The sequence below is a fragment of the Pseudomonas fluorescens genome (genome assembly GCF_902497775.2).
GTDB classification, from domain to species: Bacteria; Pseudomonadota; Gammaproteobacteria; order Pseudomonadales; family Pseudomonadaceae; genus Aquipseudomonas; species Aquipseudomonas putida_F.
The window spans coordinates 2891970-2945729 of record NZ_OZ024668.1 but is presented as its reverse complement, the minus strand read 5'-3'; the positions used below and the strand labels follow the sequence as shown (position 1 = coordinate 2945729).

Sequence of the window (53760 nt, the reverse complement as noted above, 5' to 3'; positions counted from 1 at the left end):
TTCTCCCGAATCGAGGCAGGCAAGATGCACCTTGAGCAGATTCCCTTCCACCTTGAGGATGTACTCGACGGTTTCGCCAACATGATTGGCCTCAAAGCCGAAGACAAGGGCCTGGAATTGCTGTTCAGCACCGCGGCGCAACTGCCGACCGCGTTGACCGGCGATCCGTTGCGCCTGGGCCAGGTGCTGGTCAATCTGGGCAACAACGCCACCAAGTTTACCGAACAGGGCGAGATCGTCCTTGGCGTCGAGCAGCGCGGCGACGCTGGCGACCAGACGTTGCTGCATTTCTGGGTGCGCGACAGCGGCATCGGCATGAGCGCCAAGCAATGTTCGCGACTGTTCCAGCCGTTCAGCCAGGCCGACAGCTCCACCACCCGCAAATACGGCGGCACCGGCTTGGGCCTGGCGATTTCCCGGCACTTGGTGGAACTGATGGGCGGGCACATCTGGGTCGAAAGTGAGCCGGGCCAGGGTTCCACCTTTCATTTCGAGGTCAGCCTGGGCGTGCAGCGTGACGCCGCAGTTCGGCGCATGGTGACCGCCGACGAACTGCTCGGCACGCGGGTGCTGGTGGTCGACGACAACGCCAGCGCGCGCGAGATCCTCTCGGGCATGGCGCGCAGCTTTGGCGTCGAGGTGGATGTCGCCCACAGTGGCCGCGCCGCGCTGGCCATGCTGGTGCAGGCCGAGGCCAAGCGGCTGGCCTATGACCTGGTCCTGATGGACTGGCGAATGCCCGGCATGGACGGGGTGGAGACGGTACGTCAGATGCAGGCGGCGAAACTGGCCCAAACGCCCTCGGTGATCATGGTCACCGCATTCGGTCGTGAGGAAGCGCGCGAAGAGGCCAGTCGTTTCGGCATTCAGTTGCCGGTGGTGCTGACCAAACCGGTAACCCCTTCGACTTTGCTGGAAGCCCTGGGCCGTGTGCTGGGCAAGCATCCTCAGGCCGATACCCGGGCCAGCGAGCGCAGCGGCCAGAGCGCCACGGCCATGGCCAGCCTGCAGGGCGCACGGGTGCTGCTGGTGGAGGACAACGATCTGAACCGCGAGCTTGCCTGTGAGTTGCTGGAAAGCGCCGGGATTGAACTGTGCCTGGCCAGCCACGGCGCCGAGGCACTGGCGCAATTGGAGCGGGATGCGGACTTCGATGGTGTACTGATGGATTGCCAGATGCCGGTGATGGACGGCTATACCGCGACCCGCAAGCTGCGCGAGCAGCCGCGCTGGGCCAACCTGCCGGTGATCGCCATGACTGCCGACGCCATGGCCGGGGACCGCGAGCGGGCGCTGGCCTGTGGCATGAACGATCACATTTCCAAGCCCCTGAATGTTGCCGACATGTTCACCACCTTGGCCAAGTGGATACACCCGCGTAATGGGCGGCATGGGTCGGCGCCAGGGGTAGCGGCGCAACCTGCGCAGGCGGTGGCGAGCCTGCCGGCCAGCCTGCCTGGCATCGATCTGCACGCCGGCCTGGGCACCTGCATGGGCAAAGTCGAGCTGTACCTGCGGCTGTTGCGCAAGTTTGCTAGCAGCCAGCAGGCCTTTGCGGCCGAGTTCCTGGCAGCCCAGGGGCAAGATGACCCGTCGCTAACGGTGAGGCTGGCCCACACCTTGCGCGGGGCTGCGGCCAGTATCGGCGCGATGGCCGTGGCCGAGGCTGCGGGCGCCCTTGAACAGGCGTGCCTGAATGGCGCGCAGCAGCACGCGCTGGTGGAACAGCTGGCGCAGCTCGAGCACTGCCTGGCTCCGGTGCTCAAAGGCTTGTCGGGGCTCGGCGAGGCGCCGCTGGCAGGCGACTGGGTTGTCGCCTCCGAGCTCAGCAGCCCATGGCACACGCAACTGGCTCAGGTCCGCTACCTGCTGGCTGAAAGTGACGCTCAGGCATTGGCGGCCTTGCACCAGTTGCAAGCGCTGGCCTCGGACCGACGCCTGGCCGAGCAACTGCAGCGAGTCGTGCAGCGCGCCGAGCGCTTCGATTTCGACCAGGCCCTGGCATTACTGCAAGATCTGCCTTGAGTCATTGCAGCGCGATTGAGCCGTGCGCGGGGAGGACCCTGGTCGCATACAGTTGAAATACAGTACTCAGCCCGCCAGAATCGCCCCCCGATCCGGCCGAGGGTGCCGGACGCTCGTGGTGAAAAGGGCTGCACGTTGAACGAACAGACATTGTCCATGCGCCTGGAACGCGTGGCGGCGCAAGTGCCGGCCGACGGCATCACCGCGATCAGCATCTGCGGCATGGGCGGGGAGACCATCCGTGACATTCTCGAGGCTGGCAAGGCGCGCCTGAGCGGCCAGGAGCGGCTGATCCTGCAACCCCAGGCGCGGCAGAGCGTGCCCGAGGGCAAGGTTCAGCAAGTCGCCCGGCAAGCCCGGTGGATTACCGAGCTGCTGGCGTAGGCCCTTTTATATCCGCCGGATCGGACGGCAACTGCCACTGGCTGCGTAGCGACTGCAACTGTGCTTCCAGGATCGATACGCCACGGTCGCGCTGGGAGATGCGCTCGCGCTCGAACAGGTCAGTGAGCAGGCCAAGCAGGTTGCGCGATTCAGAGGCGGACGACGGTGTGCTCAGGTCGCTTTGCAGCACGCCATCGGCGTAAGAGCGCACACGCTCGTTGCGGCTCGCCTGCTGGGTGACGCTGGCTTCCACCAGGCGGTTCTTGTCGTAGGTCAGGCGCGTGCTGCTGCTCGAGTGGTCGCTGATCTCGTGGTAGCGGTAGTTCTGCGCCAACAGGGCGTTGGCGAGCTCGACCTGTGGGTAGAGGCTGGTGTGGTAGGCGGCCGAGAGACTGGCCTGTTGGTCCTGTTGCACCGAGCGACTCGCCGGGGATGAACCCCCGATCTTGGTTGACTGGGACACTTGGTAATCGAAGCGATCCAACTCGGTCGGGCGCAGCGGGTTGGGCTGCTGGCTGGTCTGGCTGATCGAGGCGCTGAAGTCGGCCAGGCCACTGAGCAGGGCTGTGTCTTTGGCTGCCAGCAGCGGGATACCACGGGTCGATGGCCTGGCGATGTCGTCGGCGCTGTTGAGTTGAACGAAGGCGTCCTTGAGCAGGCTCACCAGGTTCTCATCGCCTTTGCCGCGACTCTGCGCTGCATCGAACTGGCTCAGGTAGTTGCTGATCGCCGCCTGGCGCTGGGCGCTTTTACCCAGCAGCGAGGTGTCGCGGGTATCGAGGTTCAACTGCACGTTGCCAGCCGGGCCTTGCAGGCTGAGTTTGCGTGCGCTGTCGTCCAGGGTCAGGTCGAACGTCAGCTGTTGGCCATTTTCCGTGTCGAGCTTGGCATTCATTTGCAGTGAGCTGAACAGGGTCGGGTCGAGCGTGGCCAGCTTGCCCAGTTGCAGGCGTGGCGGCTGCTCGCTCAGGCCGTTGATGGCCCCCTGGAAGCTTTCGGCCAGCGAGGCCAGGCCCTTGAGCTCATCGCTGCTGAGTTGGCCACCCTGCACATCGGCGCTCACCGCCAGGCCTTGCTCATTGCTGGCCAGGGACAGTGTCACCGTGGCACCGGAGGCGGTGGTCAGGCTCAGGTTGACGGCGTTGGCCGGGTGTTGGCGCAGGTTATTGCCCTGGATCCTGAGTGCTTCGGCGCTTGGCTGGGCGCCGTCGGCGAAAGCCAGCACCGATTGCGTAAACGACTGGCCGCCATTGGCTACCAATTGATTGAGCAAGGCCGCGCCGAGCCCGTTCAAGCGCGAACCGATAGCGGAGGAATGCACACCGACCACCAGGTTCATGCTCAGCTTGTTCTGGCTGTCGTGCTCCAGCACGTAGCGCGTTGGCACGGCGATGGCCCCACGGGACGAATAGGTCGCTGCCTCGTCGCCACGAGGGCTCTGGCCCAGGCTGACGGTGGTACTCGGGACCGCCGCAGCCGGTTCGGCGCGGCTACTGACGGCGTTGGCCAGTGTTGGCTGGGGGGTAGTGTATGCCGGTGCAATACGCAATCCTGCGTTGATCGGGGTCATGCTCGGTACCCGTAGTGTCCATACTTGTTCAAGGGGTATCGGCGGCGAACTCCCAAGCTTGAGCGACCGATGCCGTCCGGTCGTAATACGGCAAGACCATCATTTTCCTGCGCAGCGGGTTAGGATCAGCACACGCTGCAATGCACCCTCCGAACGCAAGGACGACACATCAATGCAAAGCCACTTTGCTCAAGTCAGCGAGCGTTTGCACAATCGCCGCTTCGCCGTCGCCAACAACGCCCAAGGGCTCGCCGGCACAGGTACGCTGTTTCACTACAGAGTCGAAGGCAATAGCATTTCGAGCAACTACCAGGGAGGTCGGATTCGCGTTGGGCATCAGGTCGGACGTGCAACAGGCGCCGATACCATCGAGTTGCTGTTTCACTGCCTGACCACCGAGGGCGAGCTGCTGTCCGGCTGGTCGCGCGGCACGCTGGGTGTTGACCCGGCAGGGCGTACCACGCTGAGCTTCATTTGGGGCTGGTTGTCGGGTGCGAGCGGGGGTGGGGAGTCGAGCTACGTCGAGGTCGCTGACCAGGCCTAGCGACGATAGTAGCGGCGATCTTCCTCGTAACGGTAGCGCATGGCCCGATCATGGTGGCGTTCCCAATAACGATGGCGTTCGGCTTCGCGGCGGGCTTGCTCGCGGCGCCATTGTTCCCTGCGCCAGTTTTCGCGGTGCCAGTCGTCCCGGCGATCATGCCAACGGTGGTCATGCCGGTAGCGGTCGTCATGAGCTAGCAACGGCCCTGGTTGCGTGTCGGCCATGCTGGCCAGGCTTGGCCAAGGGTTGTCGGCAACCCGGGTGGCCGGGGCTTCGGGGGCCAGAACCGGTGTTGAGGTCTTCATCGGTGTTGCCGATGCCGTGCCCACTGCCGCAAATGCGAACAGGGCAACGAGCAGCATCCGTGGGGCATGGAAGTTCATGAGCGAAGACAACCTCTGAATGACGATTGAACGTATCCCAATAGACCGATAAACAGAGAAAAGTTCTATGGCGGCGCTGCTAAAAAACAGCCCGTGGGAGCGGGCTTGCCCCGCGATGAGGCCGGTATAGTCCGTCCATCAGGCGTTGTCCGGATTGCCACCGCTACGTGCTCGATCGCTGGCAAGTCCAGCGCCCACAGGGTTGGCGTAAGATGCTCAGCCAAATTTGCCGACAAGGAAATCTCCATGCTCCCCAACAAGGCCTGCGCTGTCGTCCTTTCATCCACTCCGCACCCCAGGATCCTCTTGTTTCGTCATCCGCTGGCGGGGGTGCAACTGGTCAAGGGCAGCATTGAAAAAGGCGAAACAGCGGGGCAGGCAGCGCTGCGGGAACTGGCAGAAGAGTCCGGTATCAACACCGCTACCATCATGGACGACCTGGGCTGTTGGGAGGCCGGGCACCTGGGCCAGGTCTGGTCGTTTCACCTATGCCGTGTGAGTGAGCCGTTGCCTGAACAGTGGTCTCATCGCACGCTCGATGACCATGGCCACACTTTTGAATTCTTCTGGGCTGCGCTCGAGCATTTGCCCTTCGCCGATTGTCATCCGGTCTTCCAGCGTGCGTTGCGGTTTTTATCCGCGGCCCTGGGTGCCCGTGGCCATTGGGCAGGCAAACAGCGCTAAATAATCTACCTCGGGGCGATATACTCCGCGTCATTGGTTAATGCTTGAGAGAAGTGTATGCGGCAGGTTTTGCTTATCGTTGATGTCCAGTCCACATTCAGTCCGCCGGAGTGGCTGGTCGATGGTGTACGGGCGTTGTCAGAACGAATTCTGACGATTGCCTCGGTCGAGCTGCACGATGAGCAGGTGACCCCGTTTGCAAAGCAGCTTGGCTGGCATCCCGCAGCCGAAGACGAGAGCCTGGTCGAAGCCGACAAGGTATTTATCAAGCACGGATACGGGCAGACCGCTGAAACCATCGAGTACATCAAGCAACTCGGCGTCGAGCGCGTGCTGGTTTGCGGTATCCAGACCGAAACCTGCGTACTCGCCGCCGGGTTCGCACTGTTCGATGCCGGGCTCTCGCCCACGCTGGTTACCGACCTGACTGTCGGCTCATCCCTCGACCGGTCAGGTCAGTTGGGCATCGATCTGTGGAAGCATCACTTCCGTCAGGTCATTACCAGGGCAGAAGTGATTGCTGAGCTTGATGCATGAGTCAGGAGCTTGCCTGTGCTTGAGCTATGGGGCTTTCACTCTGCGGGGGTGACAGCAGCGTCGCTGGCTTCAGCTTCCAGTTTCAACCGGTCAGCCTTGCTAATGTATTTGGGCTTGCTCTTCGGTGCCAGTTTGGCGCTGGCCTTTTTGGCGTGGGCCTTTAATAGCTGTTTGATTTTCTTCTGACGATTCACGTTGTTACTCGGCTTGTAGATGCTTGAATGCTATTCGCTGTGCGGCGCGTTGTTTCTTGATCCGGTACATATCGCCATCCGCATGGCTTAGCAGGGTATCGGCATTCTCTGCGTCCTGGGGGTAAAAGGCCACGCCGACACTGCACGACGGCATACTGAGCCCGCCAAATTCAGTGTCCAGGGGCTCGGCCATGGCCGCAAGAATCTCCCCCACCTTGGCGAAAACGGCATCCTGCGACTGAATACCCGGCAACAGCACGGTGAACTCATCACCACCGATCCGCGCCACCGTGTCGGTCGCGCGTACGCAGCCTTCCAGTCGCCGGGCAATCATGCAGAGGATCCGGTCCCCCATGGCGTGCCCATGGACGTCATTAATACCCTTGAAGTCGTTGATGTCCAGAAACAGCAACGCCAGTGTGCTCTGGTGGCGCTGTGCCGCTTGCACGGCCGACTCCAGCCGATCGTTGAACAGCGCGCGGTTGCTCAGGGCCGTCAAAGGATCGTGATGGGCCAGGAAGCGCAGTTCATCTTCGGCCTGCCTGAGGGCCGTCACGTCCCGCGCCACACCGATGCGCGCACCCACCTCCTCGGACCAGAACGCAGCCCACAGGATATGCACGACACCGCCATCCTTGCGGATGTAGCGGTTGCGAAAATCGACGTGGGATTGACCGTTCATGACCCGCACAATCGAGGCCTGGGTCACCGCCAGGTCGTCAGGGTGGATGTAGTCGGTGATCGGTGTGCCGGTCAGCTCGGCGGCGCGGTAACCGAGCAGCGCTTCGCAGGCATCACTGACAAAGACAATCTGGTGATCCCGGTCGACCACGAAAACCGTGTCCAGCATCAGATGGATCAGTTTGGGGTACAGCGCTTGGAGGTCAACGGGCATAGGCTGGCACGTCCGATGGGTGTCGCCGGATCATATCGCGATCGCGCTTGGCCAACACAGTGCGGCCCGGCCAATGGCTGGGTGTTTTGCCGGGGACTGGCCAACGCCCTCACGGACGGCGGCAGGAGCCTGGCCTGCCGCCGTGGTTGTTGCTTCGCTGCCAATCAGAGCTTGGCCTCCGACGTAACGGCAACACTTGCGACACTTAAGCTTCCCGGCTTTTTCGTAGCTCAACCCAGAGCAACACTCCCGCCCCGACCATGATGGCAACATCGGCAATATTGAAAACGCCGGTGTGCACGGTCCCGACGTTGAGCACCATGTAGTCGACCACGTGCCCTTCACGAAACACTCGGTCAATCAGGTTGGAAGCGCCGCCCAAGGCAATGAAGTAAACCGCCGCCGCTCTCGCGGGAGCGCTTGTCCAACGCGCCAGGGACCACCAGGTGGCCCAGCCCACTACAACCGCCACGCCGACGATGAAAATCAGTTGCTTTACGCCCGGTGCCAACCCTGCACCCAGGCTCAGGAACGCCCCGGGGTTCAGGCTCAACGCGATATCCAGCCAAGCGAAGCGGCCACCCAGTTTGAAACTTTCCGATTGCAGCGTTATTAGCGCCTGCAGCTTGACCCACTGGTCCACAGCGATAAAGCCCAAGCCAATCAGAACCACAAAAAGCCGGCTCCTCATTATGAGTTCCATGATCAATCCTTTAATTCATTAATGCCGGGGATATGGCGATGGCTTACCGGGCCGCGGCGAAGATAGCGCGGCCTCGGCGGCAGGTCTACTCACAAAAGGGGGCTTCGCTATCGATCAGAGCTTGCCTTGCGCCCCGGTATAGGACGCATCCCAGGACTGATCCGGATTACGCGTGAGGGTAATGGCTACGCCAGCGCCTCTGGCTTCGTAGGCGTTGTCGTTGAATTTCTTCAACTTGGCCTCTTTGCCATTGATATAAACCGGCCCACCTTCGTCGGCGTGCACGGCAATGTGGGTTGGGCATTCGTAGTTCAGCTGTGGAATACCCGCGCTGGCAGCTGAGGCAAACAGCAACGCGGCAGTTCCAACCAAGTGCCTGTAGTTCATCATTGCGGCCTTCTCGTAAAGGACTACGACAGGATCGTCGAGGGGGGGGCGACTGGCTGTGGTTGCTACCGTCTGCGCATCAACCCTGGGTAGCAAGACAGAACGCGACCGTGTCTTCGAGTATGGCCACCAATTCTGGGTCCATGTACTGAAAATCATCGGGAATATCCAGGGTATAAAGCCGCTTGTGCTCAAGCAGCCGGGCGTACTGTGCCTGCAGGCGATTGTGGTGTTTGCGTTCCATGACAAAAATCACATCGGCCCAGCGAATGTCCGCTGGGTCGATGGGTTTGCGCGCATTCGGGCTGGTGCCCGCCGACCGGGCATCGAAGCCGGGGCGGCGGCGCCAGAGCGCTTCTGCAGTAGGGCTGCGCCACTGGTTGCGGCTGCAGACGAACAGGAGGTTAGTCACTCTTGATCCAACAGTTGGCGGGTGGAGCGGATGGGGTAGCTCATGCCGAGTTGGCGTGCCCGCAGCAACTTGTCGGCACGGGTGTACAGCAGCTTCCAGTTCTTTTCGGGCTTGAACACCAGCGGGTGCACCGCTTTGGTTTTGCCACTTTTACGGGCCTGTGAGCGTCTCCAGGCGCGGGTTCTTTGCATGATCTTGTCCTCGTGAGTACCGGGTTCAGCAGCCGCGGTAATACGAGTTGGGCTTATAGTAAGCGCGAATCAGAATTGTGGCTAGGTAGGCGCTGTTTTTCAGGTAGGAGCGGGCTTGCCCCGCGATCCAGATAACGCATACAGGGAGTACTCAATGAACACCCCCCAATGGCTCGCCTTATTCGAGCGAGCTTTTCGCAACATGGAAAAGAAACTTGAGCAAGTCGTGCAACTGAACAGTTGCCGCGAACACTGGATACAGGCCGAAATCAGCCTTCACGCCTGGTTCGAAGATGGCATTGAAATCTGGACGGAGCTGCCGATAGGCGACAGGCGCAAAGCTGACCTGTACGCATTGGATGACAATGGCGCCCCGGCCATGGTTGCCGAAATCAAATGCCTGGGCGATGTATCGCAAGCCAAGTGTCTGGAAGGCGACTGGTCGGTTCGGGCTGATGTCGATCGGTTGCGCTCGTTCGAGTGCCCGACCCGGTTGTTCGTGCTGGTGATCGCCAAAGGTGAACGGGAAACCACTACCGGGCGGCGCCTTCGTGAGGACGAATGGGTGGATGGGCGTGAATGCGTCAGCGTGGATCTGGCGTTTGCGCTGGTGCGGTTGTGGGCCCTGTGATCGACCTCAGCGGTTGGTAAACCGGGGGTTTGCAAATCCATTGTAGGAGCGGGCTTGCCCCGCGATCAGGCCAGCCCAGCCAGCACATTAGGCGGCGCCTGGTTTACGACCGCTTCGCGCTCGATCGCGGGGCAAGGCCCGCTCCCACAGGCCCCATTACGCCTCGCTACCGCAATGGCACATAAATATCCGTCTGCCACTGCTCCTGCGGCGTTTGCGGATACACACTCAGGTAATGAAAAAACAACGGCTCATCGCGTAACTCCTCGCCACTGTCCGGCAACCAGTCGCGATACAGCGGATAGATGGATTCACCAATATGGTCCGGCGAGCCCATATGCCGCACTACCGCATAACGCCCGCCAGCAATCACCCGTTCGTGCACGCCGAATTCATTCGCCGCCACCCCCTCATCAATCTCACCACAAAGGGCGAAACGAAAATCCTCCGCTGGCGTGGTATCGGGGTTGCCGTAGGGGATGCCAAAGCTGCGGCTCGACGCCACTGGCGACTGCCCGCTGGCCATGCGCCAGGCAATGAACTGGCCCACGCTCTCGTTGACCTGCGCGGCCGGGCCGCAGTGCTCCAGCGCCGCGACCCGGGTTTGAACAAACTCCACAATACGCACCTGCATGATGACGCTCCTGGAAAAGTGAGGGATAGCGAACACCGTATTCCAGGCCTGCCAGTTCGGCTGGCGGCGAAAGGCACTCGGCGACATGCCCAGCGCTCGCCGAAACGCCCGGCTGAATGCCTCCGGGCTTTCGAAACCAGCAGCCAGGGCAGCCTCCAGCACCGCGTAATCGGCATTGGCCGCCAAACGATGCGCCGCCTGGCGCAAGCGCATCAACTGCACATAACGCGAGACTGGCACCCCGACGAAAGCCGTGAACTGACGATGAAAGTGAAACACCGAAAAGTTCGCCACCTGGCTCAGCGCTTTTACCGACAGATCACCTTCGAGGTTGGCGTCGATGTAGGCAAGCACAGCGCTGAAGCGCTGGGTGTAGGCGGTGTTGGGCGGGATGTCGGGCACGGCTGGAGGCTCTTGGAAGTACGGTCGGCATAGAATCGACTATACCCGCGTGGCTGCGCCTAGCCGTGTTTGCTCAAGCGTGTTTTTCACGGGGATGAGCATTCGCTCGATGTTGTGCTCCTAGAGTGGTGGAGCCAGCAACAATCGCTACCAAACGATTGGTGACGGCTGTACGCAGGTTGGTAGACCGGGACTCTAGGAACCCAGCGCGCACGAATGCGCCCCACGCACAGCCGCCATAGCACAAAACAGCAGGCACAAAAAAACGCCGGCTGATCGGGAGCGGCGTCTGCACGCCTTAGAGTACTCGGGCTACCAAACCCGGTCGCTGGATTTACAGCGACTGGGGGAGGGGAGCGAGGTTGCAGAGGGGATTCAAGGGAAGATTGGAATGCGCTCGTAGTTGCAGCCCCGGCTCTTGCTGATGCTCACGCAAACTGTGCTGGCCAGCTGTTCATCAGGCAGCACCACATCAATCGTTAATTGAAAAAACATATAAAAAATAACTAGTTACATAAATGGCACAACCATTGCGAAGGCTCCCGTCTCTTCCCCCCTTGTGGAACATTGACGTTCATGACCGCTCCCTTCGCCCGCTTACCTCTATTACTGGCCATCGCCGCCGCCTTGCCCACGCTACCGAGCTTCGCCGCCGAGCCAAGCCCCGAAGCCCTGCCCACCGTCACCGTCACCGCGCAAAAGCGCGAAGAGTCGGTGCAGGACGTACCCTCGGCCATCTCCGTGGTCAGCGCCAAGCAGATTGCCGACAGCGGTGGCGGCTTCAGCGCTGGCAAGGCGTTGCAGAACGTGCCCAACGCCATCGCCCCGGAGTTCGCCGGGCATCAGCGGCCGCGTTGGTACATTCGTGGCATGGGCTCGGGGGACATGGCGTCGACCACGGTTTACCCGGTGGGTATCTACACCGATGACGTGTACATCGACCCGCATGTGGCCACCGGTTTTCCGCTCTATGACATGGAGCGCGTCGAGGTGCTGCGCGGGCCGCAGGGCACCTTGTGGGGCAAGAACACCACCGGTGGGGCGATCAACTTCGTTTCGCGCAAGCCGGACTTCGAGAAGGCCAACGGTTACTTCAAGCTCGACCTGGGTACCTACAATTCGCGCCTGTACGAAGGCGCTTATGGCGATACGCTGATCGACAACAAGCTGGCGGCGCGGGTGGCGTTTGTCGACCAGAGCGCTGATGGCCAACTGGAGAATCAGGTCGATGGCCACAGCGTCGGCGATCTCCACGATCAGGCCCTGCGCCTGCAGTTGCTGGCACAGATCAACGATGACCTGCAGGCCACCCTGCAACTGCATGGCCGCGACTACAAAGGCCAGGGCATAGCCACCCGCGCCTGGGGCTCCGGGCCGGGGGGCTCTACGCTGTTTGGCCCGGCGCCCAAGCCCGATACCGATGAGGCAGCGTTTACCGGTAAAGCCGAGGACCGTATCGAGCACAACGGTGTGCAGCTGGCGCTGAAGTGGGACCTGGGCGACCTGCAACTGGACTCGATCACTGCCTTCGACGATATCCACGAAAAAGCCGAAAGCCCGAACATGAGCCTCTACGAATTCGGCCGCGGTTTTAACGATGATCGCTGGAAGCAGGTGTCCCAGGAGCTGCGTTTGTCTTCGGCAAAAAACCAGCCGATCAGCTGGATCGTCGGCACTCACCTGTTCCACGAACAACTCGACAGCCGCAACGACAGCGGCCTGTTGCCCAAGCCCTACAACCAGGCCTTTGGCGTGGCTGACTATGGCCGTACCGATATCGACCAGAGCACCGACAGCTTCGCAATTTTCGGCAGCAGCACCTGGCAGGCCACCGACAACCTGAGCCTCACCGCCGGCCTGCGCTGGACCCGCGAAACCAAGGACATCGACCTGCACCGCGTAGCCGCACCAGATGCCGATGCGGTCAGCTACAACAGCGAACGCGACTGGTGGAAAAACTACACCGGCGACCTGGTGACCCGCGTCGAGCAGGATGAAAAACGCACCTGGAACAAGCTCACCTACGACTTCACCCCCGAGTACCAGCTCAACGACAACGCGCGGGTGTATTTCCGTTATGCCAAGGGCTTTCGTTCCGGTGGTTTCAGCGGCGGTGCGCAGGTGCAGGCCGAGGCCTCGGTGGTGGCGCCGGAGAACGTCGATGCCTATGAACTGGGGGTCAAGAGCGAGTGGTTCGACGAGCGCCTGATCGCCAACGCCAACGTGTTTTACTACGACTACTCGGACATTCAGGTCAACGCTGTGTCGGTGCGCGACGGGCAGGTGGTGTCGCTGCTGACCAACAGCGGCCAGGGGGTGATTCGCGGCGCCGAGTTCGAGCTGCAGGCCTTGCCGTTCAGCAACCTGGAGCTGCATGGCTCGCTGGGCTTGCTGCACACCGAGTTGCAGGATTTCGAGTCGGGCGGGGTGGATTACTCGGGTAACCGCATTGCCCGCTCGCCGTCGCGAACCCTGGCGGTGGGCGGCAGTTACCGGATACCGCTGGAGAATGGCGATGAAGTGCGCCTGGGCACCGACTGGCGCTACCAGAGCCGGATTTACTTCCTGCCGACGGCGCAGCAGGATCACAGCGTGTCCCAGGGCGGCTATACCTTGGGCAATGCCAGTGCCACCTATCACCTGGGTGGGCGCTATGACCTGGACCTGACCGCATATGTGAACAACCTGACCGACAAGCAGTACAAGACCGACAGCGTGCCATTGCCGTTCGATATCGCCTGGGACGCGCGCGGCGATCGGCGCACGTTCGGGGTGAGCGCGACGACCCGTTTTTAACCTCAGGTGTCGGGCCCGGGCGATAGGCTGGTTGGGCAAGGCTTTGCCTTGCATCGCTGGCGGTGTCAGTAGCGAATCATCACCGACTTGAGCTCGGTGTAATCCTCGATAAATGCCCCACCAAATTCACGGCCGACTCCCGACGCCTTCACCCCGCCAAACGGCACCGCCGGGTCGAGCAGGGTATGCATGTTCACCCACACTGTCCCGGCCTGCACCTGCGACACCAGGCGCAGGACCTTGCTCAGGTCGTTGGTCCACAGGCTGGCGCTCAGGCCGTAGGGGCTGTCGTTCATCAGCGTGATCAGTTGCTCGTCATCGTCGTACGGCAAGAAGGTCGCCACCGGCCCGAAGGTCTCTTCATTGAGCAGGCTGTCGTGCACCGAATTGGCCAGGATCACCGTCGGCTCGACGTAGCACCCCGGGCCTTCGAGCAGGCGTCCGCCATGGATGATCTGGCTGTTCTCGCTGCGCGCCTTGGCAAACAGCGCGCCGAGTTTGGCCTGGTGCTGCTTGTTGCTCACCGGGCCGAATTCGCTGGTTTCATCCAGCGGCGCGCCGATCTTCAACTTCGCCAGGCGCGCGCTCAAGGCGCCGGTCACTGCCTCGATCTGCGAGCGATGCACATAGAAGCGCTCGGCTGCGGCGCAGATCTGCCCGGAATGCAAAAAGCCCGCTTCAATGATGCCCTCTACCGCCTTGTGCACCGGCACGTCGCGCAGGAACCCGGCAGCGTTCTTGCCGCCCAGCTCCAGGGTAGTGCGGGTCAGGTTGGCGGCCATGGCGCTCTGGCCGACGGCAAGGCCGGTGGGCACGGAGCCGGTGAACGAGACCTTGTCGGTGCCCGGGTGCTCGATCAACGCCTTGCCTGCCAGGCCGGCGCCGGTCACCACGTTCAGCGCCCCCGGGGGCAGGCCGGCAGCAATGGCCAGTTCGGCAATGCGCAGGATGGTCAGCGGAGTGTATTCACTGGGCTTGATGATGATGCTGCAACCGGTTACCAGCGCTGAACCGAGCTTCCACAGGGCGATCATGGTCGAGAAGTTCCACGGCACGATGCCCACCACCACACCCACCGGTTCGCGCAGGGTGAAGGCGGTGTAGCGCTCGCCGTTGAACGAGGGCAGCGACGGGGTGAGGGTCTGGCCGCTGAGCTTGGTCGCCCAGCCGGCGTAGTAGCGCAAGAAATGCGCGGCCTGATCGACCTCGAAGTTGCGCGAAATGTTGATCAGCTTGCCCGACTGGCAGGTCTCCAGCTGCGCCAGTTCTTCGCGGTGCTGTTCGATCAGATCGGCGAGTTTCAGCAGCACGCTGGCACGCACGGCGGGGGCGGTTTGCGACCACTGCGCAAAACCGCGACGGGAGGAGGCGACGGCATCGTCGACCGTTTTTGTACAGGCTTCGGCCACGCGGCTGATGACCTGGTCGCTGGCCGGATCGATTACCTCAAGGTAGTGGGCATTGGCCTCAGGCTGCTGGCACCCGTCGATAAAGCTGCTGTGTTCGCGCTCAAGAAACCCGCGCACCTGGGGTAAAAGGCTGATGTTGCTCATGGGACGAACCTCAATGCAAAACAAAGCCTCGACCCTAGCGCAGGGCACCTGCGCCGGCTTGACTGAGCCTGCCGTCGGCCATGCACCGGTCTGCCAGGTGCTTTGTAATCTGCCGGGTTTGGCCTTAGGCTGCGGCATCCGCCTGTGCAGGAGCGCGCCTTGAACCCGATTTTCGCTTCCCTGAGCATCGCCCACCTGCGCGCGCTGCAAAGCATGCTGCAGCTGAAAAACCTCAGTCACGCCGCCGATCGTCTGGGCAGCAGCCAGTCGGTGCTCAGCCGCCAGTTGGCGCATATGCGCGAGGCGTTCGACGACCCGCTGCTGGTGCGTCAGGGCCGTGGCTACGTGTTGAGTGAACGCGGCGAAAGCCTGCTGGTGCCGCTGGGCCAGGTGCTGGCCGAGCTTGAGGCCTTGCGTCAACCGCAGGCCTTCGACCCCAAGCGCTGCGAGCGGCGCTTTTGCCTGGCAGCCTCGGACTACATCGCCGAGCACATGCTGCCATTGTTGGTCAGCACCCTGGAGCGCGAAGCGCCGGGGGTGTCGATTGAGTACCGCACCTGGCAACCGGGGCAGTATGAGTTGCTGGCCAGCGGTGAAATCGACCTGGCCACCACGCTGTTCGACGACGCCCCGGCCAACCTGCATGGGCGCATGCTCGGTGAAGACCGCGCGGTGTGCCTGATGCATCGCGAGCACCCGTTGGCGGGTAAAACCGAACTGAGCCAGGACGACTACCGCGCCTGGAACCATGTGCGTATTTCCGGTGGTGGCGACAAGGACAGCTTTATCGATCGCCATCTGCGCGAGCAGGGCCTGAGCCGGCGCATCAGCCTGCAGGTGCCGTTCTATTCGGCGGCGGTGCAAGTGGTCGGCAGCAGCCAGGCGCTGGTTAGCGTGCCCGAGCACATCGCCCGCCAGCTCAGTCGCCTGCACCCACTGACCTGGCGGCCGCTGGCCTTTGTCGAGCACAGCCAGCGCTACTGGGTGGTCTGGCACCAGCGCCTGCATGGCTCGGCCGAGCACCGCTGGTTGCGCAACCTGGTGTTCGAGCAGTGGCAGCAGTCGCAGTTCGGTGTGCACGGCGGCCATGCGCATTCGCCATAGCAGCTATGCGCCGGGCGGCGTTTTTTGGCGGGTGGCCAGGGCCTAGACTCAGGCCCACTTACCGCCAACAACAGGAGCCGCTGCATGAGCCCGGAAGAATTTCGCAAACATGGCCACCAATTGATCGACCTGATCGCCGACTACCGCCAGGGTGTCGGTGAGTTGCCGGTCATGGCCCAGGTCGAGCCCGGTTACCTCAAGACGGCCTTGCCCAGCTCGGCGCCGACTCAGGGCGAGCCGTTTGAAAACATCCTCAAAGATGTCGATCAACTGGTCATGCCCGGCCTGTCGCACTGGCAACATCCGGATTTTTTCGGTTACTTCCCCTCCAACGGCACCTTGTCGTCGGTACTCGGCGATTTCCTCAGCACCGGCCTTGGCGTACTCGGCCTGTCGTGGCAATCCAGCCCGGCGTTGAGCGAACTGGAAGAAACCACCGTGGACTGGCTGCGGCAGATGGTCGGCTTGTCGGATCAGTGGAGTGGGGTGATCCAGGACACCGCTTCCACCAGCACCCTGGTGGCGCTGATCAGCGCCCGCGAGCGCAGCAGCGACTACGCCCTGGCCAAGGGCGGCCTGCAGGGGCAGGGCAAACCGCTGATGATCTACACCAGCGCCCAGGCCCACAGCTCGGTGGACAAGGCCGCGTTGCTGGCGGGCTTTGGCAAGGACAACATCCGCTACATCGAAACCGACGATAACTTCGCCATGCGCCCGCAGGCCCTGGCTGCGGCCATCGAACAGGACCTGGCCAACGGCCTGCAACCCTGTGCGGTGGTGGCCACCACCGGCACTACAACAACTACCGCCATCGACCCGCTGCAGCCAATCGGCGAGATCGCCCGTGAGCATGGCTTGTGGTTGCACGTGGACGCGGCCATGGCCGGTTCCGCGATGATCCTCCCGGAATGCCGCTGGATGTGGGATGGCATCGAACAGGCCGACTCGATCGTGGTCAACGCGCACAAGTGGCTGGGTGTGGCCTTTGATTGCTCGCTGTATTTCGTCCGTGATCCGCAGCACCTGATCCGGGTCATGAGCACCAACCCCAGTTACTTGCAGTCGGCGGTCGACAGCAAGGTCAAGAACCTGCGCGACTGGGGCATTCCGTTGGGGCGGCGGTTCCGTGCCCTGAAACTGTGGTTCATGCTGCGCAGCGAGGGTATCGAGCGCCTGCAGCAACGCTTGCGCCGCGACCTGGACAATGCCCAGTGGCTGGCCGAGCAGGTGCGTGGGGCAGATGGCTGGGAGTTGCTGGCGCCGGTGCAGTTGCAGACCCTGTGCATTCGCCATTGCGCCGATGCCCTGGAGGGGGAGGCACTGGATGCGCATACCCGCCGCTGGGCTGATCGGCTCAATGCGTCGGGTGTGGCCTATGTCACCCCGGCGACCTTGAATGGCCGCTGGATGGTGCGGGTGTCGGTGGGGGCGTTGCCAACCGAGCGGGCGCATGTGGTTGAGCTTTGGCGCAATTTGCAAAAAGTGGTTCTGCAGTAATTTCATCGCGGGTCAAGCCCGCTCCTACAACAGAGCTGTGTACACCGGACCTGTGGGAGCGGGCTTTACCCGCGATGCTTTTAAAATCCTGTGAAAAGTACAATCTTGCCTATGGAAGTTGCATTTTCCCTCTGAGCCAAGCCTCCCATACTGGCCCCTGCACCCACCGCTGCCTGCCACTTCGCAGGCCACGGCGGACATCCAATAATAAGCAGGGCCCCTCATGAAAAAGCCAAACCCGCTGCTCGAAGACCTTCGTTCGATTCTGCCTGCCATCGCCGCCAATGCCGCCCGTGCCGAGCAGGATCGCAAAGTTCCGGACGAAAACATCGCCCTGCTCAAAAGCATCGGCCTGCACCGCGCCTTCCTGCCCAAACCCTACGGCGGCCTGGAAATGTCCCTGCCGCAGTTCGCCGACTGCATCGCCTTGCTCGCCGGTGCCTGCGCCAGTACTGCCTGGGCCATGAGCCTGCTGTGCACCCACAGCCATCAGTTGGCGATGTTCCCGGCCAAGCTGCAGGAAGAAATCTGGGGCGACAACCCCGACGCCACCGCCAGCAGCAGTATCGCCCCGTTTGGCAAGGTCGAGGAGGTCGCAGGCGGCTTGCTGTTCAGCGGCGAGATGGGCTGGAGCAGCGGCAGTGACCATGCCGAGTGGGCGATTGTCGGCTGCCGTCGGGCTAATGCCGAAGGCACCCAGGACTACTGCTTCGCTGTGCTGCCGCGCAGTGATTACGAGATTCGCGATGACTGGTTCGCCGCTGGCATGAAGGGCAGCGGCACCAAGACCCTGGTGATCGACAAGGTGTTCGTCCCCGAGCACCGCATCCAGAAAGCCAAGGACATGATGGAAGGCAAGTCGGCAGGCTTTGGCTTGTACCCGGACAGCAAGGTGTTCTACTCGCCATACCGGCCGTACTTTGCCAGTGGCTTCTCAACCGTCAGCCTGGGCATTGCCGAGCGCATGCTCGAAGCCTTCCGCGAAAAAACCAGGAACCGCGTGCGGGCCTACACCGGGGTCAACGTTGGCGCCGCTACCCCAGCGCTGATGCGCCTGGCCGAGTCGACCCACCAGGTTGCCGCCGCCCGGGCCTTGCTGGAAAAGACCTGGCAGGAACACGCCGAGCACAGCGAGCGTCACCAATACCCAACACGCGAGACCCTGGCGTTCTGGCGCACCAACCAGGGCTATGCGGTGAAGATGTGCATCCAGGCGGTCGACCGCCTGTTCGAAGCCGCGGGCGGCACCGCCTGGTTCGACAGCAACGAAATGCAGCGGCTGTGGCGCGATGCGCACATGACCGGCGCCCATGCCTACACCGACTACGACGTGTGCGCGCAGATTCTCGGCCGCGAGCTGATGGGCCTGGAGCCTGATCCAAGCATGGTCTGAAGTGCCTCGCCAATAACAACAATGACGGCTGCCGCGCAAGGCAGCCGGGGAGTCTTGCATGTCTACTGCAACCGCAACGGCCTTCGACAGCCGCGCCTTTCGCCGTGCCCTGGGCAACTTCGCCACCGGCGTGACCGTGGTCACCGCCGCCGACCCTCAGGGCAACCTGGTCGGGGTCACTGCCAACAGCTTCAACTCGGTCTCCCTCGACCCGCCGCTGATTCTCTGGAGCCTGGACAAACGCTCCAGCAGCCTGGCGGTGTTCGAGGCGGCCAGCCATTTTGCGGTGAACATCCTTGCCGCGGATCAGATCGACCTGTCCAATAACTTTGCCAAGCCCAAGGAGGATCGCTTCGCCGGCATCAGTTACCAGGCAGGCGAGGGCGGAGCGCCGATCCTGGCCGATTGCTCGGCGTGCTTTCAGTGCGAAACCCACCAGATTATCGACGGCGGCGATCACTGGATCATGCTCGGCAAAGTGGTGGCCTTCGATGACTGCGGCCGCTCGCCGTTGCTCTATCACCAGGGCGCCTACTCCATGGTGCTGCCACACACCCGCATGACCCGCCGCGAAGAAGGCCAGCCGCCGAGCAGCCACTTCCAGGGGCGCCTGAGCCACAACCTTTACTACCTGATGACCCAGGCCCTGCGTGCCTACCAGGGCAGCTACCAGCCACGACAATTGTCCAGTGGACTGCGCACCAGCGAGGCGCGGATGCTGATGGTGCTGGAGAACGACGCCGGCCTGAACCTCAGCGACCTGCAGCGCGAAGTCGCCATGCCGGCGAGGGAAATCGACGAGGCGGTGGCCAACCTCAAGCGCAAGGGCCTGGTGTGCGACAGCGAAGCGGCCGGGCATGTGCGCCTGACCATCGCCGGCATCGACCAGACCGAAGGCTTGTGGAGCATTGCCCGCGAGCAGCAGGACAAAATCTTCGGGCAGTTCAGCGAAGAGCAGATCGCGACCTTCAAGACGGTGCTGCAGGCGGTGATTGGCAGCTGTTGAGCGCTAATCGCGGGGCAAGCCCGCTCCTACAGGGGCTTGCGCCGTGCTGCTTTTACATTGCTCTTTAAATTGATATGTTATTACATATAATTTAAGGAGCCGTCATGAACTACCCTGTAGGAAGGTTATCCCTCGGCCTGTCCGCCTCGCTGCTTGCCCTGCCAGCCGCTGCCGCCGACGCGGTGCTGCTTGACGCTCTTAACGTCAACGAACGCCACTACGAAGAAACCGCGACCGGCCCGGTGCAGGGCTATCGCGCAACCCGCTCAAGCACCGCGACCAAAACCGACACCGACCTGCGCGACACCCCGCAAAGCATCGCCGTGGTGCCCAGCCAGGTGCTCGAAGACCTGAACAGCACGCGCATCGACCGCGCCCTGGACTTTGCCGGCGGCGTCAGTCGGCAGAACAATTTTGGTGGCCTGACCTTCCTCAACTACAGCGTGCGCGGCTTTACTACCGGCGAGCTGTACAAGAACGGCTTTGCCGTCAATCGCGGCAGCTACAGCGCCCCCGATACCTCCAACATCGAGCGCATCGAAGTGCTCAAGGGCCCGGCAGCCAGTTTGTATGGGCGCGGCGATCCGGGCGGGCTGGTGAATATCGTTACCAAGCGCCCGCAAGCCGAAGCCTTTACCCGGTTCAAGGCCAGCGCCGGCAGCTGGGACCGTTACCGCAGCAGCCTGGACGTCAACACGCCGCTCAGTGAAGACGGCCGGGTGTTGTCGCGGGTGAACATGGCGGTGGAGGATAATGGCAGTTTTCGCGACTACGTCGGCAGCGAGCGGCGCATCGTCAGCCCGTCGCTGAGCTGGCAGTTGAGCGCCGAGACCCTGCTGTCGATCGACACCGAGTTCTCGCGCACCGAGTCGGTGTTCGACCGGGGCATCCCGGCGGTTAACAATGAGCTGGGCTCGGTCAGCCGTTCGACCTTTCTCGGCGAGCCCAATGACGGGCGCATCCGCAACGACAACCAGACCCTCGACCTGACCCTGGAGCACACCCTCAACGACAGCTGGAAGCTGCGCCTGGCCAATCACTACACTCAAGGCAGGCTCAAGGGCAACAGCTCGGAACCGTCGCGGGTGGTCGGCACCACCATCAGCCGCTTCTACCGCGAGCGCGATTTCGAGTGGAACGACAACATTACCCAGGCCGAACTTCACGGCCAGTTCCAGTTCGCCGGTTGGCAGCACCAGAGCCTGCTGGGCCTTGAGTACGAGAACTACCGCAACAGCCAGAAGTACCCGCAAAGCGCCACGTCGCTCGGCTATGGCCTGGACATCTACAACCCGGTGTACGGCCAGGCGAAACCGCCGCTGATCAACCCCAATGATTTTTTCGAGCGCACCGAAAGCTACGCGCTCAACCTGCAGGACCAGATCGCCTTTACCGACCGCTTGCGCGGCCTGGTGGGCGTGCGCCTGGAGCACATCGAGCAGACCGCGCAGAACCGCAGCACGCGCGTCAGCAACCGCCAGGAAAAGGACGTTGCCACCCCGCGCCTGGGCCTGCTGTACCAGCTCACCCCTGAAGTCGGCGTGTTCGCCAATGCCTCGACCTCGTTCAAGCCCAACAGCATCGGTACCCAGGGTCAGATCTACAAGCCGGAGAAGGGCCTGGGCTATGAAACCGGGCTCAAGCTCGACCTGTTCGACAGTCGCCTGGGCGCGACCCTTGCTCTGTTCCAGATCGACAAGGAAAACGTCATCACCACCGATGCCTTCGGCGACAGCATCGCCGCCGGCAAGGCGCGCAGCCAGGGTGTCGACCTGCAGTTCAGCGGCCAGTTGAGCGAGACCGTGCGGGTGATCGGCGCCTATGCCTATATCGATGCCGAGGTGACCAAGGGCGATGCCGCCTTGCCCAAAGGCAGCGACCTGCTTGGTATCCCCCAGCACAGCGGCAGCCTGATGGCGGTGTATGAGTTCCAGAGCGGGCCATTGCTCGGCTCGGACATTGGCGCGGCGGCCAACTATGTCGGTGAACGCTCCGGCCAGGCCGGCAGCAGTTTCCGTCTACCGGGCTACAGTACCATTGACCTGCTGGCGCATTACAAGGTCAGCGAACAGGCCACTGTGGGCCTGAACCTGAACAACCTGTTCGATCGCAAGTACTACGAGCGCGGTTACAACGCGGCGTGGAACCTGCCGGGTGAGCCGCGCAACCTGATGGTCAGCCTGAGCCTGGCGTTATGAGCCCGGGCACCACCAGCGTGGCAACTGGTCGTTGAACGAGTGCGTCGCCGGCGCCAGGGCCGGCTGTTGATTGCTGTCGAAGCTGCCCAGCAGCAGGGCCACCGTTGGTTGATCATCGATAGCGCCCAGCGAACTGCCGCAGCTGGGGCAAAAGGCGCGGCTGGAATAGTCCGATGAGCGAAAGGTCGCTGGCGCTCCACCGGGGCCGGTCCAGCGAACCTGCTCGCGGGCAAATTCGACCCAGGTGGCCGTTAGCGCGCCGGTATGGCGCTGGCACCACTTGCACGAGCAGCAATGAGGATTCAGTGCCGGGCCAATGGCTTCAAAGCGGATCGCCCCGCACAGGCAGCCACCATGGTAGGTTGCATCGTCCATTGTTAGCTCCCGTTTAGTTGCCTACAGGGCTGCACAGCTCCACCAGAGTGCCATCGGGGCAGCGCACATATGACAGGGTTTGCCCCCATGGCTTGGCTTCGGGGGCCTTGAGTTCCACGGCGCCTGCCTTAACCGCTCGCGCGTGGGCGTTGGCGACATCGTCGGTCACCAGGGCGATCTCCATGCCCAACGGTTTTGCCGATTCGCTGGCGGCCAATACGCCGCCGGGGAAGTGGCTGTTGCCCAGAGCCAGGGAGGCGAAGGCGAGGGTGGTGGCGCCGGTGTCCAGCTCGCCATAGTCGCCGGATTCGTGCAGAAAACGCTGGTTCAGGCCGAAGGCTTGCTCGAAGAACGCCAGCGAAACGGCGACATCGGCGACGTAGATGATGGTGTATCCGAGTTTCATCAATGCTTCCTTGATTGAAGAGCGCGTGGGTGATTTATACAGCACTTGCCGGGGGCGTGGGTACGTCGCTAAGGTTGCGGTTGAAAAGGAGAGCCAAGATGATCGACCCGATTGAACTCAATCGCCGCAACTGGGATGAACGTGCACCGTTGCACGCGGCATCCAGCGACTACGAAGTGGAAAAATTCGTCGCAGACCCCGAGCACCTGTCTGAAGTGCTGCGTTTCGACCTGCCGCGCCTGGGGGATATCCATGGCCTGCGCGCCGTGCACCTGCAGTGTCATATCGGCACCGATACCTTGTCGTTATCGCGTTTGGGCGCTGAGGTCAGCGGCCTGGATTTTTCTGCGCAGTCACTGGCTCAGGCGCGGGCCCTGGCTGAACGCTGCGGGGCCCGGATCGACTATGTCGAGTCGGATGTGTATGCCGCCGACCAGATGCTGGAACCGGGCTCTTTCGACCTGGTGTACACCGGTATCGGCGCGTTGATCTGGCTGCCGAGCATCGAGCGCTGGGCGCGTACCGTGGCGGCCTTGCTCAAGCCTGGCGGGCGGCTGTTTTTGCGCGAAGGCCATCCGATGCTGCTGGCGGTGAACGAGGACTATCAGGACAAACTGGTCATCGAGTATCCGTACTTCGAGCGCGAGGCGCCGACGGTGTGGGACAGTGGCGAGACCTATGTCGAGACCGACAGGTTGCTGGAGCAAACGGTCACCCATGAATGGAACCATGGCCTGGGTGAGATCATCAGTGCCTTGCTCAAGCATGGGTTGCAGATTACCGCGCTGGTCGAGCATGACAGCATTCCCTGGGAGGCGCTGCCGGGGCAGATGAGTCAAGACGCAGCAGGCGAGTGGTCGCTGGACAAGGATCGCTGGCGTTTGCCGTTGAGCTATACCTTGCAGGCGGTCAAGCAGGGGTAGGGCAGTTGCCCTTTAGGGCCTCACTACGCTTTTGCCTTCGGTTTACGCGTACGCTTAGGCGACGCAGCACTGCTCTTGCGCTTCTTCTTCCACGGCGTACCGCCACGCCCGGCCGGGGTCGTCGGGCCGCTGATGGTCAGGCGCATGCCGGCACACCGTTCAACCTGCTTGCTCATCCAGGCCGATTGTTTAGCGACGAACTCTTCCAGGCTCATCTCACCACTTTGCACCATGTCCAGGGCCTGTTCCCAGATCGCCGTAGTGCCCGGGTCGGCAATCGCCCGCGGTACCGCGTCGATCAGGCTGAAGGCCGCCGGGGTGGCGCTCAGGGCCTTGCCGTTCTTGACCAGGTATCCGCGATCGAGCAGGCCCTGGATAATCCCGGCACGGGTGGCCTCGGTGCCGATGCCGGTGGTGTCCTTGAGCTTTTGCTTGAGGCGTGGGTCGTCCACCAGCTTGGCGACGTTCTTCATCGCCTTGATCAGGTCGCCTTCGGTGAAGGGCTTGGGTGGCTGGGTCCAGAGGTCCTTGAGGTTGACCCCGGCCACGCTGCAGTCCTGGCCTTCGCGCAGCAGCGGCAGCACTTGGGCTGCCGGCGCTTCACGGCCTTTTGCCGGTGTCAGGGCTTCAGGCAGGGCGCGGCGCCAGCCCGGCTCGACGATCTGCTTGCCCACCGCGCGCAATGCCTGGCCTGCGCAATCGAACTCGGCCTGGGTACGGTCGTATTCGTGGTTGGGCAGGAACTGCGCCAGGTAGCGGGCGCGGATCAGGGTGTAGACCGCCTTGTGCTTGGCCGGCAAGCGCGACGGGTCGCTGGCGGCGGCCGTGGGGATGATGCCGTGGTGGGCACTGACCTTGGCATCGTTCCAGGCCCGTGAACGGCGCTGGGCTTGCAGGTGCGGTTGCAAGGGCGCAAGGCTGGCGTCGGCACGTTGCAAGGCGGCGAGAATAGCCGGCGCTTCGCTGTGCTGGCTCAGCGGCAGGTAGCCGCAGTCGCTGCGCGGGTAGGTAATCAGCTTGTGGGTTTCGTACAGGGCCTGGGCGATGTCCAGGGTCTCCTGGGCGCCAAGGCCGAACTTCTTCGAGCACAGCTCTTGCAAGGTACCGAGGTCGAAGGGCAGCGGCGCCGCTTCGCGCACGCGCTCGGTGGCGACTTTCATCACCCGCGCACTGCTGGCCGCGCCGATGGCCGCGGTCGCCTGCCGGGCCAGCTCCTGGTTCAGGCAGCGGCCCTGGTCGTCGCAGGCGTCCTCGGCTGCCCGCCACTGCGCGGTGAACTGTTCGCCGACGCTTTGCAACTGCACCTCAATGGCCCAGTAGGCCACTGGCACGAAGTCGGCGATGCTGCGGTCGCGGTCGACCACCAGACGCAACGTCGGCGTTTGTACCCGGCCCACCGGCAACACGCCCTGGTAGCCGGACTGGCGGCCGAGCAGGGTAAACAGCCGGCTCATGTTCATGCCGATCAGCCAGTCGGCCCGTGAACGGCCAAGGGCCGAATGGTAAAGGCTGAAGGTTTCGCTACCGGGCTTGAGCGCCGCCAGGGCCTTGCGGATGGACGCGTCGTCCAGCGCCGACAGCCACAGGCGGTTGATTGGCCCACGGTAGCGGCAGTGCTCGACCAGCTCACGGGCGATCATCTCGCCTTCACGGTCGGCGTCGGTGGCGATCACCAGCTCGCGGGCCTCGCCGAGCAGACGCTTGACGGCCTTGAACTGGCTGGCGGTCTTGGGTTTGACCAGCATCTTCCACTTCTCGGGCACGATCGGCAGATCGGCCAGCACCCAGCGCTTGTAACGTGCGTCGTAGCTGTCGGGTGGGGCGGTCTCGAGCAAATGGCCGATGCACCAGGTAACGGTTACGTCGCTGCCGACCCAGCAGCCGTCGCCGCGGCGGTTGGCGCCGAGGACTTTGGCGATGTCTTTGGCCTGGGAAGGCTTTTCGCAGAGAAACAGGCGCATGCCGTTCGATCTATGGCGGGTGAAGGCCATAGGATGCGCAGGATTGCAGGGCAAGGCAAGTTTTATCTGTATGGATATACAGCCTGGTGTTGCCGCCTGTGGCAACGAAAACTCCTCGCATTTGGCCAGCTTGCCCTCGACGTGGCCGTGGACGGGAAGATTGCCCTTGTGGCAGCGTTTGCCCTTGCCCTTGGGTGTGTCAATGGACGATGTCGCCAGGGTTTCCTGCCACCTGCACAAGGATGTTCTCTCATGCCAGTTTTCGACTATCGCAACCTCGACAGCGGCGCCTCCAAGGCCCTGTACGGCGACGCCATGGCCTTGAGCTTGTACGCCTATCACGGCATCGACAACGGTTTTGCCGTGGGTTACCAGCAGTACGGTTTCGGCCTGGGCTTGCCCGCCACCCTGGTCAAAGCCCTGATCGGCGGCACCGACAGCCAGGGCGTGATCCCCGGGATCCCCTGGAACACCAACTCCGAAGCCCAGGCCCTGGCCGCGGTAAAAGCGGCAGGCTGGACGCCGATCAGCGCCAAGCAGCTGGGCTATCAGGGCAGCATGGATGTTCGCGGAACCTTCCACGGTGAAACCAGCGGCTACACCAGTGCCCAGGTCGAGATCCTCGGCAAGTACGACGCCGCGGGCCAGTTGAGCGCAATGGGCATCGCCTTTCGCGGCACCAGCGGGCCACGGGAAAACCTGATTGGCGACACCATCGGCGACGCCATCCACGACCTGATGGCCGCGTTCGGCCCGGCCGACTACGCCAAGCACTACGCTGCCAATGCCTTTGGCCGGCTGTTCGATGATGTCGCCACCTTCGCCAAGGCCAACGGCCTGAAGGGGGCCGACATCACCGTCAGCGGCCACAGCCTGGGCGGCTTGGGCGTCAACAGCCTGGCCGAGCTCAGCAATGACCAGTGGGGCGGGTTCTATCAGGACGCACGCTACGTCGCCTTTGCCTCACCGAGCCAGGCCAGCGACAGCAGCAAGGTACTGAACATCGGTTATGAAAACGATCCGGTATTTCGCGCCCTCAATGGTTCTAGCGCCGACTGGGCAACTTTCGGCGTGCACGACGGCGCCAAGCCCTCGAGTACCGACAACATCGTCAACTTCAACGATCATTACGCCTCCGATGCCTGGAACCTGCTGCCGTATTCGATCGGCAATATCGCCACCTGGTTGTCGCATTTGCCCACGGCGTACGGTGACGGCCTGGGCCGGGTGCTGGATTCGAAGTTCTACGCCTGGACGGCCAAGGACTCGACCATCGTCGTCAGCAACCTCTCCGACGTTAGCCGTGGCTCGACCTGGGTCGAGGATCTGAATCGCAACGCCGAAGCGCACAAGGGCAGCACCTTCATCATCGGCTCCGACGCCGGCGACCTGATTCGCGGCGGGGATGGCAATGACTACCTGGAAGGGCGCGCCGGCAACGACACGTTTCGTGACGGCGGCGGCTTCAACCTGATCGATGGCGGCGCCGGGCACGACACCCTGGAACTTGGCCAAACCCTGGGCAACTTCGACATTGCCCGCGATGGCAACGGCACCCTGTACCTGCGCGATGCAGCGGGCGGTATCAGCCTGGTCAACCAGGTCGAAACCCTGGTCAGCAAGGAGACGAGCCTGGTGTTCTTCAGCAAGCAAGTCAGTCACCAGATCGACGCGCAGGGTCTGCTGACCAGCGGCAAGCTCCAGGTCTACGCCGCCAGCCACAATGGTACGGCGGGCAATGACAGCCTGACGGCCGGTGCACAAGGAGACTGGCTGTTCGGTCTGGATGGCAATGACCATTTGCAGGGTGGGCGTGGCAACGATGTGTTCGTCGGCGGCGCCGGCAATGATGTAATGGTTTCAGGCGGCGGGCAGGACACCTTCCTGTTCACCGGCCACTTTGGCCAGGATCAGGTTCAAGGCTTCACCGCGGATGATCGGCTGGTGTTCATCGGCGTCGATGGCGGCACCGCGCAGCCAGACATTCGCCAGCACCTGAGCCAGGTAGGCAACGATGCGGTACTGAGTTTTGGTAGCGATAGCGTGACCCTGGTCGGGGTGTCGGCGGACAGCCTGTCTGCAGGTCAGTTGATGCTCGCCTGACCAGGCTGCTGAGCGGTCTATGCAAGCGTACTGATTGCTGCCGGGTTACAACGTAGTGGTCATTATCAGGAGCGCTTGCATGATCTCGAACCCGGCCGCCCGCCCATCCACGTATTCAACCGATCAGCCCGCCAGCTCGACTCCCCTGACAGCGGGCCAACACTATGGCGCAGTCAGCGAAGATTACCGGCAAGCACTCTTGCTAGCGCAAGCCTGGCTGCAGCGGGCCGGCGAGGTGGGTTGTGATCCTGCGCAACAGGAGGCTGTCGAGCAGGCAGCAATGCTATTTCTTGGTGGTTGTGATCAATCACAAGATTTCACTGACTCGTTCAAAACACTGCAAACCTATATCGGGGCGCTGGAGCAGGGACGCACGCTGCTCATCGAGTCCGCGGGTTTCTTTGTTCAGCGTCTGGGGGATAGCGGCTTGGCCACTGCGGCATTCTACGAGCCAGGCACAGACCGGATATTCATCAATGGTGACTACCACCAGGCTATCGGCGGGACGGTGAAGCTGGCAGCCATGACCGTGTTGCATGAAGCCACGCACGCAAGACTGCATACGGTCGACCATTGCTACAGCCAGGATGAACCTGACACTGTGGACGTCAGTGCGCTGGCCGTCCACGCTTACCAAACGGGGCCAGAGGCAAGCAGGAACGCCGACTCGGTGATGACGTTCATTCATGTGCTGGCCCACCAGCACGCCGATGACGACGCCAGTTGTAATTTCCGTCAGCAACTCCAGAGTTGGTGTCGCGAGTTTCCCTGCGAGGGATTGATTGAGCTCAAGGCATTGATCGAGCCATTGCGCCTATCCACGGCAACCGAAGACAGTGAGCCACCACGGTGTGAGCGAAGCGGGCCTGGCGTTGTGCGCTCTGATTCATCCCAACCTGGAATAGCCTGGTTGACAGCGGAGTCCGCGCTGGCCGATTTTTCGCTTGAGCTGTTGCAAAAAGCCAATCCACAGCGCCTTCAGCCGCAGGGGCCGGAAATGGCCCCGTTGTCTTCGGCCGAAAAAGTTTATGCCCTGTTGGTTCCAGCAACCCTCAAGCGGATCGTGGATGAATGCCTCGTGCGCCCGTCTCATGAGTCAACCGCACCGCTGGCCCTGGCCTTGCACCGGATCGCGCACGCTATTGCCACCGAGCCACACGGCGGGCAGCGGACAAGCTTGGCCCGAACGGCCCTGCAGCGCTTGTTCGAGCCGCGCGCCGGGTTGGCCGAGGGCATCGCCGCCCAGCATCGCCAGGCCGGCATGATCAAGCCGTGCCTGGCGCTGCTGGATGTGCTGCAAGCCAGCCTGGCAGCAGCCCCCGAGTTGCGCGATACGGCCAGGCAGTGGCTGGGGATCGCGGGACGAAAGCCCATAGGCCTGGCAAAGCTGCTTGAACAAAAGGGCCATCCCGGCCCGGGCGGTGATGTCCGCCTCAGGTTCGACACGCTCAGGTATCAGCTGAAGCAGGGCCTGCCCATTACCGCTCCGGCTGCCGCACTGATGGCCCCCGGTCTGTACGCTCAAAACCTGAACGAGGTCATTCGCGCCAATGCCGGGGCTGCAAAGCCCGCCAAGATCACCTTGAGTGCTCAACACCAGCGTCAGGAACAGGTGCGTAAAGATAGACACGCCCGCCTGGATAAAGAAGCCCATGGTCACCTGCAGGCACACAATAGTCGCGAGAATGCACTGGCAGCGGCGCGTTCGCAGGCCAGGGCCGAAGAGGCCATCGCTGCGCAATCGCGCGATGTGCAACACAAGTTGCAGGTGGCCGAGCAGCGCCGGGAGCAGCGGCGTCATGACAATGCCCTGATGGCGAAGCAGTCGGTGGCGGCCTATGAAGCTGAGGTGCATAAGCAGGCCAGAAAAAGAACCATCGAACCACAGGGGAGAGCCGTGCAGAGTTCACCGGCGAGTCATTCCCCCGCCTTGCGGGGCGCGAGTTTCTCGCTGCCTGCCCTGGCGCAAGGCCCACAGGTAGACGGTATACCTGTGGCGGCACTGCACAGTATTGACTGGGGCGACAGGCGACCCGGCAACTACAGCGACCTGGCCCGGTGTGGGGTGGCGGGGCGGGTCGGGGTGAGCAGCAATTCTGGCGGGACGCTTGTCAACACGACGTTCAGTGTGCCGGTTCGGGTGTTGACCAGCACAGGATTGCAGCCTCAGACGCTGTCGTTCGCAACAAGTGTCAGTAGCCCCGCCGTGGTTGCCCATCTCCCGTTCACCCCCCGGCAACTGGCTGCCATGCCAAGCTCGGGGCATGCTCGTGGCACTCAAGCAACCTGCCAGGCTGCGATCGTCACGCGTGTCGGCGTCGGCTCACGTGGGGCCGAGGTTGAGGTGGTCGGCCCGGCAGGACGCTTGAGGGTGGCAGTTGCGCAGGCAACCTTGCACGATGAAAAAGGGGCGTGGTTGACGCTTGCCAAGGCCCCTCCTTCGCTGCGCAGGTGAGCGCGCTTAGCCGCGACTGGCCTCCAGCGCCTGGCTCAGATCAGCAATGATGTCATCGCTGTGCTCGATGCCGATCGACAGGCGCACCATGTCCCGCGGCACGCCGGCGCGCTCGAGCTCTTCATCGTTGAGCTGGCGGTGGGTGGTGGAGGCGGGGTGGCAGGCCAGGGATTTGGCATCGCCAATATTGACCAGGCGCACTACCAGCTGCAGTGCATCGATAAAGCGTGCGCCAGCTTCCTGGCCGCCTTTGATCCCGAACGACAGGATCGAAGCCGGTTTGCCTTCGGTGTAGCGCCGGGCCAGTTCGTGCTCGGGATGACTGGGCAGGCCGGCGTACTTCACCCAGGCGACCTGCTCGTGGTCTTGCAGGTAGCGGGCGACCTTGAGCGCGTTCTCGGTGTGCCGTTCCATGCGCAGGGCCAGGGTCTCCAGGCCTTGCAGAATGAGGAAGGCGTTGAATGGCGACAGTGCAGCCCCGGTATTGCGCAGCGGCACCACCCGGCAGCGGCCGATAAAGGCGGCAGGGCCGAAGGCTTCGGTGTAGGTCACGCCGTGGTAGGACGGGTCTGGGGTGTTGAGCAGGGCGAAGCGCTCTTTATTGTCGGCCCAGGGGAACTTGCCCGAGTCGATGACGATACCGCCGATGCTGGTGCCGTGGCCGCCGATGTACTTGGTCAGCGAGTGCACGACGATATCGGCGCCGTGTTCGAAAGGGCGGCAGAGGATTGGCGTGGCCACGGTGTTGTCGACGATCAACGGCACGCCATGGCGATGGGCGGCATCGGCCAGCGCCTGAAGGTCGACGATATTGCCCGCCGGGTTGCCGATCGACTCGCAGAACACCGCCTTGGTGCGGCTGTCGATCAGCGCTTCGAGGGCGGCGATGTCGTCATGGGTGGCGAAGCGGGTCTGGATGCCGAAGCGCGGCAGGGTATGGGCCAGCAGGTTGTAGGTGCCGCCGTAGAGCTTGGCCACCGAGACGATATTGTCACCAGCTTCGGCCACGGTCTGGATCGCGTAGGTGATCGCAGCCATGCCCGAGGCCACCGCCAGGGCACCGACGCCGCCTTCCAGCGCCGCCATGCGTTGCTCAAGCACGTCGTTGGTAGGGTTCATGATCCGGCTATAAATGTTGCCGGCGACTTTCAGGTCGAACAGGTCGGCACCGTGCTGGGTGTCGTCGAAGGCAAAAGAGGTAGTCTGGTAGATCGGTACCGCGACGGCCTTGGTGGTCGGGTCGGGGCTGAAGCCCGCGTGAATGGCCAGGGTTTCCAGCTTCATGCAATCGTTCCTTGAAAGTCGGGAAGGGGGTTAGAGCATGGAGCGGCCAGGGAGCGACGGTCAAGGCCTGTAGGAGCGGGCTTGCCCCGTGATTGCGTGCTACCTAGCCCGCCTTGCGCAAGGTCAGATTGATCCGCCGGCTGCCTAGCACGGGATGGCTGCCCGGTTTAAGCGGCAGCACCCCATGAAAGCGCAAACGGTCTTCACCGCCCCAGACCATCACGTCACCATGGCGCAGGCCGATGCGTTGGCAGGAATCGCCGCGGTTATGCCCGCCGAACTGGAACACCGCGGGCAAACCCAGCGATACCGAGACAATCGGCTGGCTGTAATCACGTTCATCACGGTCCTGGTGCAGGCTCAGGCGATTGCCGGGCTTGTAACAGTTGACCAGGCAAGCATCCGGCTGAAAATCGGCAAAGCCTGCCGCCGAAGCGGCGAGGGCGGCCAGTTCGCTTAGCGCAGGCGGCAACGTCGGCCAGGGTTGCTGGCTGAGTGGATCGACCGGGCTGTAGCGGTAACCGCGGCGATCACTGATCCAGCCCAGCGCCCCGCAGTTGGTCAAGCCCACGGCCATGTTCAGGCCGCCGGGCGTCACCATATGCCGAAATGGCGCGTCGGCGATGACCCGGCGCAACTCAGGCAGCAGGGCATCTACCCAGGCCAGGGCAAATCCGGGCAACACCACCGCGTGCTTGCCGATCCATTGCGGCTCGGCGGGGCTGGTGGGGTTGAACAGATCCAGTTCGGTTTGCATCATAAGCGGCGATTCAGACAGCGGGCTGGGTGCATAGCCTGTATAGTAACGCGCTTTGGCACCTGTGCCGTCCCCTGTTTGTTGCGCGCAAAGCCCACACTTCAGCGCGCCCGGGGCCCCTCGAAGAAAAAAATAAAACTTTTTGAATTCAAGGGGTTGCCAGAGCTTGGGAATGAGTACATAATTGCGTCCATCGAAAACGAGGCACGAAAAAAGCCTAGCGTTTTCAAGGGGATAGCGGTTTTATTCAGTTGTTTCCTTAAAGAGTTGTACATGTTTGAGATCGCAGTTTCAGGGTCTCGGGCATTTGAGGCCGAGTAGCAAAGTGGTTATGCTCCGGATTGCAAATCCGTCTACGCCGGTTCGATTCCGACCTCGGCCTCCATTATTGAAAGCCCCGCAGATTAACGTCTGCGGGGTTTTTCTTTGTGGGTCGGAAAAGCCCATCATTTCAGCATAAACAGGCACCGTTTCCGCATCAGCGCGTTACTTGCTCGGGCTGACCACCTTGCCAACGCGGCGGTAAACGCGCTTCGTGATCTCTTGCGTGGAGTGGCCCAGCAGCCTGCTGGCCTGGCTGATGTCCTCGATCTCTGACGCCGCCTTCGGTCGGATGTCCCTGAACTGGAACTGTTGACCAGCAATTTGGGGCGTGGAACCCGGATTGATGTCGAAATGCGTCTGCAGGTCCTTGAACACATTGATGTACGCCACGTGCCAGTCCTGGCCCAGACAAGGCCGCGGTATCGGTTGCAAGTGCTGGTGGTGGATGATCACCGAGTTAATCGCCAAGTGTTGCGCGAGCAACTGAGTTTTCTCGGCCATGACGCCTGCGAGGCAGAGAATGGTCAAGTTGCATGCGTCCACTTGGCGGGCCTGCATGCTCACTGCACTGAGCGCGCCGCACGTCATGTGAGCGAGCGCTCATAGATAGCTCATTACGAATGACACTTCGCTATTTGCCGTTCCGGGCGCTACCCCCGAATCCCCGCTGCTTCCGTTGCTGGCTGGCAGGGTTCGATAATATCGTGCACTTAAAGGTATCCGAAAATTGCCACCCGCAGAACTGTAGTCGTTAACTACGTGATCTCTATTCAGCGCCAATGGCATTTGATTGCTGTCTAATAGTTGGAGTGCAACGCCTTTCGCCGTGGAGCTCTTGTTAAGCAGAATGCTAAATGTCGTTGCCTTCGAGACATCGCCGATTTCGGAAAACACGCCAAGATCATACTCCCCCATGTCGACTTTGACGTCAGGAGTTTCACAGGATTGGGCGACGAATCTTAGTTCGGTATTGATTTTCATGCCGACTGGATAAGTCGTACCAATCTTCATATTACCTATTTCGCCTGCTGGGATTTTAGCATCGTTTTTTACTGCGCCCGTTTTTACGAGGCGAAGCGCATGTGTCGTGTTGTTGAAGGTGTAAACTGTTCCCCGCTTACAGACGATATGCCGCCGTCGCCCGATATCGGCGAACTATTGTAAAGCCACTGCCATGAGATGCCGGTGTCTCCTATTGGGAATAATTTGCTCGTGGGGGAGTCCGTGCCTAGTTTGTTTTTTATGCCCCATTTTGTATCTGTGGTGCAGTTAAAAGACGGGCCGCCAGCAGTGACTGCCCCAGATTCATAAAGAACAGTGTTATCTGGTGTGTCGCGCGGGAAAGGCAGAGTTGTGGGTAAACTTATCGTCAGGGAGGCTGGGCTGTCCCCAGGGGTAAGATTGCAAGCAGCGATTGCATTAAGGCTGGCGCATTGTAGTAACAATGCAAGTGTAATGCGTTCAATCCTGATAAGATAAGGTCTTTTTGATAGGCTGTTTGAAGGTGTTGTATTATCTGCTTCTCTATTGTTTTGGAGAGTCATTGGCTGTATGACCTCTCAACAAATTCCCAGTGGTAATCAGGATTTTCAGACTTGAGTTCGTTGTAATAATAGTTGTTAAGGTTGTTTTGTTTTATATCAGGAAGATTGGCGGGCGTGCACCCGGAAAGTGCAGTAAAAACACTTGCAAGCGATACTATCTTTAGCTTATAATTGCTTGCTTTGCGTTAATTCCGAATTGTGTATGTTCATTGCTAATTCGTACTGGTTCAAAAGGGTAGGTCAAGCTACCTGCGCCACCTTGAATTCGACATCAGACGATTCTCATTTTTCCACAAGCTCCAGGCCTTGGGTGACATTCCTCCCCAGGTTGATAGAATTCCCCGCGCTATGCAGCCAACAGTGTAAAACCCGTGCACTCAGGGTGGTACACGCATCGCGGGAACCTTCTCGACCCGAGTCATTGAAAGGAATCAGCAACGCCATGTACTTCCCCATAGAATTCTACGACGCCATTACCTCGCAATTCTGGACCCCCATCTTCGCTGCCGTACTCACCTGGATTCTCCTCTGGTTCCGCAGCCAGTCCTATGACGGTACCGGTGCCTGGACCCTGGGTTTGATCGTGGTGCTGTGCCTGGTGGCATTCTTTCCCAATGGCTACCACGCGGTGTTCAACACGGGCCCGACCTTCTACACCCATGACCGTATTTATGCGCCTGATTACTCGGCAAAGTTCAGCGCCGATGTGCTCCTGACCATCGCTGGCATGCTCGTGGGCATGCTCGCGCGCAAGGTTGTTATCAGCTTGCGCTAATCGCGAAACCTCACCACGTGATTGCGCCGGGGGCACTCGATTAGCGTCTGGGTAAAGATCTCATGGGGCAGACGCGACGCTAAACGCTCGGTGGTTCCCTTTTCGAACGAGCGGTCACGCACGCCTGATCCGTCGCATCCTTCAACCCTTCAGGTGCCTGCGCACACACCGCCTGAGGGAGGGCACCGTCCGTCAGTAGTGGGGCACCTGACCTTGATGCCAGTCGGCCCCAGACTAGAATTTACAGTGCTGTAAGGAAGTTCAACTCATAAGGAGATGAGTCATGCTTGATGAACAAGGTGCGATTGATCCGCGCGAATCCTTTACTGCCGCAGTGCAGGCAGAGTTGGATGGATTCACTTTCCTGGGCAATGGTCGTTGCGAAATCAAAAGCAAAGAAGGTGAGAGGGCAGGCCCCAACTTTGTTGAGTCTGCAATCCAGCAGTACAAATCCTTCAAACTGGTTTCGGCTGCCGGGTCAGGGACCTTCATGGTTCGGCTGGACTACTCCGGCGGCAGCGACAAGAACCTCCACTACGTCGAAGTGACACCCAGCGTATCCTCCGAATCGTTCAACATCCGTTCTGTTTCAATGAAAAACCTGCGGGGGCTTTTCGCTGCGGGCAAGAGCTCGACCAACCTGAACTTTGCTGTTTACGGTCGGCCGTGATTTAACCGCGGAGCAATCCCAGCGCTCCGACTGGATCCTCAGTCGGAGTTTTCGTTGGTCGTGGACCGCAAGGCACAGCCAATCCATGCCGCACTCGCGGGTTGTCCTAAGGGGCAGAGTCAAACACTGCCGTTGGATTCGTGGCATGTCTGCACGAGGGGCACCGACTCGTAGGTTGCGTGAGTCCTCAGCTCTTCCTCAATAAATGCTGCGATCATGGCCCTGTACACCTTCTCTACGACCTCTGGCGAGGCGCCAGTATCGTTAGCAAATTCGCGAACCTTTTTGATTACCTGCTCTACCCGTGCAGGAGCACGCACGTCATCGGACGTTTTCTTGAATCTCGCCGCCTGCGTGACAAATCTCCCCCGGCTAGCGAGGAGCGAAACGACAGCGCGGTCGATTTTATCGATATGCTGACGAACGTCTTCGATTGATGTGCATTCTACGTCCATTTAATAATTTCCTTTGTAATGAGCGGGGTTTTAAAGGCGCTCAACGGGTGAGATTGGCGAGGAGCCGGTAGCGAATAAAATGACAGCCATCCACATTGATCTCGCCGTCTTGTCGAAACCCGAGCCTGAGGACACCCTTGACGCGCGTTCTTGTAGGCGGAAGCAAGATAGTGATGGATTTTAATCCCATTTCTTCAAAGGCCCGCCGAACGATCTCGTCATAAATGGCTTTACCGAACCTCCAGTAGTTTGGATGCAGCACCATGGCCAGATCTGCATCGCCTTCTTCTTGCTGCAAGCCACCCCAGCCTGCAAATTTCTGATCAATGATGAACGCCCAAAGGCCATAGCCATTGAGCGCCCACTGCGACTCCTTCTGCTCGACCCACGCCGAGCATTTGACTTCGTCAAAATCAGGGCGGCCCAAGGGCATCTGGCGCAAGACAAGGGGGTTATTATTGAGCTCAATGAGGTCCGCGTAACTGATTTCGCTTAGTCGCTCGAATTGCAGATCCATGCTTCGCCTTCGCTGATTGGGCCGGGGCGTACCTCTGTGGTACGAGCACGCTCGCGCACAGACCAATAGCATGGTCAGCCAAACCGCTCAAGGCAGTGGATCAATCTGTCCACACCAGCTACTTTGAGGCTTCACGCAGGGAGTTCGGACATGGCAGATAAATATGTTGGAAAACTCATTGGTGTCGGCACGGATAATGTGGAGTACGTGATTAACATCTATCAGGACGAGACCGTTGAGCGCTCGCCACATGGCATGGTTCGACATGAAGGCCTGAGGCATTTCGAAATGCAATTCGGTGGTGACGTGAGAAAGATTTCTGAAACCGAGTACGAGATTGTGGCCACGGGAGTGAGAGTCACTGTGCAGGATGCTCAACGCTAAGAGCGTCGTTTTGTCCTGCGAGTCCTTGAATGAGAGTGCCGCATTGGATGGTCCCGTGGTGGCTATTCGGTACTATTTAACTTGGAATATAAATTCGGTATTTTAAGAACACTTAGTTATTTCTAGCTTGCTCGAGAATTTCATGTTCAAACAATCGCTCCTGCTCCTCGCTTCAGTATGTATGTGCCATCTGGCTGTGGCGGAAAATGGCCTTCAGGGTGTTATTGGATCCACTGTTGTCGCCGTGGGAGGCGTTGAAGAGTATTCCTGCCCAGGGCTAGGAATGTACGATTGTTCGGGTTGGCCACAGGGCCTATACCGGTTCACCGGTCAGAATATATGTTTCACCTCCAGCGAGCCTTGCAACTTGGGCTGTGCCGCTATGGTCGTTGAGAAGGACAGTCAGCAGTCGGTTTTGTGGGTTGGTAATAGATACCGCGACCCGATCTCGCGAGCGTCCGGGCAGATCAGCGTATGTCCAAAAGACTTCACGAAGTAGCGTTCGCCAAGTCCTGCGTTTAGGCGATTTTCATGGCCTGGACGACCGGTTTTATGTTGACCGATATCACGCAGAGTTCTGGTGCCAATCGCGTGCTTCGAATGATGGGCTTCAAGCTGACGTTACTGATCGACTTCAGCGCTCCGCTGGGTGGCAATCACCAGAACCTCACCGTCGTTCGCTCGGTTATCAAAAGGCGTTTGGCGACGATGGCAGAAGCTATGAAGGGATGATTGGTATCAAGGTCAAGTTTTAACCCTTAACGCCCGGCTCGGCCGGGCGTTTTATTGATGCTTGCAGGTTTGCCGGCGCGCATTTGGATTTTCCGATCTTGGCCACAGTGCGGACAATGGCGCGGCGCATGGATTCATACTCGTCATCAGTGTCGAGGTCTGATCCATCCGTCCAGTCGTCCGGGTTCTTGCCAAAAAGGTCTCTCGGCATTGCGCACAGAAACGCGCAATCGATATGAATGCGCAGCTTCACCGCCAGGCGCAGCGCATCGCCATCATCGACCAATGGGTTCCAGAGCACTCGATGCTCGTCAACGAGCATTACAAAGCCCTGTTTAGCGATTTGTGGGTTCCCAGGATCGCTTTGCCAGGCGTCTGTCCATTCGATGAGTTCATATTCGGCAGCCCTGGCCGCCAGTTTCAGCAGTTCACGGTCAGTCATGATGTGTACTCAAGTGCCCTGATTCCTTCAGATCCGAACATGATACGCAAGAGACTGCGGTTGCGTTACCGTCTAGCCGCCGTTCGTCCAGTGCTTGGCACTCGCCGTGTTCTGGCGCCTCTCAACTGTAAGCACGGGTATCGCGCGCAACACAACGCAGAGCCGCCATGGACATTGACGAAAACGCGCCCGGCAACAGGTCGCAGCAGGCCGTAACGCGCACGACAGACAATGAAACCTCTGTCGAGCAAGACATGACGGATGTGGACTCCAATAACTCGGTATCCAGTGAGCATCCGCCAGCCGGCAACACCGCAAGAAACGACGCGCCTGATGCTGATGCAAAAATCAACGATCCGGGCGAAAACACCCGGGAGCCGCGGGGCGTACCTGCCAGCGACCCAGAATCAGGCGCTTGAAGCCATTAGGCCGCACACGAGCATTCATTCAGGAGGGAGCGAAGATGCGCATCGCCAAAGCCTTGATTGTCACATCGGCAGTGGTTCTGCTCCAGGGCTGCTTCGATGAGCCCAAGCATATTGACAAGGACACTGACCGAAGCAAGCCCTCGTTGCAGATGCAGCAACCTGATGCGCACAGCAAGTCTGCGGATGATCCAGAGCAACCCAAAAACTGAAAAACCCAGCGGCTATCGCAAGGGTGCTGTTGCCTTTGTCGCATCACTCAACTGAAGCCTTGCAGGGCTTTTCATTTTTGCGCAGCTTGCGCGTCGGCGTACCAGCGCATATCGCCTCGACGCAACTGTCCTCAAGTCGGCTATGGTAATCACCTTGCAAGGACGAGAAGCGGACAAGGAGGTTGGTCATGATAGCGAAGCTGCTGGTGTCGATCGGTATCGTTTTTTACGCCGTCGTGGTGCCCGTTCTTGAAATCAACCAGACTCATGTGTTCAACCCGGCGTGGGAGCCTCACGCGCGGCTGCATGAGACTTGGCAACTGTTTACCAACACCGCAATTGGCGCCTATAGCGTATGGCTGGTGTGGATCAGAGATGATCTCAAGCTTGCCAGCTTGTTCACGTTGTTCGTCACCGGTGGATTCTTGATGGCCTACTGGTTGCGTGATGGCTACGGTGGATCGATGGTGCTTAGCGACGGTTCAGAAAAGATGATTCTGGGTATCAACCTCGGCCTGTTTGCCTACAGCGTGGCTATCTTGCTGGCGGGGCTGGCTGTTTTCCTTGAGCAACGTGGACGTGCGCGGGGCTAGTGGCTGTATGCGGCTACGCGACGTCAGACGACAAACGGTATTACGAAGCATTCTCAAAACTGTCGTTCTCCTGTAACCTCGCCGCCGCTCAGGTGGCGACCCAGTCTCACCTGTTTTCAGTGCATTTTGGGGGCGGGGATGGAGACGAAGAAAGGGATGGCGGCGATTCTGGAGTGGAGGGCCCGCTTCCTGGGGGAAGGTTCGTTGCAAGAGGCTGATTACGACCAGGCCCTGATGGCCGCGCAGCATCTCGAGCAGTCCGGTCTGGTCAGTCCGGGGGAGTGGGTGGCCATGGTTCGTCAGGCGAATGCGGCATTGTTGGGTCAGGGGTAGACTGCGCTTGGACTCTGACTCAAAGCAGGAAGCGAAATGAGCGCAACGCACGATCAAACCTCAATCCGTACCGCCACACCCGACGATGTCAGCGCAATGCTCACATTCGATGCCTACGCCAGCACTGACGCCAGGCGTGGGCAGTTTCTTGGTGAATCCGTCGATCAGCAGCAATGCCAGGTTGCAGTGCAGTCTGGCGTGGTGATTGGCTATGTCGTGCTCACCTACAGCTTTTTCGACTACGGGTTTATCAACCTGGTCGTCGTTGCTCCTGGGTATCAACGTCAGGGCATCGCGCGTCGGCTCCTGCTCGCAGCCGAGGCAAGGTGCACGACGCAAAAGCTATTCATCTCGACTAACCAGTCCAATCTGCCTTCGCGCCGGCTCATTCTCAAGGCCGGTTTCGAGCCCAGCGGTGTCATTGAAAACCTCGACGAGCAGGACCCGGAGCTCGTCTACTTCAAACGCATCCGCTGATCGGTCAGGGAACTCGCTTTTGTCTACTCGGTCTGAGCTGACTTTCAAGGCGCTCTTCTTATGGACAACAGTGCAGCACGTAGTGTGCTCGACGCGCTCCCCACCCTGATTCTCGGACTCGCCCTGGCGCTGGTCGGCTGGCTGGTGTTTCGCGTGGTGATCGTCGAGCTCGCCGATGCCATCACCGATGACTCCAGTGCTTACACCAGCGATGTGCAGGAGTGCTCGTCTGAAGCCGTGCAGATCTTGTTCGGCCAGGAAGTCGGCAAGGAAGTGCTGCTGGTTGCCAAGGTGCTGTCGGGCGTGAGCTCGGTACGGGTGCTGTCGGCGCCGGGTCGCGACCTCAGCTATGTGCCTGATCGGCTCAATCTTGAGGTGAATGAGCAGCGGCAGATTCTCGACGCATTCTGCGGCTAGCGGCTGAGTGCCAGGCTTTCAAAGCGTGACTCAAATCCTGCAGCACGGTGGCTTTGCAATAATGTCTGCCCGAGCGGCCGATTTCCTCGAATGACTCATGCAACAGGCCATCGAGCCTGATGCGGTCGTTTCTGACCTGGCTTTGCTGCAGCGCGGTTTCCAATGCACAGATTTCGTTTAGCAGGGTGTCGGTCATGCGCTGTCCCGGGTTTGTCGCAACGATCAGTATCGTTCACAAAACGGCGACGTAGCGCGCTTTTTTGCATGTCGGTGCTAGGTGAGCGGGCACCGGTGGTCTATGTTAAACGGCACGTGTTATCAGTCAGTTTGGAGGTGGTTTATCACTGTGGTGGGAGTTTTATGGAACAGGGACCTGTATGCACCCATCCGATGACCTGAACGGGCAACAAACCGCCGATTCGTTCTCGCCACGCGAAGGGCGTTCGGCACCGTTGTTCCGCTTGATTCTGAGCTTCATGTTGGTGGTCGTGCTGTTGTTCGTCGGCATCGAGGGCTGGCGGATCTGGCGTGACTACCGGCACGCCTTCGCCAGTGCCCATGACTCGGTCACCAACCTGGCCAGCGCCACCGCCCAGCATGCCGAAGACGCTATCCGCCAGGTCGATGTGGTGACCGCGATGCTGGGCGAGCGGCTCGAAGGCGACGGATTTGCGCGGATGAACCTGCCACGGCTGCACCAGTTGCTCAAGCAGCAAGCCAAGTTGATGCCGCAGTTGCACGGGTTGTTCGTGTACGGCTCGGACGGCCACTGGATCGTCACCGACAAGATCGACACCCCCACCAATGCCAATAACGCCGACCGCGATTATTTCGAGTATCACCGCACCCATGATGACCGCGGTGTCTACATCGGTGCGGTGGTCAAAAGCCGCTCGACCGGCGATTTGATCATTCCCATTTCCAGACGCCTCAACAATCCCGACGGGTCTTTTTTCGGCGTGCTGCTGGGCACCGTCAAGGTCGATTACTTCGTCGAATTCTACGGCGCGTTCAAGATCGATGACCGTGGCGCGCTGGTGCTGGCCAAACGGGACGGCACCATCCTGGTTCGCCGGCCTTTTGTCGAACGGGTCATTGGCGGCAGCCTGGCCGGTAGTGAGATCTTCCAGGACTACCTTCCGTACTCACCCGAGGGCGTTGTCGAAACCACCGCAGTGGTCGACAGTACTCAGCGTCTTTACGCCTACAAGGCCTTGGACGCCTACCCGCTGGTGGTTGAGGCGGGGCTGTCGAGGACTTCGATCATCGGCCCCTGGCGTGATGACCTGATCAAGACGGCGGTGGTGTTGCTGTTGTTGCTGGTGGGCTTGGGCAGCTTCGGCGCGTTGGTGCTCAGGCAGTTGCGCGAACGCATCGTGATGGAGGCGGCCTTGCGCCGTGCACACCAGACGGTTCGTGACCTGGCGTTAAGCGACAGCCTCACGGGCCTGGGCAATCGACGCCGGCTCGACAATGCCCTGGCAGAAGAAATTCGCCGGGCCAAACGCCAACGCTATCCGTTGGCGCTGGTGATGATGGACCTGGATTACTTCAAGCTGTTCAACGACAACTATGGGCATCCTGCAGGCGACGACTGCCTGCGTGCGGTGGGCGCCGCCATTCAAGGCAGCCTCAAGCGCCCCGGCGATCTGGCCGTGCGCTACGGCGGCGAGGAATTCACCCTGCTGCTGCCTAACACAGACGCGGCAGGGGCCAGCAGGATTGTCGAGGACATCCTCGAGGCCATACGCTCGCTGGCCATCGAACATGTCAAAAGTCCCACCGGGCGGGTCACGGCAAGTGCCGGTATTGCCCTGGGCTACCCGGTCAAGGAGCCGGTCGCTGCCGACACGCTGATGGGCGCTGCCGACTCGGCGCTGTATCGGGCCAAGGATAACGGCCGCAATGGCTGGTGCCTGGTCGATGGTCTGGCCGAAGGGCGGGCGAGCGCCAGTACCTAGCCAATCTTCGCTTGAACGGGAGCCTCAAGGGTTGCCTTGCCGAGCAGCTTCTTGGTCTGGGGGGACATCTCTTTCTTCTTTCTCGATGTGATGCTCCCGCCGCTCCTTGAGCACGTTTACCCGCCCGGAAAACTCGGGCGTCCTCGGGGCGGTCACTTCAGGTCGGGCAGCACGGTGGCGTGCTAAAAGTGCAGCCCAAGGGTAAGATGCCTGCCTCCACAAAGCAAAGGACTGATCTTGGACGACTCTTCTCTGGCGCAACGTTTGTTTGCCGTGGCTGCGATTATTGTCGCGGCAATAGGCGGCGGTATTTTCGTGTTTATCCTGTTAAGTCCAGGCGGGCCGTTCCCGAGCCTTGGCGGCGCGCTCGCAATATTTACCCTGGGCGTCACCAACGGTGTATGCCTGCCACTGGTCGGTACTTACTGGTTGCTCGCCGGCAAGCCGGCAGGGGCCGGTACGCTATTGATTTTGCAGGCAATAGGGCTTGTCGCCTTTATTGGCTGGTATGTGTCGATGATGTGAAACCGGGGCCGCAGGCTTTATAGCGACTGGCTCTATCACACCTTGTTCAGTGGCCGATTGAGTTCTTCTGTTTCATACTTTTTTTATATATCTTTCGTGTGCTGCCGACTCACCAAGGAAAATAATAATGAGGTACAGAGGCGCGCACTATTGGGCTTGGGCAGACTGCCAACTGCACAGCCAGGAGCATGAAGAATCGCTGGAGTCTGGAATCACACTTGATGTCAAGGCGCGGCTCTCGCGCAGTGGATGTACTCAGTTGTTTCTCGGGGTTTATACCAGTGCCGGCTTACCTGTCGTCGAGGAGTATCACGATCAACTCGATGAAGTCACGGTGACGCGGGCCATGGTCTGGGGCGTAAAACGCTGCCGGGCGATTGCCGCTGAAGTCATCGAACTCCACGAATTACCTTCGCGCAATGCTTATACCGGGGTGCGGGCGATCAACTCGACGCCCTGATTGCGCACATTGCCGACTGCAGCGCTGACCGGGTACCACTCGAATTGCGCGGCCGGCTCGCCCAGGTTCAAGGCCATCTGCTCGGCGTGCTCGCCAACGGTGGTCGGGTCCAGCCATTGCCGGGCGACAGCCGGTGCCAGTACGATCGGGCGGCGGTCATGCACGTCGAGCAGGCCGCCTTCACTGTCTGCCGTAAGCATCACGAACCCCGCGTGCTCGCCACTGAACTGGCCGATGGCCGCGCACAGGGCAGGGCGGCCATCGCTGCGGCGAATCAGGTAGGGCTGTTTTTTTCGGCCGCCTTCATCGACCCATTCAAACCAGTTGTCGATCGGCACGATGGCCCGCTGCGGCCAGATGGCGCGAAAGAACGCGCCGTGGGCGACCTTTTCTATCCGCGCATTGATCGGTGCTGCGCGATCCGTGGCCCAGTGCGGGCGCCAGCCCCAGGGCAGCAGGTCAGCCTGCAGGCTGCCTGCCTCGATATGCAGTAGCGCCACGCGAGTGGTCGGCGCGACGTTGTAGTGCGCAAGCGGTTGATCGCCGACATGGTTGAGCAGGGCGCCGGGCATGCTCAGGGCGTCGACGAAGTCGTGAATGCCACGGTACTGGGATAGCCTGCCGCACATGGCGCGCTGCTCCGCGAGGTGCCTACCGGTGGAGGATAGACGCTAGCGCGCAGGCAGGCCGCTCAGCTCAGCAGCCAGACCAACAATGATGCGCCCAGTGCCAACAGGGTACCCAGCCAGGCGCCGGCCTCGAACTTGGAGCGCTGCACGCTGGGCCTGACCTTGCGCAGGTACTGGGCCTTGGTCGGTGCTTGTTCGCGGTAGCGCAGGTCCTCGGCCAGGTCCTGCAGCCGAGCCTCGATGACCGAGCCGACGACAAAGAATGTGGCGCCATAGCTGGCGATGACTATCAGCAGGTATTTCACTGTCGCTCCTTGGCTTGCCCGCTCCCTGAGAGCATTACCCTGGCATGGAACCTTGTGCCTGCACAACGTCTAAGCTGCTGTGGGATGTCCCATTCTCGAGCACATCATCATGTTCAGATCACGCTTGCTGGTTGTCGCTGTTACTTCACTGGGCCTGGCATTCGGTTCGCTGGGCGCTGTTGCCGATCCGGGCAATGGCAAAGGTAATCCTGGGCATGGCCAGGGTAAACAGGGCGGGCAGGGCGCCAGCCAGAAAGGCGGCAAGGGCGCTGAACAATGGAATCATGGCCCGTCCATCGACCGCACCAATATCATCAACGTACTGCATGGCTACCCCGATTACTGGAGCCGCGGCGCCGACCTGCCCCCGGGTGTGCGCAAGAACCTGGCACGCGGCAAGCCTCTGCCACCGGGCATCGCGAAAAAGCTCGATGACCGCCTGATCGGCAGGCTGCCGCACTACGATGGCTACGAATGGCGCCAGGCCGGGACCGACCTGATTCTCGTCGCGATCGCCACCGGTATCATCTACGAAGTGCTGACCCACGTACTCGATTGAAACCACGGTTGACGGCAGGGCAGAGGGCGCTTATACAGGCGCCCTCACACCGGCAAGGCAGACCCTGCAATGAACGACGACGATCTGGATATTCACGAACCCGAACATGATCACTTGCTTGACCACGAGTTTGCCGAGGACGATTACGAGGGGCAGGACGAGGTCAACCCGCTGTTCGATCCGCAGGATGACGATGAGGAAGATACCCGCGAGGGTGCAGGTGATGATGCGTTCTGGGATGAAGGTGTAGACACCCTCGACGACCTCTAGGCGCCAGCAGTGCTGCTGACGCCATGAGGCCGATGGTGGCTAGCGACCATCCACCGAGAAGCGTCCGGCACCGGTGACCGACAGCAACAGCAAGCCGCCGACGATGCTCATGTTCTTGAAGAACTGTACGGTGTTGGCTGCCTTGGCCGGCTCAACCATGTTCCAGAACGGGTGGCCGATAAGCGCGGTACCGATCACGAACAGGGCAAAGAGGAAGGCCAGCGGGCGGGTGTAGAAGCCGAGGATAAGGATGATGGCGACGAAGAACTCCATGATCACCGCCACCGCAGCTGCCACCGTCGGCGCGGGCGCACCGAGGGAGGCCAGGTAGCTGACGGTACCCTCGAAGCCGGTGAGCTTGCTCCAGCCGGACATCACGAACAGGATCATCAGCAGAATCCGCGCTAGCAGGATGATAACGTCGCGCTGGTTGTCGAACAGGGTATAGCGCATGGTGGCCTTCCTTTGTTGTTGGGCAATTTTACCTTAGCAGTTGCCGGAAGGGTTTGCGGCCGGTCCCGTACAAAAAGGGCATAAGAGCAGCGCTGGGCAAACGCCAGGCAGCAAAAAGGCGCCATCAAGGCGCCTTTTCAGAAGATGGTGCGAGTGGCGGGACTCGAACCCGCAAGGCTCACGCCGGCAGATTTTAAGTCTGCTGTGTATACCAATTCCACCACACTCGCACTGGCTTGAGGAAAATTCATTTGTTCCCTCAATCAAGCGAGCTTTATAACCCATCGTTATATTCGAGTCAACCGCGCGCAGGGCTCTGGGCGGCGCCTGTGGCTAACTCCAGAGCATGCTCAGCAGGACCAGGGCGAGTAGCCCGAGATAGACCTGCGCGTGCTTGCGGTCATCGATCCTGCCGATCCAGCGCGCCGCCAGCCGGGTACCGAACCAGGCCCCCAGGGCTAGCAGGGCAAACGCCGACAGGTCGACATAACCGACAAACCCCGCACCGAAATCGCTACCGGCGCTGATTACATAGGTCGCCGTCGCCGCCAGTGCCACCGGCAAGCTCAATGGGCTGGCCATCGCCGTGGCCTGGGTCATGCCCAGGCCGCTGCGGCGCAGTAGCGGCACACTCATGACGCTACCACCCACACCCAGGACACTGGCGACGGTGCCGATCAGCACGCCGGACCCCGCACTCTTCAAGTGCCCGAGCGGGCGAGCTGAGGCTTGGCCGCCGTGCTGCAGAAAGCCTTCGCGCAACAGGCAGTCGAGCAGGGTAAACCCCAGGTAGAGGATAAAGGCCCAGCGCAGCCAGTCACTGGCCAGGGCGCCCACCAGGCTGGCACCGATCACCGCGCCTACAGCGATGTACGCTGCCAGCGGCCACAGGTATTCGCGCTTGAGGTTGCCGGCGCTTTGGTGCTTGAAGGTGGCCAGTGCTGCGCTGACGATCATCACGCAGGTGGAGGTGGCCACGGCGATCTGCATGGCCGAATCGGCGGTGGCCGGTTGCAGGCGCAGCAGGTGATACAGCAACGGCACGACGACGAAGCCACCGCCGAAGCCGAACAGCACGCTGGTGATGCCGCTCAGGCAACCGAACAGGGTCAGGAGCACAAAGAGCATGGAAAGTCGTCCGTTGGGTGATCAGGGGCGACAGGTTATCCAGCATGCTTTTGGCCTGCATGAGCAAATCGGTCAATAATGATCGTGAATCGGCCACGGACCTGCCCATGTACAACGTCTCGATCAACCTGCTCGATGCCACGCCTCGCGCCGTGGTCGCCATTGGCACTGACTATCCCGACGGTTACCTGCTGGCGCGCCACAGCCATCGCCGCGCGCAATTGCTCTACGGCGCTACCGGGGTGATGCAGGTGCGTACACCTGCCGGCGACTGGGTCGTGCCGCCGCAGCGGGCGGTATGGATTGCCCCGGGGGTGGAGCATGAGGTGCTGATGCTTGGCGTCAGCACGCGCAGCCTCTACATCGAAGCCGATGCGCTGCTGCTGACGGGCGAGTGCCAGGTGCTGGAGGTTTCAGCACTGATGCGCCAGTTGCTGCTGGCGGCGGTGGAGATGGACCTGGAGTACGACCTGCACGGCAGGGACGCAGCCTTGGTCAATCTGCTGCTGCATGAGCTGCGTGCCGCGGCAAGCTTGCCGTTTCACATTCCGCTGCCGCAGGATCAGGCGCTGCTCCAGCGCTGCCAGGCCTTCCTGCTCAGGCCTGACGTGCACCAGTCGCCTGCGCACTGGGCCGCCGAGCTGCACGTCAGCCTTCGCACCTTCGGGCGCTGGTTTCGCGCCGAAACCGGGATGAGCTTCAGTCAGTGGCGCCAGCGTACCTGCGTGGTGCTGGCCCTGGCCAGGCTGGCCCAGGGCGAGGCGATCACCCGTATTGCCCTGGACCTGGGCTACGACAGCCCGGCGGCGTTTTCCAGCATGTTCCGCCGGACCCTGGGGCAGACACCACGCAGCCTGCGCGATCAGTAGCTGATGGTACCGGCAACGCCACGCAAGTCATCCACCGAGGTTTTCAGGCCGGCAATCCTGCCCAGCACGGCGGCGGCGTCGGCCTGGTGGATGGAGTGCTGCAGGTACAATACGTGCCCGCGCAGGTCGAGCGAGACCCGCTCAAGGTCGGCAGCGGCCGTCTGCAGGTCGTCGTGTATGGTTTTCATTCGTCGGTCTGCGGCCACGCGTCGTTCCCTCGAGGTAGGTGGCAGGTCTGGAGTGCGGGGCGACTATAGAGCAATTGATTCCCTGCTGTCATTGGGCCACTGCTTGTTTAATTCTGGATCCAAAAATCGGCTGAAAACCGTTCCCGCCGGGCGCGCTGTCAGTTGGCAGTTCACGCAGAATCCGACTAAGTTTTAGACCAGCGCAGGGAATCGCTTCCAGCGTATGCTGTCATATCCAGACAAGCCATCTGCGGCTTCGTGGGGCAGCCATGGTCTCATCCGACTCCGAACTTCATGTCATGCAGGCCAGTCGCTTCGAGCAACTGGTGCAAACCGTCGTCGATTACGCCATCTACATGCTCGACCTCGAAGGTCACGTGGTGTCCTGGAATGCAGGTGCCCAACGGATCAAGGGCTACCGTGCCGAGGAAGTGATCGGCAAGCATTTCTCGATGTTTTTTACTCCCGAAGACTGCACCGACGGCAAGCCGGCCTGGCTCCTTGAACGGGCCTTGAGCACCGGTGGTGCCCAGGATGAAGGCTGGCGCCTGCGCAAGGACGGTACCCAGTTCTGGGCGCTGGTGGCGCTGGATGTTATCCGCGCTCCGGATGGCGAGATCGTCGGCCTGGCGAAGATTACCCGGGACATTACCGATCGGCGTGATGCTGCGCTGCAACTCGATGAAATGCGTGCGCAACTGTTCCAGGCGCAAAAGCTCGAAGCCCTCGGTCAATTGACCGGGGGCATGGCTCACGACTTCAATAACCTGCTGACCATCATCATCGGCTCGGCCCGTCTGGCCCTCAACAGCCGTGACCCGCAACGTACCCGGCGCCTGCTCGAACACATTCTCGATGCCGGTGAGCGCGGTAGCCAGATGACCCAGCAACTGCTCAGTTTCGCCCGCCACAAGGCGCTGAAGTTCGGCCGGGTCAAGGTGCCTGAACTGATCGAGTCGACCCGCCTGCTTCTCGGCCAGACCCTACCCATCTCGGTGGAGTTGCAGGTGGCGCTGGCGGATGAACTGTGGGAGGTCGAAGTCGACGCCGGGCAGTTGCAGATGGTCTTGCTCAATCTGATCTTCAATGCCCGTGATGCCATCGATGGCGAAGGCCTGATCCGCATGCAGGCGCGCAACTGCACGCTGGAGGGCCGCCCCGACGGGCTGAGCGGGCGTTATGTGTGCATCAGCGTCGACGACACCGGCCGCGGCATCGACAGCAAGATACTGCCGCGTATCTTCGAGCCGTTCTTCACTACCAAGAGTTTCGGCAAGGGCACCGGCCTGGGCCTGAGCCAGGTCTACGGTTTTGCCAAGCAGAGCAATGGCACGGTCAGCGTCAGCAGCGAACCGGGCAAAGGCACTTGCATGAGTGTCTACCTGCCAGTCTACACCGCCAGCATTGATCCCCACCCTGAACGCGGAGGTGCATAGCATCGTGGAACAGCTCAAGCGTCTCGCCACCGGCATCCCCGGGCTTGATGACCTGCTCATGGGGGGGCTGGTGGTCGGCGCCTCCTACATCGTCCAGGGGCGGCCAGGTTCGGGCAAGACCATCCTCGCCAATCAGCTGGCCTTCAATCACGTGAGCCAGGGTGGAAGGGTGCTGGTTGCGACGCTGTTGAGCGAATCCCACGAGCGTTTGTTCCAGTACTTGTCCACCTTGAGCTTTTTCGAGCCGAGCAAAATCGGTGCACAGTTGCAGTTCGTCAGCGCCTTCGACACGCTTGAGCAGGAAGGCCTGGAAGAAGTGGTGAAACTGCTGCGCGGCGAGATCAGCCGCCACCAGGCCAGCCTGCTGATCGTTGACGGCTTGCTCAACGCCCGCTCGCGCGCGGAAACGCCGCTGGACACCAAGAAATTCATCGCCGAACTGCATGGCCATGCCGCGTTCGCCGGTTGCACCGTCCTGTTTCTGACCAGCTCGCGGCTGGAGGATGGCAGCCCGGAACACACCATGGTCGACGGCGTCATTGAGCTTGGTGACGAGCTGCTCGGCAGCCGCTCGGTCCGCCGCATCCAGTTGCGCAAGACCCGTGGCAGCGGGGCGTTGTCGGGCATTCACGAATGCGAAATCACTGCAGATGGCCTGCAGGTGTATCCGCGCCTGGAGTCGCTGTTCAGCCATCCGTCCGGCCACGGCAGCGGTGAACTCTCGCGCATTCCCAGCGGCATACCCGTGTTCGACGGCCTGCTTGGCGGTGGTCTGCCTGCGGCCTCGGTAACCCTGGTGATGGGCCCGTCGGGTATTGGCAAAACCTCCCTGGGCGTGAGCTTTCTCGGGGCGTCGACAGCCGCAGAGCCCGGCCTGCATTTTGGCTTTTACGAAACGCCACAACGCCTGCGTCTCAAAGCTGCTGCCCTGGGCTACGACTTTGCCGCCATGGAACGCTCCGGGGCCTTGCATATTGCCTGGCAGCCGACCACCGAAGGCGTGCTTGATGATGTCGGCATGCGCTTGTTGCGCCTGGTCGAGCAGCACGACATCAAGCGCGTACTAATCGATAGCCTCGGCGCTTTCACCCGCCTGGCCAACAATCCGACGCGGCTGAACGAGTTCTTCCGCGCCCTGACCGGCGAACTGCGTGCCCGCGACGTCAGCGTCCTGGCAACCTGGGAGATGCGCGATATTTTCGGTTCGGAAATCAACGCGCCGGCGCCCGACCTCTCGAGCATCGTCGACAACCTGCTGCTGATGCGCTTCGTCGAGCTTGAATCCGAGCTCAAGCGCCTGTTGTCGATCCTCAAGGTGCGCGACAGCTATTACGATCCGGCCCTGCTGGAGTTGATCATCAGCGACCACGGTATCGATTTGCAAAAGGCCTTTACCCAGGCCACCGCCGTGATGTCCGGCACGCCTTCGCAGGCGCCTGGATCATGAGGATGGGGGTGGCAACACCATGAGTACCATTCTGGTCGTCGACGACGAGTACCTGATCGCCAACATCCTCGGCTGGGCCCTGGAAGACGAAGGCTTCGACGTGGAACTGGCCGGCAATGGGCAGAAGGCTCTGGATTTGTTGAAAGAAAAGCGGGTGGAGCTGGTGATCACCGATTACATGATGCCGGTGATGGATGGCGAAGCGTTGGCGACCAGTATCCACGCAGAGCCGCAATTGCAGGGCTTGCCAGTGATACTGATGAGCGGGGCGCAGGCTCACAAGGGGCGGGACAAACCTGGGCTGTTCGCTGCCGTGTTCGACAAACCCTTCGACATCGAACAACTGATTGCCAAAGTGAAGGAACTGGTCGGCGCACCCGAGGTGCCTTGAGACCTGATAGCGCAGCCTGCAGGCTGTCGGTACAGGATCAAGCGCATCCGTGCGGCTTGAGTCAGCTGGGGGCTACTTAGTGCTCGTCGCCTCCTTTTTCCGGTGCCGGGCTACCGGCCTGAATGCGTTTGAAAATCTCCTCGCGGTGCACCTGTACATCTTTCGGTGCATCGATGCCGATCCTCACTTGCATCCCTTTGACGCCCAGAATGGTGACTTTGATGTCATCGTTGATGACGATGCTTTCGCCAACCTTGCGGGTGAGTATCAGCATGTATTTCTCCTTGGTAACGTAAGTTGCCTTGCAGGCGCAGCCCGCATAAGCCGGGATCACACAGGGGGTGTATCCCTCTTTCCCTTCATTAAAGACGCTTTCGGCGGATATTAATTCCCCCGAACACAGATTCTGTAGTGAGTCTTTAGTCGCAGGTGCCGATTGGCTGGATGAGCACTCCGGAACAGCGAGTGCTGCCCGTACCCGCAAGCATAGGGGGGTTGAAGGAATATGGGAAATTTCTCTGCATGATAGTCAAGGTGGGTTTGGCTGAATGGCTTTTCAAGGGGCAGGGAGGTTTTGCAGAAACAGCGCCAGGGCCACTTCCTCGGCCTCAAGCCCCTTGCGGGTGCGGGCTCGCGGCAGTTTGGCCAGCTCGCCCAGGGTGAAATGCTCGAACAGCGCCGGGTGGATATAGCAGCGCCGGCATACCGCCGGGGTGTTGCCCAGGCGGCTGGCAACCTGTTTGACGGTCTCGATGATCTGCCGCCTGGCCTCCTGCTCCGGTTGCCACTCGAGCTGGCGCAACAGGCTCAGGGCCAGGGCGCTGCCGGCCCAGGTGCGGTAGTCCTTGGCGGTGAAGTCGCTGCCGGTCAGCTCCTGCAGGTAGGCGTTGACGTCGGCCGAGCCGACGCTGTGGCGTTGGCCCTGATCATCCTGGTACTGGAACAGGTCCTGGCCGGGCAGGTCCATGCAGCGCTTGATCAGGTTGGCCAGGCGCCGGTTCTTCACCGTCACCTGATGCTCGATGCCGCTCTTGCCGCGAAACTGAAAGCGTATGGCGCTGCCGTTGACCTTGACGTGACGGTTGCGCAGGGTAGTCAACCCATAGGACTTGTTGTCGCGGGCATACTGGCGGTTGCCGATGCGGATCAAGGTGCTGTCGAGCAGGCTCACCACCAGGGCCATGACTTTTTGCCGATCAAGCCCCGGCCGCGCCAGGTGACGGTCCAGTTGCCGGCGCAGCTTGGGCAGCAGGCTGGCGAAGGCCAGCATGCGTGCGTACTTGTGGCTATCGCGGTAGCTGCGCCAGTCGGCGTGGTAGCGATACTGCTTGCGCCCGCGGGCGTCACGGCCGGTCGCCTGCAGATGACCTTGCGGGTCGGCGCAGATCCACACATCACTGTAGGCCGGGGGAATCACCAGAGACTTGATTCGTTCAAGGGTAGTCGGGTCGATGACCCGTTCGCCTTGCGCATCGAAGTAGGCGAACTGGCCGCGCAGGGTCTTGCGGCGCAGGCCGGGCTGGGTGTCATCGACATAATGCAGGGCGGCGGGCAGGACGGCTTCGGGCATGGCGCAGGTCCGGTTGCGGGATTTGTACTATGGACCGCAGCCTCAACCCAACAGTGCCACCGACTTGATCTGTGCCCACAGCGACTGCCCGGCGTGCAGTTGGAGCTGGTCGGCGGAGTAGCGGGTGATGCGCGCCAGCAAGGTGGTGCCGGCCGCGTCCAGGCTGACCAGTACGTGGGCGCTGTTGTCCGCCGGGCGATGGCCGCTGACGGTCACCGGCAGACGATTGAGGATGCTCGATTGCTGGTCGGCGCCCAGGCTCAGGCTGACGTCCCGCGCCTGGACCTTCAGGCGCAGCGGCATGCCGACCGCCAACGGCTCGTGGGCTAGGCGCAGTTGCAGCTCGCTGTGCGGCAGTTGCAGGCTGAGCAACTGATAGTCGCGGTTGTAGGCACTGACCTGGCCTTCGATGATGACCCCGGCGTCATCGCCCTGGGCCAGTGGCAGGTCAAGGCGGGCGAGGGTGGCGGCAATCGGTCCGCTGGCCTGGACCTTGCCCTGTTCCAGCAGAACCAGGTGATCGGCCAGGCGCGCGACTTCATCCTGGGCATGGCTGACATAAATCAGCGGGATCTCCAGCTCGCTGTGCAGGCGTTCCAGGTACGGCAGGATCTCGCGCTTGCGCGGAGCATCCAGGGCCGCCAGCGGCTCGTCCATCAACAACAGTTGCGGGCTGCTCAGCAGCGCCCTGGCAATGCCCACGCGCTGGGCTTCACCGCCGGAAAGGGTGGCAGGCTTGCGCTCCAGCAAATGCTCGATGCCGAGCAGTTCGCAGGCCTGTTCGAGGCTGACCTTGCGCTGCTGGGCAGGGATGCGTTTGTAGCCGAACGTCAGGTTGGCGTGCACCGACAGGTGAGGAAACAGGCTGGCCTCCTGGAAGAC

At 61.1% G+C, this 53760-nt stretch carries 61 protein-coding genes, 2 tRNA genes and 2 pseudogenes (2 of these 65 running past the window's edge); 35 read left to right on the top strand and 30 right to left on the bottom strand.

The genetic code is table 11. From position 1 onward, the window contains the following. A protein-coding gene (locus tag F8N82_RS13490) for a response regulator (protein WP_038999429.1) crosses the window boundary here: on the top strand, positions 1 to 2025 show its 3' portion. 2370 nt of this gene lie to the left of the window's left edge; 2025 of the gene's 4395 nt are visible here — the last part of the coding sequence; its start codon lies beyond the left edge, outside the window; it ends in the stop codon at positions 2023 to 2025. 141 nt (positions 2026 to 2166) lie between these two features. Further along, positions 2167 to 2328: pseudogene (locus F8N82_RS13485) on the top strand (tRNA (adenine(22)-N(1))-methyltransferase TrmK); the annotation flags it as partial. Positions 2329 to 2389: 61 nt separating this feature from the next. Here F8N82_RS13485 and F8N82_RS13480 read toward each other — a convergent pair. Further along, positions 2390 to 3979: a hypothetical protein gene (locus tag F8N82_RS13480; RefSeq protein WP_038995797.1), complete on the bottom strand. Its 1590-nt coding sequence runs from the start codon at positions 3977 to 3979 to the stop codon at positions 2390 to 2392. A gap of 172 nt (positions 3980 to 4151) precedes the next feature. On the opposite strand from F8N82_RS13480, the gene F8N82_RS13475 reads away from it, so the two are divergent. Next, the gene (locus F8N82_RS13475) at positions 4152 to 4523 is read left to right on the top strand and encodes a hypothetical protein (protein WP_038995796.1); all 372 of its coding nucleotides are present in this window, start codon (positions 4152 to 4154) and stop codon (positions 4521 to 4523) included. Here F8N82_RS13475 and F8N82_RS13470 read toward each other — a convergent pair. Beyond that, positions 4520 to 4906 carry a hypothetical protein gene (locus F8N82_RS13470; protein WP_080764759.1) on the bottom strand — a complete coding sequence of 129 codons (387 nt, stop codon included), beginning with the start codon at positions 4904 to 4906 and terminating at the stop codon, positions 4520 to 4522. The genes F8N82_RS13475 and F8N82_RS13470 overlap by 4 nt on opposite strands. A gap of 246 nt (positions 4907 to 5152) precedes the next feature. On the opposite strand from F8N82_RS13470, the gene F8N82_RS13465 reads away from it, so the two are divergent. Together F8N82_RS13465 and F8N82_RS13460 are read left to right on the top strand one after the other, a co-directional pair. After that, positions 5153 to 5590 (top strand): NUDIX hydrolase, encoded by a 438-nt coding sequence (locus F8N82_RS13465; protein ID WP_038995794.1) that lies wholly within the window; start codon positions 5153 to 5155, stop codon positions 5588 to 5590. Positions 5591 to 5647: 57 nt separating this feature from the next. Continuing rightward, on the top strand, positions 5648 to 6127 hold the full coding sequence (locus F8N82_RS13460; RefSeq protein WP_038995793.1) for an isochorismatase family protein: 480 nt from the start codon (positions 5648 to 5650) through the stop codon (positions 6125 to 6127). Positions 6128 to 6162: 35 nt separating this feature from the next. Here F8N82_RS13460 and F8N82_RS13455 read toward each other — a convergent pair whose 3' ends face one another. The 6 genes from F8N82_RS13455 to F8N82_RS13430 form a co-directional block, all read right to left on the bottom strand. Next, positions 6163 to 6321 (bottom strand): DUF2986 domain-containing protein, encoded by a 159-nt coding sequence (locus tag F8N82_RS13455; RefSeq protein ID WP_080764758.1) that lies wholly within the window; start codon positions 6319 to 6321, stop codon positions 6163 to 6165. A 4-nt stretch (positions 6322 to 6325) separates the two neighbouring features. Continuing rightward, complete coding sequence (locus F8N82_RS13450) at positions 6326 to 7216, bottom strand: GGDEF domain-containing protein (protein ID WP_038995792.1); 891 nt, start codon at positions 7214 to 7216, stop codon at positions 6326 to 6328. Between the two features lie 205 nt (positions 7217 to 7421). Next, positions 7422 to 7919, bottom strand: coding sequence for a signal peptidase II (locus tag F8N82_RS13445; protein ID WP_038995791.1), 498 nt, complete (start codon positions 7917 to 7919; stop codon positions 7422 to 7424). Positions 7920 to 8033: 114 nt separating this feature from the next. Continuing rightward, entirely contained in the window at positions 8034 to 8309 is a 276-nt protein-coding gene (locus F8N82_RS13440) for a hypothetical protein (protein WP_095162979.1), read from the bottom strand. Positions 8310 to 8385: 76 nt separating this feature from the next. Then, complete coding sequence (locus tag F8N82_RS13435; RefSeq protein WP_038995789.1) at positions 8386 to 8718, bottom strand: low molecular weight protein tyrosine phosphatase family protein; 333 nt, start codon at positions 8716 to 8718, stop codon at positions 8386 to 8388. Further along, entirely contained in the window at positions 8715 to 8909 is a 195-nt protein-coding gene (locus F8N82_RS13430) for a hypothetical protein (protein ID WP_038995788.1), read from the bottom strand. Before F8N82_RS13430 ends, F8N82_RS13435 begins: the two co-directional genes overlap by 4 nt. A gap of 154 nt (positions 8910 to 9063) precedes the next feature. On the opposite strand from F8N82_RS13430, the gene F8N82_RS13425 reads away from it, so the two are divergent. Next, positions 9064 to 9540: a hypothetical protein gene (locus F8N82_RS13425; RefSeq protein WP_038995787.1), complete on the top strand. Its 477-nt coding sequence runs from the start codon at positions 9064 to 9066 to the stop codon at positions 9538 to 9540. Positions 9541 to 9706: 166 nt separating this feature from the next. Here the strand turns inward: F8N82_RS13425 and F8N82_RS13420 are convergent, their stop codons facing one another. Continuing rightward, positions 9707 to 10576, bottom strand: a complete 870-nt coding sequence (locus F8N82_RS13420) for an AraC family transcriptional regulator (RefSeq protein WP_038995786.1) — start codon at positions 10574 to 10576, stop codon at positions 9707 to 9709. A 576-nt stretch (positions 10577 to 11152) separates the two neighbouring features. Between F8N82_RS13420 and F8N82_RS13415 the strand changes: the two genes are divergently transcribed. Further along, entirely contained in the window at positions 11153 to 13372 is a 2220-nt protein-coding gene (locus F8N82_RS13415; RefSeq protein WP_150776942.1) for a TonB-dependent receptor, read from the top strand. A 65-nt stretch (positions 13373 to 13437) separates the two neighbouring features. Here the strand turns inward: F8N82_RS13415 and F8N82_RS13410 are convergent, their stop codons facing one another. Beyond that, on the bottom strand, positions 13438 to 14925 hold the full coding sequence (locus F8N82_RS13410) for an aldehyde dehydrogenase family protein (protein WP_038995784.1): 1488 nt from the start codon (positions 14923 to 14925) through the stop codon (positions 13438 to 13440). A gap of 159 nt (positions 14926 to 15084) precedes the next feature. Here F8N82_RS13410 and F8N82_RS13405 point away from each other — a divergent pair, with 159 nt between their 5' ends. From F8N82_RS13405 to F8N82_RS13385, 5 genes are all read left to right on the top strand, one after another. Beyond that, the gene (locus F8N82_RS13405) at positions 15085 to 16029 is read left to right on the top strand and encodes a LysR family transcriptional regulator (RefSeq protein WP_038995783.1); all 945 of its coding nucleotides are present in this window, start codon (positions 15085 to 15087) and stop codon (positions 16027 to 16029) included. Between the two features lie 84 nt (positions 16030 to 16113). Further along, positions 16114 to 17526, top strand: a complete 1413-nt coding sequence (locus F8N82_RS13400) for a DOPA decarboxylase (RefSeq protein WP_038995782.1) — start codon at positions 16114 to 16116, stop codon at positions 17524 to 17526. Positions 17527 to 17749: 223 nt separating this feature from the next. Beyond that, on the top strand, positions 17750 to 18919 hold the full coding sequence (locus tag F8N82_RS13395; RefSeq protein ID WP_038995781.1) for a p-hydroxyphenylacetate 3-hydroxylase oxygenase component: 1170 nt from the start codon (positions 17750 to 17752) through the stop codon (positions 18917 to 18919). 58 nt (positions 18920 to 18977) lie between these two features. Next, positions 18978 to 19925 carry a p-hydroxyphenylacetate 3-hydroxylase reductase component gene (locus F8N82_RS13390; RefSeq protein WP_038995780.1) on the top strand — a complete coding sequence of 316 codons (948 nt, stop codon included), beginning with the start codon at positions 18978 to 18980 and terminating at the stop codon, positions 19923 to 19925. A 104-nt stretch (positions 19926 to 20029) separates the two neighbouring features. Continuing rightward, entirely contained in the window at positions 20030 to 22123 is a 2094-nt protein-coding gene (locus F8N82_RS13385) for a TonB-dependent siderophore receptor (RefSeq protein ID WP_038995779.1), read from the top strand. On the opposite strand, the gene F8N82_RS13380 is transcribed toward F8N82_RS13385, so the two are convergent. Both F8N82_RS13380 and F8N82_RS13375 read right to left on the bottom strand, forming a co-directional pair. Beyond that, entirely contained in the window at positions 22118 to 22498 is a 381-nt protein-coding gene (locus F8N82_RS13380) for a GFA family protein (RefSeq protein ID WP_038995778.1), read from the bottom strand. The genes F8N82_RS13385 and F8N82_RS13380 overlap by 6 nt on opposite strands. Positions 22499 to 22511: 13 nt before the next feature. Next, complete coding sequence (locus tag F8N82_RS13375; RefSeq protein WP_038995777.1) at positions 22512 to 22904, bottom strand: VOC family protein; 393 nt, start codon at positions 22902 to 22904, stop codon at positions 22512 to 22514. A gap of 98 nt (positions 22905 to 23002) precedes the next feature. On the opposite strand from F8N82_RS13375, the gene F8N82_RS13370 reads away from it, so the two are divergent. Beyond that, complete coding sequence (locus F8N82_RS13370; protein ID WP_038995775.1) at positions 23003 to 23827, top strand: class I SAM-dependent methyltransferase; 825 nt, start codon at positions 23003 to 23005, stop codon at positions 23825 to 23827. A gap of 23 nt (positions 23828 to 23850) precedes the next feature. On the opposite strand, the gene F8N82_RS13365 is transcribed toward F8N82_RS13370, so the two are convergent. Beyond that, entirely contained in the window at positions 23851 to 25788 is a 1938-nt protein-coding gene (locus F8N82_RS13365) for a DNA topoisomerase III (protein ID WP_038995774.1), read from the bottom strand. A 252-nt stretch (positions 25789 to 26040) separates the two neighbouring features. Between F8N82_RS13365 and F8N82_RS13360 the strand changes: the two genes are divergently transcribed. After that, positions 26041 to 27891, top strand: a complete 1851-nt coding sequence (locus F8N82_RS13360) for a polyurethane esterase (protein WP_038995772.1) — start codon at positions 26041 to 26043, stop codon at positions 27889 to 27891. Between the two features lie 79 nt (positions 27892 to 27970). Continuing rightward, entirely contained in the window at positions 27971 to 30346 is a 2376-nt protein-coding gene (locus tag F8N82_RS13355) for a hypothetical protein (protein ID WP_038995770.1), read from the top strand. Positions 30347 to 30352: 6 nt separating this feature from the next. On the opposite strand, the gene F8N82_RS13350 is transcribed toward F8N82_RS13355, so the two are convergent. Together F8N82_RS13350 and alkB are read right to left on the bottom strand one after the other, a co-directional pair. Beyond that, positions 30353 to 31630 (bottom strand): bifunctional O-acetylhomoserine aminocarboxypropyltransferase/cysteine synthase, encoded by a 1278-nt coding sequence (locus tag F8N82_RS13350; protein WP_038995769.1) that lies wholly within the window; start codon positions 31628 to 31630, stop codon positions 30353 to 30355. A gap of 103 nt (positions 31631 to 31733) precedes the next feature. Beyond that, positions 31734 to 32390, bottom strand: coding sequence for a DNA oxidative demethylase AlkB (alkB, locus tag F8N82_RS13345; protein ID WP_038995766.1), 657 nt, complete (start codon positions 32388 to 32390; stop codon positions 31734 to 31736). 308 nt (positions 32391 to 32698) lie between these two features. Here alkB and F8N82_RS13340 point away from each other — a divergent pair. Next, positions 32699 to 32772: transfer RNA gene (locus tag F8N82_RS13340), tRNA-Cys, on the top strand. 101 nt (positions 32773 to 32873) lie between these two features. On the opposite strand, the pseudogene F8N82_RS13335 reads toward F8N82_RS13340, so the two are convergent. Then, a pseudogene (locus tag F8N82_RS13335) lies at positions 32874 to 33023 on the bottom strand (integrase); the annotation flags it as partial. Between the two features lie 288 nt (positions 33024 to 33311). Further along, complete coding sequence (locus F8N82_RS13325; protein WP_150776943.1) at positions 33312 to 33722, bottom strand: fimbrial protein; 411 nt, start codon at positions 33720 to 33722, stop codon at positions 33312 to 33314. 975 nt (positions 33723 to 34697) lie between these two features. Here F8N82_RS13325 and F8N82_RS13320 point away from each other — a divergent pair. Together F8N82_RS13320 and F8N82_RS13315 are read left to right on the top strand one after the other, a co-directional pair. Further along, positions 34698 to 35030, top strand: coding sequence for a hypothetical protein (locus F8N82_RS13320; RefSeq protein WP_038995763.1), 333 nt, complete (start codon positions 34698 to 34700; stop codon positions 35028 to 35030). Between the two features lie 283 nt (positions 35031 to 35313). Next, complete coding sequence (locus tag F8N82_RS13315; protein WP_038995762.1) at positions 35314 to 35700, top strand: hypothetical protein; 387 nt, start codon at positions 35314 to 35316, stop codon at positions 35698 to 35700. A 119-nt stretch (positions 35701 to 35819) separates the two neighbouring features. Here the strand turns inward: F8N82_RS13315 and F8N82_RS13310 are convergent, their stop codons facing one another. Both F8N82_RS13310 and F8N82_RS13305 read right to left on the bottom strand, forming a co-directional pair. Further along, positions 35820 to 36155 (bottom strand): chorismate mutase, encoded by a 336-nt coding sequence (locus tag F8N82_RS13310; RefSeq protein WP_052251519.1) that lies wholly within the window; start codon positions 36153 to 36155, stop codon positions 35820 to 35822. A gap of 40 nt (positions 36156 to 36195) precedes the next feature. Next, positions 36196 to 36672 carry a GNAT family N-acetyltransferase gene (locus F8N82_RS13305; RefSeq protein WP_038995761.1) on the bottom strand — a complete coding sequence of 159 codons (477 nt, stop codon included), beginning with the start codon at positions 36670 to 36672 and terminating at the stop codon, positions 36196 to 36198. A 150-nt stretch (positions 36673 to 36822) separates the two neighbouring features. On the opposite strand from F8N82_RS13305, the gene F8N82_RS13300 reads away from it, so the two are divergent. Then, complete coding sequence (locus F8N82_RS13300; RefSeq protein WP_038995760.1) at positions 36823 to 37056, top strand: hypothetical protein; 234 nt, start codon at positions 36823 to 36825, stop codon at positions 37054 to 37056. Between the two features lie 531 nt (positions 37057 to 37587). Continuing rightward, positions 37588 to 37788 (top strand): hypothetical protein, encoded by a 201-nt coding sequence (locus F8N82_RS13295; RefSeq protein ID WP_038995759.1) that lies wholly within the window; start codon positions 37588 to 37590, stop codon positions 37786 to 37788. Positions 37789 to 37807: 19 nt separating this feature from the next. Here F8N82_RS13295 and F8N82_RS13290 read toward each other — a convergent pair whose 3' ends face one another. Next, complete coding sequence (locus tag F8N82_RS13290) at positions 37808 to 38230, bottom strand: hypothetical protein (protein ID WP_038995758.1); 423 nt, start codon at positions 38228 to 38230, stop codon at positions 37808 to 37810. A gap of 167 nt (positions 38231 to 38397) precedes the next feature. Between F8N82_RS13290 and F8N82_RS13285 the strand changes: the two genes are divergently transcribed. The 6 genes from F8N82_RS13285 to F8N82_RS13260 all read left to right on the top strand — a co-directional run bounded on the left by F8N82_RS13285 (position 38398) and on the right by F8N82_RS13260 (position 40687). Next, positions 38398 to 38649, top strand: a complete 252-nt coding sequence (locus F8N82_RS13285; protein ID WP_080764755.1) for a hypothetical protein — start codon at positions 38398 to 38400, stop codon at positions 38647 to 38649. A gap of 44 nt (positions 38650 to 38693) precedes the next feature. After that, positions 38694 to 38867 carry a hypothetical protein gene (locus F8N82_RS13280; RefSeq protein ID WP_167336592.1) on the top strand — a complete coding sequence of 58 codons (174 nt, stop codon included), beginning with the start codon at positions 38694 to 38696 and terminating at the stop codon, positions 38865 to 38867. Positions 38868 to 39055: 188 nt separating this feature from the next. Further along, positions 39056 to 39460 (top strand): hypothetical protein, encoded by a 405-nt coding sequence (locus tag F8N82_RS13275; protein WP_038995757.1) that lies wholly within the window; start codon positions 39056 to 39058, stop codon positions 39458 to 39460. Between the two features lie 138 nt (positions 39461 to 39598). Beyond that, a complete protein-coding gene (locus F8N82_RS13270) occupies positions 39599 to 39793 on the top strand; it encodes a hypothetical protein (RefSeq protein ID WP_038999427.1) in 195 nt (64 codons plus the stop codon). Positions 39794 to 39829: 36 nt separating this feature from the next. Then, positions 39830 to 40270: a GNAT family N-acetyltransferase gene (locus F8N82_RS13265; RefSeq protein WP_038995756.1), complete on the top strand. Its 441-nt coding sequence runs from the start codon at positions 39830 to 39832 to the stop codon at positions 40268 to 40270. Positions 40271 to 40330: 60 nt separating this feature from the next. Beyond that, positions 40331 to 40687 carry an I78 family peptidase inhibitor gene (locus F8N82_RS13260; RefSeq protein ID WP_038995755.1) on the top strand — a complete coding sequence of 119 codons (357 nt, stop codon included), beginning with the start codon at positions 40331 to 40333 and terminating at the stop codon, positions 40685 to 40687. Here the strand turns inward: F8N82_RS13260 and F8N82_RS27600 are convergent. Then, positions 40635 to 40883: a nuclear transport factor 2 family protein gene (locus F8N82_RS27600; RefSeq protein WP_371857284.1), complete on the bottom strand. Its 249-nt coding sequence runs from the start codon at positions 40881 to 40883 to the stop codon at positions 40635 to 40637. The genes F8N82_RS13260 and F8N82_RS27600 overlap by 53 nt on opposite strands. A 181-nt stretch (positions 40884 to 41064) precedes the next feature. On the opposite strand from F8N82_RS27600, the gene F8N82_RS13255 reads away from it, so the two are divergent. The 3 genes from F8N82_RS13255 (at position 41065) to F8N82_RS13245 (ending at position 43633) form a co-directional block, all read left to right on the top strand. Beyond that, the gene (locus F8N82_RS13255) at positions 41065 to 42648 is read left to right on the top strand and encodes a sensor domain-containing diguanylate cyclase (RefSeq protein WP_038995754.1); all 1584 of its coding nucleotides are present in this window, start codon (positions 41065 to 41067) and stop codon (positions 42646 to 42648) included. A 237-nt stretch (positions 42649 to 42885) separates the two neighbouring features. Then, positions 42886 to 43173, top strand: a complete 288-nt coding sequence (locus F8N82_RS13250; RefSeq protein WP_038995753.1) for a hypothetical protein — start codon at positions 42886 to 42888, stop codon at positions 43171 to 43173. Between the two features lie 127 nt (positions 43174 to 43300). Beyond that, on the top strand, positions 43301 to 43633 hold the full coding sequence (locus F8N82_RS13245; protein ID WP_080764754.1) for a hypothetical protein: 333 nt from the start codon (positions 43301 to 43303) through the stop codon (positions 43631 to 43633). On the opposite strand, the gene F8N82_RS13240 is transcribed toward F8N82_RS13245, so the two are convergent. Next, positions 43597 to 44262 (bottom strand): SOS response-associated peptidase family protein, encoded by a 666-nt coding sequence (locus F8N82_RS13240; RefSeq protein ID WP_038995752.1) that lies wholly within the window; start codon positions 44260 to 44262, stop codon positions 43597 to 43599. The genes F8N82_RS13245 and F8N82_RS13240 overlap by 37 nt on opposite strands. A gap of 62 nt (positions 44263 to 44324) precedes the next feature. Next, a complete protein-coding gene (locus F8N82_RS13235) occupies positions 44325 to 44567 on the bottom strand; it encodes a hypothetical protein (protein WP_038995751.1) in 243 nt (80 codons plus the stop codon). 109 nt (positions 44568 to 44676) lie between these two features. Here F8N82_RS13235 and F8N82_RS13230 point away from each other — a divergent pair, with 109 nt between their 5' ends. Both F8N82_RS13230 and F8N82_RS13225 read left to right on the top strand, forming a co-directional pair. Beyond that, positions 44677 to 45126 (top strand): anti-virulence regulator CigR family protein, encoded by a 450-nt coding sequence (locus tag F8N82_RS13230; RefSeq protein ID WP_038995750.1) that lies wholly within the window; start codon positions 44677 to 44679, stop codon positions 45124 to 45126. A gap of 69 nt (positions 45127 to 45195) precedes the next feature. After that, on the top strand, positions 45196 to 45396 hold the full coding sequence (locus tag F8N82_RS13225; RefSeq protein ID WP_038995749.1) for a hypothetical protein: 201 nt from the start codon (positions 45196 to 45198) through the stop codon (positions 45394 to 45396). A 39-nt stretch (positions 45397 to 45435) separates the two neighbouring features. Here F8N82_RS13225 and F8N82_RS13220 read toward each other — a convergent pair whose 3' ends face one another. From F8N82_RS13220 to F8N82_RS13210, 3 genes are all read right to left on the bottom strand, one after another. Continuing rightward, complete coding sequence (locus F8N82_RS13220; RefSeq protein WP_038995748.1) at positions 45436 to 45849, bottom strand: DoxX family protein; 414 nt, start codon at positions 45847 to 45849, stop codon at positions 45436 to 45438. A 145-nt stretch (positions 45850 to 45994) separates the two neighbouring features. Further along, a tRNA-Leu gene (locus F8N82_RS13215) sits at positions 45995 to 46079 on the bottom strand. 103 nt (positions 46080 to 46182) lie between these two features. Next, the gene (locus tag F8N82_RS13210) at positions 46183 to 46977 is read right to left on the bottom strand and encodes a sulfite exporter TauE/SafE family protein (protein WP_038995747.1); all 795 of its coding nucleotides are present in this window, start codon (positions 46975 to 46977) and stop codon (positions 46183 to 46185) included. 107 nt (positions 46978 to 47084) lie between these two features. On the opposite strand from F8N82_RS13210, the gene F8N82_RS13205 reads away from it, so the two are divergent. Beyond that, complete coding sequence (locus F8N82_RS13205) at positions 47085 to 47846, top strand: AraC family transcriptional regulator (protein ID WP_038999426.1); 762 nt, start codon at positions 47085 to 47087, stop codon at positions 47844 to 47846. Here the strand turns inward: F8N82_RS13205 and F8N82_RS13200 are convergent. Further along, complete coding sequence (locus F8N82_RS13200; protein WP_038995746.1) at positions 47840 to 48034, bottom strand: hypothetical protein; 195 nt, start codon at positions 48032 to 48034, stop codon at positions 47840 to 47842. The two genes, F8N82_RS13205 and F8N82_RS13200, sit on opposite strands and share 7 nt — an antisense overlap. Before the next feature lie 269 nt (positions 48035 to 48303). Between F8N82_RS13200 and F8N82_RS13195 the strand changes: the two genes are divergently transcribed. Genes F8N82_RS13195 through F8N82_RS13185 form a run of 3 tightly spaced genes read left to right on the top strand, consistent with a single transcriptional unit; the run spans position 48304 to position 51308 of the window. Further along, the gene (locus tag F8N82_RS13195; RefSeq protein WP_038995745.1) at positions 48304 to 49470 is read left to right on the top strand and encodes a two-component system sensor histidine kinase NtrB; all 1167 of its coding nucleotides are present in this window, start codon (positions 48304 to 48306) and stop codon (positions 49468 to 49470) included. A 1-nt stretch (position 49471) separates the two neighbouring features. Then, entirely contained in the window at positions 49472 to 50917 is a 1446-nt protein-coding gene (locus tag F8N82_RS13190; protein WP_038999424.1) for an ATPase domain-containing protein, read from the top strand. 19 nt (positions 50918 to 50936) lie between these two features. Further along, complete coding sequence (locus tag F8N82_RS13185; protein ID WP_038995744.1) at positions 50937 to 51308, top strand: response regulator; 372 nt, start codon at positions 50937 to 50939, stop codon at positions 51306 to 51308. Positions 51309 to 51384: 76 nt separating this feature from the next. Here the strand turns inward: F8N82_RS13185 and csrA are convergent, their stop codons facing one another. The 3 genes from csrA to modC all read right to left on the bottom strand — a co-directional run. Beyond that, positions 51385 to 51582, bottom strand: a complete 198-nt coding sequence (csrA, locus tag F8N82_RS13180; RefSeq protein WP_010223936.1) for a carbon storage regulator CsrA — start codon at positions 51580 to 51582, stop codon at positions 51385 to 51387. Between the two features lie 282 nt (positions 51583 to 51864). Beyond that, positions 51865 to 52878: a DNA topoisomerase IB gene (locus F8N82_RS13175; protein WP_038995743.1), complete on the bottom strand. Its 1014-nt coding sequence runs from the start codon at positions 52876 to 52878 to the stop codon at positions 51865 to 51867. A gap of 42 nt (positions 52879 to 52920) precedes the next feature. Continuing rightward, a protein-coding gene (gene modC, locus F8N82_RS13170; RefSeq protein ID WP_038995742.1) for a molybdenum ABC transporter ATP-binding protein crosses the window boundary here: on the bottom strand, positions 52921 to 53760 show its 3' portion. The gene runs 249 nt beyond the window's last position; 840 of the gene's 1089 nt are visible here — the last part of the coding sequence; its start codon lies beyond the right edge, outside the window; the stop codon is at positions 52921 to 52923.

Coding starts and splice junctions, on each gene's coding strand:
- F8N82_RS13480 (WP_038995797.1), bottom strand. CDS start 3,979: ATGACCCCGATCAACGCAGGATTGCGTATTGCACCGGCATACACTACC.
- F8N82_RS13475 (WP_038995796.1), top strand. CDS start 4,152: ATGCAAAGCCACTTTGCTCAAGTCAGCGAGCGTTTGCACAATCGCCGC.
- F8N82_RS13470 (WP_080764759.1), bottom strand. CDS start 4,906: ATGAACTTCCATGCCCCACGGATGCTGCTCGTTGCCCTGTTCGCATTT.
- F8N82_RS13465 (WP_038995794.1), top strand. CDS start 5,153: ATGCTCCCCAACAAGGCCTGCGCTGTCGTCCTTTCATCCACTCCGCAC.
- F8N82_RS13460 (WP_038995793.1), top strand. CDS start 5,648: ATGCGGCAGGTTTTGCTTATCGTTGATGTCCAGTCCACATTCAGTCCG.
- F8N82_RS13450 (WP_038995792.1), bottom strand. CDS start 7,216: ATGCCCGTTGACCTCCAAGCGCTGTACCCCAAACTGATCCATCTGATG.
- F8N82_RS13445 (WP_038995791.1), bottom strand. CDS start 7,919: ATGGAACTCATAATGAGGAGCCGGCTTTTTGTGGTTCTGATTGGCTTG.
- F8N82_RS13440 (WP_095162979.1), bottom strand. CDS start 8,309: ATGATGAACTACAGGCACTTGGTTGGAACTGCCGCGTTGCTGTTTGCC.
- F8N82_RS13430 (WP_038995788.1), bottom strand. CDS start 8,909: ATGCAAAGAACCCGCGCCTGGAGACGCTCACAGGCCCGTAAAAGTGGC.
- F8N82_RS13425 (WP_038995787.1), top strand. CDS start 9,064: ATGAACACCCCCCAATGGCTCGCCTTATTCGAGCGAGCTTTTCGCAAC.
- F8N82_RS13415 (WP_150776942.1), top strand. CDS start 11,153: ATGACCGCTCCCTTCGCCCGCTTACCTCTATTACTGGCCATCGCCGCC.
- F8N82_RS13410 (WP_038995784.1), bottom strand. CDS start 14,925: ATGAGCAACATCAGCCTTTTACCCCAGGTGCGCGGGTTTCTTGAGCGC.
- F8N82_RS13400 (WP_038995782.1), top strand. CDS start 16,114: ATGAGCCCGGAAGAATTTCGCAAACATGGCCACCAATTGATCGACCTG.
- F8N82_RS13395 (WP_038995781.1), top strand. CDS start 17,750: ATGAAAAAGCCAAACCCGCTGCTCGAAGACCTTCGTTCGATTCTGCCT.
- F8N82_RS13390 (WP_038995780.1), top strand. CDS start 18,978: ATGTCTACTGCAACCGCAACGGCCTTCGACAGCCGCGCCTTTCGCCGT.
- F8N82_RS13385 (WP_038995779.1), top strand. CDS start 20,030: ATGAACTACCCTGTAGGAAGGTTATCCCTCGGCCTGTCCGCCTCGCTG.
- F8N82_RS13380 (WP_038995778.1), bottom strand. CDS start 22,498: ATGGACGATGCAACCTACCATGGTGGCTGCCTGTGCGGGGCGATCCGC.
- F8N82_RS13375 (WP_038995777.1), bottom strand. CDS start 22,904: ATGAAACTCGGATACACCATCATCTACGTCGCCGATGTCGCCGTTTCG.
- F8N82_RS13370 (WP_038995775.1), top strand. CDS start 23,003: ATGATCGACCCGATTGAACTCAATCGCCGCAACTGGGATGAACGTGCA.
- F8N82_RS13365 (WP_038995774.1), bottom strand. CDS start 25,788: ATGCGCCTGTTTCTCTGCGAAAAGCCTTCCCAGGCCAAAGACATCGCC.
- F8N82_RS13360 (WP_038995772.1), top strand. CDS start 26,041: ATGCCAGTTTTCGACTATCGCAACCTCGACAGCGGCGCCTCCAAGGCC.
- F8N82_RS13355 (WP_038995770.1), top strand. CDS start 27,971: ATGATCTCGAACCCGGCCGCCCGCCCATCCACGTATTCAACCGATCAG.
- F8N82_RS13350 (WP_038995769.1), bottom strand. CDS start 31,630: ATGAAGCTGGAAACCCTGGCCATTCACGCGGGCTTCAGCCCCGACCCG.
- alkB (WP_038995766.1), bottom strand. CDS start 32,390: ATGATGCAAACCGAACTGGATCTGTTCAACCCCACCAGCCCCGCCGAG.
- F8N82_RS13325 (WP_150776943.1), bottom strand. CDS start 33,722: ATGAAGATTGGTACGACTTATCCAGTCGGCATGAAAATCAATACCGAA.
- F8N82_RS13320 (WP_038995763.1), top strand. CDS start 34,698: ATGTACTTCCCCATAGAATTCTACGACGCCATTACCTCGCAATTCTGG.
- F8N82_RS13315 (WP_038995762.1), top strand. CDS start 35,314: ATGCTTGATGAACAAGGTGCGATTGATCCGCGCGAATCCTTTACTGCC.
- F8N82_RS13310 (WP_052251519.1), bottom strand. CDS start 36,155: ATGGACGTAGAATGCACATCAATCGAAGACGTTCGTCAGCATATCGAT.
- F8N82_RS13305 (WP_038995761.1), bottom strand. CDS start 36,672: ATGGATCTGCAATTCGAGCGACTAAGCGAAATCAGTTACGCGGACCTC.
- F8N82_RS13300 (WP_038995760.1), top strand. CDS start 36,823: ATGGCAGATAAATATGTTGGAAAACTCATTGGTGTCGGCACGGATAAT.
- F8N82_RS13295 (WP_038995759.1), top strand. CDS start 37,588: ATGGCCTGGACGACCGGTTTTATGTTGACCGATATCACGCAGAGTTCT.
- F8N82_RS13290 (WP_038995758.1), bottom strand. CDS start 38,230: ATGACTGACCGTGAACTGCTGAAACTGGCGGCCAGGGCTGCCGAATAT.
- F8N82_RS13285 (WP_080764755.1), top strand. CDS start 38,398: ATGGACATTGACGAAAACGCGCCCGGCAACAGGTCGCAGCAGGCCGTA.
- F8N82_RS13280 (WP_167336592.1), top strand. CDS start 38,694: ATGCGCATCGCCAAAGCCTTGATTGTCACATCGGCAGTGGTTCTGCTC.
- F8N82_RS13275 (WP_038995757.1), top strand. CDS start 39,056: ATGATAGCGAAGCTGCTGGTGTCGATCGGTATCGTTTTTTACGCCGTC.
- F8N82_RS13270 (WP_038999427.1), top strand. CDS start 39,599: ATGGAGACGAAGAAAGGGATGGCGGCGATTCTGGAGTGGAGGGCCCGC.
- F8N82_RS13265 (WP_038995756.1), top strand. CDS start 39,830: ATGAGCGCAACGCACGATCAAACCTCAATCCGTACCGCCACACCCGAC.
- F8N82_RS13260 (WP_038995755.1), top strand. CDS start 40,331: ATGGACAACAGTGCAGCACGTAGTGTGCTCGACGCGCTCCCCACCCTG.
- F8N82_RS27600 (WP_371857284.1), bottom strand. CDS start 40,883: ATGACCGACACCCTGCTAAACGAAATCTGTGCATTGGAAACCGCGCTG.
- F8N82_RS13255 (WP_038995754.1), top strand. CDS start 41,065: ATGCACCCATCCGATGACCTGAACGGGCAACAAACCGCCGATTCGTTC.
- F8N82_RS13245 (WP_080764754.1), top strand. CDS start 43,301: ATGAGGTACAGAGGCGCGCACTATTGGGCTTGGGCAGACTGCCAACTG.
- F8N82_RS13240 (WP_038995752.1), bottom strand. CDS start 44,262: ATGTGCGGCAGGCTATCCCAGTACCGTGGCATTCACGACTTCGTCGAC.
- F8N82_RS13230 (WP_038995750.1), top strand. CDS start 44,677: ATGTTCAGATCACGCTTGCTGGTTGTCGCTGTTACTTCACTGGGCCTG.
- F8N82_RS13225 (WP_038995749.1), top strand. CDS start 45,196: ATGAACGACGACGATCTGGATATTCACGAACCCGAACATGATCACTTG.
- F8N82_RS13220 (WP_038995748.1), bottom strand. CDS start 45,849: ATGCGCTATACCCTGTTCGACAACCAGCGCGACGTTATCATCCTGCTA.
- F8N82_RS13210 (WP_038995747.1), bottom strand. CDS start 46,977: ATGCTCTTTGTGCTCCTGACCCTGTTCGGTTGCCTGAGCGGCATCACC.
- F8N82_RS13205 (WP_038999426.1), top strand. CDS start 47,085: ATGTACAACGTCTCGATCAACCTGCTCGATGCCACGCCTCGCGCCGTG.
- F8N82_RS13200 (WP_038995746.1), bottom strand. CDS start 48,034: ATGAAAACCATACACGACGACCTGCAGACGGCCGCTGCCGACCTTGAG.
- F8N82_RS13195 (WP_038995745.1), top strand. CDS start 48,304: ATGGTCTCATCCGACTCCGAACTTCATGTCATGCAGGCCAGTCGCTTC.
- F8N82_RS13185 (WP_038995744.1), top strand. CDS start 50,937: ATGAGTACCATTCTGGTCGTCGACGACGAGTACCTGATCGCCAACATC.
- csrA (WP_010223936.1), bottom strand. CDS start 51,582: ATGCTGATACTCACCCGCAAGGTTGGCGAAAGCATCGTCATCAACGAT.
- F8N82_RS13175 (WP_038995743.1), bottom strand. CDS start 52,878: ATGCCCGAAGCCGTCCTGCCCGCCGCCCTGCATTATGTCGATGACACC.